57 protein-coding genes, 1 tRNA gene and 2 pseudogenes (2 of these 60 cut by a window edge) are annotated in these 54,738 nt (G+C 58.8%); 35 read left to right on the top strand and 25 right to left on the bottom strand.

Translation table 11 applies throughout. The features are described from left to right. The 3 genes from ACIGEK_RS13365 to ACIGEK_RS13355 all read right to left on the bottom strand — a co-directional run. A protein-coding gene (locus ACIGEK_RS13365) for a GGDEF domain-containing protein (RefSeq protein WP_397493771.1) crosses the window boundary here: on the bottom strand, positions 1-533 show its 5' portion. 406 nt of this gene lie to the left of the window's left edge; only the first 533 of its 939 coding nucleotides appear in the window; it begins with the start codon at positions 531-533; its stop codon lies off the left edge, out of view. A gap of 197 nt (positions 534-730) precedes the next feature. After that, entirely contained in the window at positions 731-2,632 is a 1,902-nt protein-coding gene (locus tag ACIGEK_RS13360) for an acyl-CoA synthetase (RefSeq protein ID WP_397493770.1), read from the bottom strand. A gap of 22 nt (positions 2,633-2,654) precedes the next feature. Next, complete coding sequence (locus ACIGEK_RS13355; RefSeq protein ID WP_397493769.1) at positions 2,655-3,314, bottom strand: alpha/beta hydrolase; 660 nt, start codon at positions 3,312-3,314, stop codon at positions 2,655-2,657. A gap of 478 nt (positions 3,315-3,792) precedes the next feature. Here ACIGEK_RS13355 and ACIGEK_RS13350 point away from each other — a divergent pair, with 478 nt between their 5' ends. The 4 genes from ACIGEK_RS13350 to ACIGEK_RS13335 all read left to right on the top strand — a co-directional run bounded on the left by ACIGEK_RS13350 (position 3,793) and on the right by ACIGEK_RS13335 (position 7,989). Then, complete coding sequence (locus tag ACIGEK_RS13350; RefSeq protein ID WP_397493768.1) at positions 3,793-4,821, top strand: amino acid ABC transporter substrate-binding protein; 1,029 nt, start codon at positions 3,793-3,795, stop codon at positions 4,819-4,821. A gap of 101 nt (positions 4,822-4,922) precedes the next feature. Beyond that, on the top strand, positions 4,923-6,107 hold the full coding sequence (locus tag ACIGEK_RS13345) for an amino acid ABC transporter permease (protein WP_397493767.1): 1,185 nt from the start codon (positions 4,923-4,925) through the stop codon (positions 6,105-6,107). 9 nt (positions 6,108-6,116) lie between these two features. Next, positions 6,117-7,214 (top strand): amino acid ABC transporter permease, encoded by a 1,098-nt coding sequence (locus ACIGEK_RS13340; RefSeq protein ID WP_397493766.1) that lies wholly within the window; start codon positions 6,117-6,119, stop codon positions 7,212-7,214. 10 nt (positions 7,215-7,224) lie between these two features. Beyond that, positions 7,225-7,989: an amino acid ABC transporter ATP-binding protein gene (locus tag ACIGEK_RS13335; protein WP_269381697.1), complete on the top strand. Its 765-nt coding sequence runs from the start codon at positions 7,225-7,227 to the stop codon at positions 7,987-7,989. Positions 7,990-8,089: 100 nt separating this feature from the next. Here ACIGEK_RS13335 and ACIGEK_RS13330 read toward each other — a convergent pair whose 3' ends face one another. The 4 genes from ACIGEK_RS13330 to ACIGEK_RS13315 are packed head-to-tail and all read right to left on the bottom strand — an operon-like array spanning position 8,090 to position 12,737. Next, a complete protein-coding gene (locus ACIGEK_RS13330; protein WP_397493765.1) occupies positions 8,090-8,494 on the bottom strand; it encodes an META domain-containing protein in 405 nt (134 codons plus the stop codon). Beyond that, the gene (locus ACIGEK_RS13325) at positions 8,491-8,931 is read right to left on the bottom strand and encodes a hypothetical protein (protein ID WP_269381695.1); all 441 of its coding nucleotides are present in this window, start codon (positions 8,929-8,931) and stop codon (positions 8,491-8,493) included. Before ACIGEK_RS13325 ends, ACIGEK_RS13330 begins: the two co-directional genes overlap by 4 nt. 27 nt (positions 8,932-8,958) lie before the next feature. Further along, positions 8,959-9,951: a 2-hydroxyacid dehydrogenase gene (locus ACIGEK_RS13320; RefSeq protein WP_397493764.1), complete on the bottom strand. Its 993-nt coding sequence runs from the start codon at positions 9,949-9,951 to the stop codon at positions 8,959-8,961. Between the two features lie 35 nt (positions 9,952-9,986). Then, the gene (locus ACIGEK_RS13315; protein WP_397493763.1) at positions 9,987-12,737 is read right to left on the bottom strand and encodes an ATP-binding protein; all 2,751 of its coding nucleotides are present in this window, start codon (positions 12,735-12,737) and stop codon (positions 9,987-9,989) included. A 150-nt stretch (positions 12,738-12,887) separates the two neighbouring features. Between ACIGEK_RS13315 and cysM the strand changes: the two genes are divergently transcribed. The 5 genes and pseudogenes from cysM to ACIGEK_RS13290 all read left to right on the top strand — a co-directional run bounded on the left by cysM (position 12,888) and on the right by ACIGEK_RS13290 (position 19,133). Continuing rightward, positions 12,888-13,784, top strand: a complete 897-nt coding sequence (gene cysM, locus ACIGEK_RS13310) for a cysteine synthase CysM (RefSeq protein ID WP_397493762.1) — start codon at positions 12,888-12,890, stop codon at positions 13,782-13,784. Then, positions 13,784-15,136, top strand: coding sequence for a 23S rRNA (uracil(1939)-C(5))-methyltransferase RlmD (rlmD, locus tag ACIGEK_RS13305; RefSeq protein ID WP_397493761.1), 1,353 nt, complete (start codon positions 13,784-13,786; stop codon positions 15,134-15,136). The genes cysM and rlmD overlap by 1 nt, the downstream gene beginning before the upstream one ends. A gap of 170 nt (positions 15,137-15,306) precedes the next feature. Further along, positions 15,307-17,550, top strand: a complete 2,244-nt coding sequence (gene relA, locus ACIGEK_RS13300; RefSeq protein ID WP_397493760.1) for a GTP diphosphokinase — start codon at positions 15,307-15,309, stop codon at positions 17,548-17,550. A 140-nt stretch (positions 17,551-17,690) separates the two neighbouring features. Continuing rightward, positions 17,691-18,522, top strand: a pseudogene (gene mazG / locus ACIGEK_RS13295) (nucleoside triphosphate pyrophosphohydrolase). Positions 18,523-18,593: 71 nt separating this feature from the next. After that, positions 18,594-19,133, top strand: a complete 540-nt coding sequence (locus ACIGEK_RS13290; protein WP_397493759.1) for a DUF2058 domain-containing protein — start codon at positions 18,594-18,596, stop codon at positions 19,131-19,133. Between the two features lie 76 nt (positions 19,134-19,209). On the opposite strand, the gene ACIGEK_RS13285 is transcribed toward ACIGEK_RS13290, so the two are convergent. Genes ACIGEK_RS13285 through purM form a run of 3 tightly spaced genes read right to left on the bottom strand, consistent with a single transcriptional unit; the run spans position 19,210 to position 21,655 of the window. Then, on the bottom strand, positions 19,210-19,926 hold the full coding sequence (locus ACIGEK_RS13285; RefSeq protein WP_397493758.1) for a DUF3108 domain-containing protein: 717 nt from the start codon (positions 19,924-19,926) through the stop codon (positions 19,210-19,212). Between the two features lie 8 nt (positions 19,927-19,934). Further along, a complete protein-coding gene (gene purN / locus ACIGEK_RS13280; protein ID WP_397493757.1) occupies positions 19,935-20,585 on the bottom strand; it encodes a phosphoribosylglycinamide formyltransferase in 651 nt (216 codons plus the stop codon). Positions 20,586-20,596: 11 nt separating this feature from the next. Continuing rightward, positions 20,597-21,655: a phosphoribosylformylglycinamidine cyclo-ligase gene (gene purM / locus ACIGEK_RS13275; protein ID WP_397493756.1), complete on the bottom strand. Its 1,059-nt coding sequence runs from the start codon at positions 21,653-21,655 to the stop codon at positions 20,597-20,599. 311 nt (positions 21,656-21,966) lie between these two features. Here purM and ACIGEK_RS13270 point away from each other — a divergent pair, with 311 nt between their 5' ends. The 3 genes from ACIGEK_RS13270 (at position 21,967) to hda (ending at position 24,933) form a co-directional block, all read left to right on the top strand. Then, complete coding sequence (locus tag ACIGEK_RS13270; RefSeq protein ID WP_397493755.1) at positions 21,967-23,016, top strand: DUF2066 domain-containing protein; 1,050 nt, start codon at positions 21,967-21,969, stop codon at positions 23,014-23,016. 124 nt (positions 23,017-23,140) lie between these two features. Beyond that, positions 23,141-24,232 (top strand): AI-2E family transporter, encoded by a 1,092-nt coding sequence (locus tag ACIGEK_RS13265; RefSeq protein WP_397493754.1) that lies wholly within the window; start codon positions 23,141-23,143, stop codon positions 24,230-24,232. Continuing rightward, complete coding sequence (gene hda / locus ACIGEK_RS13260; RefSeq protein WP_397493753.1) at positions 24,229-24,933, top strand: DnaA regulatory inactivator Hda; 705 nt, start codon at positions 24,229-24,231, stop codon at positions 24,931-24,933. The genes ACIGEK_RS13265 and hda overlap by 4 nt, the downstream gene beginning before the upstream one ends. 8 nt (positions 24,934-24,941) lie before the next feature. Here hda and ACIGEK_RS13255 read toward each other — a convergent pair whose 3' ends face one another. From ACIGEK_RS13255 to arsC, 4 genes are read right to left on the bottom strand one after another with little or no spacing between them, the layout of a single operon-like run. Then, entirely contained in the window at positions 24,942-25,622 is a 681-nt protein-coding gene (locus tag ACIGEK_RS13255) for an alpha/beta fold hydrolase (RefSeq protein WP_397493752.1), read from the bottom strand. Beyond that, a complete protein-coding gene (locus tag ACIGEK_RS13250) occupies positions 25,622-26,032 on the bottom strand; it encodes a DUF2069 domain-containing protein (protein ID WP_397493751.1) in 411 nt (136 codons plus the stop codon). The genes ACIGEK_RS13255 and ACIGEK_RS13250 overlap by 1 nt, the downstream gene beginning before the upstream one ends. Then, positions 26,025-26,630 carry an NAD(P)H:quinone oxidoreductase gene (wrbA, locus tag ACIGEK_RS13245; protein WP_397493750.1) on the bottom strand — a complete coding sequence of 202 codons (606 nt, stop codon included), beginning with the start codon at positions 26,628-26,630 and terminating at the stop codon, positions 26,025-26,027. The genes ACIGEK_RS13250 and wrbA overlap by 8 nt, the downstream gene beginning before the upstream one ends. Then, positions 26,627-26,980 (bottom strand): arsenate reductase (glutaredoxin), encoded by a 354-nt coding sequence (arsC, locus tag ACIGEK_RS13240; protein WP_397493749.1) that lies wholly within the window; start codon positions 26,978-26,980, stop codon positions 26,627-26,629. The genes wrbA and arsC overlap by 4 nt, the downstream gene beginning before the upstream one ends. Positions 26,981-27,087: 107 nt before the next feature. Between arsC and ACIGEK_RS13235 the strand changes: the two genes are divergently transcribed. Together ACIGEK_RS13235 and ACIGEK_RS13230 are read left to right on the top strand one after the other, a co-directional pair. Next, entirely contained in the window at positions 27,088-28,317 is a 1,230-nt protein-coding gene (locus ACIGEK_RS13235; protein WP_397493748.1) for a virulence factor BrkB family protein, read from the top strand. Positions 28,318-28,484: 167 nt separating this feature from the next. Next, on the top strand, positions 28,485-28,706 hold the full coding sequence (locus ACIGEK_RS13230) for a hypothetical protein (protein ID WP_397493747.1): 222 nt from the start codon (positions 28,485-28,487) through the stop codon (positions 28,704-28,706). 48 nt (positions 28,707-28,754) lie between these two features. Here ACIGEK_RS13230 and ACIGEK_RS13225 read toward each other — a convergent pair whose 3' ends face one another. Together ACIGEK_RS13225 and ACIGEK_RS13220 are read right to left on the bottom strand one after the other, a co-directional pair. Then, positions 28,755-29,147 (bottom strand): hypothetical protein, encoded by a 393-nt coding sequence (locus ACIGEK_RS13225; RefSeq protein WP_305589340.1) that lies wholly within the window; start codon positions 29,145-29,147, stop codon positions 28,755-28,757. 139 nt (positions 29,148-29,286) lie between these two features. Next, on the bottom strand, positions 29,287-30,696 hold the full coding sequence (locus tag ACIGEK_RS13220) for a PilZ domain-containing protein (protein ID WP_397493746.1): 1,410 nt from the start codon (positions 30,694-30,696) through the stop codon (positions 29,287-29,289). Positions 30,697-30,726: 30 nt separating this feature from the next. On the opposite strand from ACIGEK_RS13220, the gene ACIGEK_RS13215 reads away from it, so the two are divergent. Continuing rightward, a complete protein-coding gene (locus ACIGEK_RS13215; RefSeq protein WP_397493745.1) occupies positions 30,727-31,206 on the top strand; it encodes a TlpA disulfide reductase family protein in 480 nt (159 codons plus the stop codon). Between the two features lie 4 nt (positions 31,207-31,210). Continuing rightward, a complete protein-coding gene (locus ACIGEK_RS13210; protein WP_397493744.1) occupies positions 31,211-31,486 on the top strand; it encodes an acylphosphatase in 276 nt (91 codons plus the stop codon). A 72-nt stretch (positions 31,487-31,558) separates the two neighbouring features. Here the strand turns inward: ACIGEK_RS13210 and ACIGEK_RS13205 are convergent, their stop codons facing one another. Genes ACIGEK_RS13205 through ACIGEK_RS13195 form a run of 3 tightly spaced genes read right to left on the bottom strand, consistent with a single transcriptional unit; the run spans position 31,559 to position 34,833 of the window. Beyond that, positions 31,559-32,131 carry a transglycosylase SLT domain-containing protein gene (locus tag ACIGEK_RS13205; RefSeq protein WP_397493743.1) on the bottom strand — a complete coding sequence of 191 codons (573 nt, stop codon included), beginning with the start codon at positions 32,129-32,131 and terminating at the stop codon, positions 31,559-31,561. Between the two features lie 6 nt (positions 32,132-32,137). Further along, the gene (locus ACIGEK_RS13200) at positions 32,138-33,091 is read right to left on the bottom strand and encodes a hypothetical protein (protein WP_397493742.1); all 954 of its coding nucleotides are present in this window, start codon (positions 33,089-33,091) and stop codon (positions 32,138-32,140) included. Positions 33,092-33,117: 26 nt separating this feature from the next. Next, on the bottom strand, positions 33,118-34,833 hold the full coding sequence (locus tag ACIGEK_RS13195; RefSeq protein ID WP_397493741.1) for a proline--tRNA ligase: 1,716 nt from the start codon (positions 34,831-34,833) through the stop codon (positions 33,118-33,120). Positions 34,834-34,948: 115 nt separating this feature from the next. Here ACIGEK_RS13195 and ACIGEK_RS13190 point away from each other — a divergent pair, with 115 nt between their 5' ends. Next, entirely contained in the window at positions 34,949-35,356 is a 408-nt protein-coding gene (locus ACIGEK_RS13190) for a PaaI family thioesterase (RefSeq protein ID WP_397494017.1), read from the top strand. 63 nt (positions 35,357-35,419) lie between these two features. Here the strand turns inward: ACIGEK_RS13190 and ACIGEK_RS13185 are convergent, their stop codons facing one another. Beyond that, positions 35,420-36,673 (bottom strand): OprD family porin, encoded by a 1,254-nt coding sequence (locus ACIGEK_RS13185; RefSeq protein WP_397493740.1) that lies wholly within the window; start codon positions 36,671-36,673, stop codon positions 35,420-35,422. A 749-nt stretch (positions 36,674-37,422) separates the two neighbouring features. Here ACIGEK_RS13185 and ACIGEK_RS13180 point away from each other — a divergent pair. Next, positions 37,423-37,848 (top strand): HIT family protein, encoded by a 426-nt coding sequence (locus tag ACIGEK_RS13180; protein ID WP_397493739.1) that lies wholly within the window; start codon positions 37,423-37,425, stop codon positions 37,846-37,848. A 3-nt stretch (positions 37,849-37,851) separates the two neighbouring features. Continuing rightward, positions 37,852-38,058 carry a SlyX family protein gene (locus ACIGEK_RS13175; RefSeq protein WP_397493738.1) on the top strand — a complete coding sequence of 69 codons (207 nt, stop codon included), beginning with the start codon at positions 37,852-37,854 and terminating at the stop codon, positions 38,056-38,058. A gap of 54 nt (positions 38,059-38,112) precedes the next feature. Here ACIGEK_RS13175 and ACIGEK_RS13170 read toward each other — a convergent pair whose 3' ends face one another. The 5 genes and pseudogenes from ACIGEK_RS13170 to ACIGEK_RS13150 all read right to left on the bottom strand — a co-directional run bounded on the left by ACIGEK_RS13170 (position 38,113) and on the right by ACIGEK_RS13150 (position 41,790). Beyond that, a complete protein-coding gene (locus ACIGEK_RS13170; protein ID WP_169852850.1) occupies positions 38,113-38,337 on the bottom strand; it encodes a cold-shock protein in 225 nt (74 codons plus the stop codon). A gap of 57 nt (positions 38,338-38,394) precedes the next feature. Further along, positions 38,395-38,715 (bottom strand): annotated as a pseudogene (locus ACIGEK_RS13165) (cold shock domain-containing protein membrane protein); the annotation flags it as partial. 166 nt (positions 38,716-38,881) lie between these two features. Beyond that, positions 38,882-39,949 (bottom strand): GGDEF domain-containing protein, encoded by a 1,068-nt coding sequence (locus tag ACIGEK_RS13160; protein ID WP_397493737.1) that lies wholly within the window; start codon positions 39,947-39,949, stop codon positions 38,882-38,884. A 102-nt stretch (positions 39,950-40,051) separates the two neighbouring features. Beyond that, positions 40,052-40,522: a Dps family protein gene (locus ACIGEK_RS13155; protein ID WP_397493736.1), complete on the bottom strand. Its 471-nt coding sequence runs from the start codon at positions 40,520-40,522 to the stop codon at positions 40,052-40,054. Between the two features lie 149 nt (positions 40,523-40,671). Beyond that, positions 40,672-41,790 (bottom strand): HD domain-containing phosphohydrolase, encoded by a 1,119-nt coding sequence (locus tag ACIGEK_RS13150; RefSeq protein WP_397493735.1) that lies wholly within the window; start codon positions 41,788-41,790, stop codon positions 40,672-40,674. A gap of 292 nt (positions 41,791-42,082) precedes the next feature. Here ACIGEK_RS13150 and aspS point away from each other — a divergent pair, with 292 nt between their 5' ends. The 16 genes from aspS to nadA form a co-directional block, all read left to right on the top strand. Then, on the top strand, positions 42,083-43,858 hold the full coding sequence (aspS, locus tag ACIGEK_RS13145; RefSeq protein WP_397493734.1) for an aspartate--tRNA ligase: 1,776 nt from the start codon (positions 42,083-42,085) through the stop codon (positions 43,856-43,858). A gap of 104 nt (positions 43,859-43,962) precedes the next feature. Next, positions 43,963-44,712, top strand: coding sequence for a YebC/PmpR family DNA-binding transcriptional regulator (locus tag ACIGEK_RS13140; RefSeq protein ID WP_397493733.1), 750 nt, complete (start codon positions 43,963-43,965; stop codon positions 44,710-44,712). A gap of 218 nt (positions 44,713-44,930) precedes the next feature. Continuing rightward, positions 44,931-45,455: a crossover junction endodeoxyribonuclease RuvC gene (ruvC, locus tag ACIGEK_RS13135; RefSeq protein ID WP_397493732.1), complete on the top strand. Its 525-nt coding sequence runs from the start codon at positions 44,931-44,933 to the stop codon at positions 45,453-45,455. Positions 45,456-45,478: 23 nt separating this feature from the next. After that, the gene (gene ruvA, locus ACIGEK_RS13130; RefSeq protein ID WP_397493731.1) at positions 45,479-46,084 is read left to right on the top strand and encodes a Holliday junction branch migration protein RuvA; all 606 of its coding nucleotides are present in this window, start codon (positions 45,479-45,481) and stop codon (positions 46,082-46,084) included. Beyond that, positions 46,084-47,136 carry a Holliday junction branch migration DNA helicase RuvB gene (gene ruvB, locus ACIGEK_RS13125; RefSeq protein WP_397493730.1) on the top strand — a complete coding sequence of 351 codons (1,053 nt, stop codon included), beginning with the start codon at positions 46,084-46,086 and terminating at the stop codon, positions 47,134-47,136. The genes ruvA and ruvB overlap by 1 nt, the downstream gene beginning before the upstream one ends. A 52-nt stretch (positions 47,137-47,188) precedes the next feature. Beyond that, positions 47,189-47,641 (top strand): tol-pal system-associated acyl-CoA thioesterase, encoded by a 453-nt coding sequence (ybgC, locus tag ACIGEK_RS13120; protein WP_397493729.1) that lies wholly within the window; start codon positions 47,189-47,191, stop codon positions 47,639-47,641. 2 nt (positions 47,642-47,643) lie between these two features. Beyond that, positions 47,644-48,339 carry a protein TolQ gene (gene tolQ / locus ACIGEK_RS13115; protein ID WP_136664996.1) on the top strand — a complete coding sequence of 232 codons (696 nt, stop codon included), beginning with the start codon at positions 47,644-47,646 and terminating at the stop codon, positions 48,337-48,339. 33 nt (positions 48,340-48,372) lie between these two features. Next, positions 48,373-48,825: a protein TolR gene (gene tolR, locus ACIGEK_RS13110; protein WP_397493728.1), complete on the top strand. Its 453-nt coding sequence runs from the start codon at positions 48,373-48,375 to the stop codon at positions 48,823-48,825. Beyond that, positions 48,825-49,775: a cell envelope integrity protein TolA gene (tolA, locus tag ACIGEK_RS13105; RefSeq protein WP_397493727.1), complete on the top strand. Its 951-nt coding sequence runs from the start codon at positions 48,825-48,827 to the stop codon at positions 49,773-49,775. The genes tolR and tolA overlap by 1 nt, the downstream gene beginning before the upstream one ends. Positions 49,776-49,810: 35 nt before the next feature. Continuing rightward, positions 49,811-51,070, top strand: a complete 1,260-nt coding sequence (tolB, locus tag ACIGEK_RS13100) for a Tol-Pal system beta propeller repeat protein TolB (RefSeq protein WP_397494016.1) — start codon at positions 49,811-49,813, stop codon at positions 51,068-51,070. Positions 51,071-51,136: 66 nt separating this feature from the next. Then, a complete protein-coding gene (gene pal / locus ACIGEK_RS13095) occupies positions 51,137-51,631 on the top strand; it encodes a peptidoglycan-associated lipoprotein Pal (protein ID WP_397493726.1) in 495 nt (164 codons plus the stop codon). Between the two features lie 6 nt (positions 51,632-51,637). Further along, positions 51,638-52,459: a tol-pal system protein YbgF gene (gene ybgF, locus ACIGEK_RS13090; RefSeq protein WP_397493725.1), complete on the top strand. Its 822-nt coding sequence runs from the start codon at positions 51,638-51,640 to the stop codon at positions 52,457-52,459. A gap of 261 nt (positions 52,460-52,720) precedes the next feature. After that, complete coding sequence (gene queE, locus ACIGEK_RS13085; protein ID WP_397493724.1) at positions 52,721-53,368, top strand: 7-carboxy-7-deazaguanine synthase QueE; 648 nt, start codon at positions 52,721-52,723, stop codon at positions 53,366-53,368. A 1-nt stretch (position 53,369) separates the two neighbouring features. Further along, entirely contained in the window at positions 53,370-54,044 is a 675-nt protein-coding gene (gene queC, locus ACIGEK_RS13080; protein ID WP_397493723.1) for a 7-cyano-7-deazaguanine synthase QueC, read from the top strand. A gap of 57 nt (positions 54,045-54,101) precedes the next feature. Next, a tRNA-Lys gene (locus tag ACIGEK_RS13075) sits at positions 54,102-54,177 on the top strand. A 172-nt stretch (positions 54,178-54,349) separates the two neighbouring features. Beyond that, on the top strand, positions 54,350-54,738 hold the 5' end (the start) of the coding sequence (gene nadA / locus ACIGEK_RS13070; RefSeq protein ID WP_397493722.1) for a quinolinate synthase NadA. It continues 670 nt past the right edge of the window; 389 of the gene's 1,059 nt are visible here — the first part of the coding sequence; its start codon is at positions 54,350-54,352; its stop codon lies off the right edge, out of view.

Here is a 54,738-nt window from a genome sequence, read left to right as displayed (position 1 = left end):
AAGGCGCTGCGAGTGCTTTCACGCTCGAATATATGCTCCAGCCAGCGGCGGTTATAGGCGCCGGTGAGGGCGTCGATATTGGCGGTCTGTTCGCTGTCGAGGATGATCCGGTTGCCTTTGCGCACGCGATCGCAGAGCAGCTCGAGCATGTTCTGCATCAGTTCTGGCGATTGCTGGAACAGGTTGAACAGCGATTCGCGGTGCAGGCGCAGCACGCTGCAGGGCTCGGTCGCTACCACGTAGGCAGAGGGATGCTCATTGTCGATAAAGCTGATTTCGCCCGCGCAGTCACCGACTTTCAACGTGCTGACGGCCTGGCTGTCGAGCGAGCCGAGATAGACCTTGAGTTGGCCCTTGAGCAGCAGGTAGAGGTACTGATTGCGATTGAAGGGCGACAGCAGTACTTCGCCGGCCTCCAGATCGCAGGCGCGGAATTCTTTGAGCAGCTGGTTGATGCTGCTGGCGGCGACGTTATTGAACAGTCGCAGGTGACGAAGTTGCTGCAGGTCAGCCTGCCATTTGGCGTTTTTCATTGGGTCGGCAGGTGTGACTGCGGGTTGGGAATAATATTGGTCATCGCTAGCGCTCCTTGCATTAAGGGCGAATGCCATGTCTGAACATATTCCGCTGCCTGTGGCCTGACAATGCTTGTCAGACGCACGGACGACCAGTGGTATTGAAGATGGATGGTTGGTCACAAATATGGCGCGATCCTTGCGCCAGCACTTGCTTACTCGCTGGTGTGCAGTTCTATCGCCACGGCGAAGCCGGCCAGGCGTTGGGTCACGGCCTCAGCCAGCACGGCCTGATCGGCGGGCAGGTGGATGTGGGCGACCTGGCCGCGTTGATCATCGCTGAGCACATCGACGCGCAGGCGCGAATCCAGCTCTGCCAGCGCAGTCTGGTAGACGCGAGCAATGGCATCGAAGCGCAGCGCCGGCTTGAAGGTTTTACCCACGGCGGTCAGCGGGATGGCATCGATGATCCAGGCGTCCTTGGGGATCGCCGCGCGCTCGGGGATGTGCTCAGCAGCATGAGCCAGCAGGTCGGCTTCGCTAACCTCTGCACCGGGCTTGAGTTGCACGTACACCACGGGCAGCTCGCCGGCTTTCTCGTCGGGTTTGCCGACCGCTGCGGCCATGGCCACGGCGGGGTGCTTGTGCAGTGCTTCTTCGATCATCTGTGGGTCGATATTGTGGCCGCCACGGATGATCAGATCCTTGCTGCGCCCGGTCAGCCAGATATAACCGTCGGCATCCACACGGCCCAGGTCGCCGGTGTTGAACCAGTCGGCGTCGACCCAGATGCCGGCGTTCTTGCTGGTTTGCAGGTAACCCTTGAACACCGTGGCACCACGGATGCACAGGTTGCCGATTTCATTGCGATTGGCCTCTCTTAGATAGTTGCCTTGTTCGTCGAGGATCTTGATGCTCACCTCGCAATAGGGTATCGGCAGGCCAATGGAGCCGGGGCGCCGCTCGCCAGCAGGCGGGTTGGCGCAGCTGCCGCAGGTGCCTTCGGTCAGACCGTAGCCTTCAATCAGGGTCAGCCCGGTTTTGCTTTCGAACTGGCGAATCAGTTCCACCGGCATTGGTGCGGCGCCGCACAGGGCGTATTTAAGTGAGCTGAGGTCATGGCCTTCGCTCGGCACTTGCAGCAGGCCGGCATAGATGGTCGGTACGCCACTGAAGAAACTGACCTTGTGGCGTTCGATGATCTTCCAGAAATTGCCTATCAGGTTGGGGTTGCGATAACCCTGCGGGGTGGCCAGCAGCACTTCAGCGCCGCCGATAAAGGCGGTGAGACCGGTAACGATTACGCCGTTGACGTGGAATAGTGGCAAGCCGCAAAGGGTGACATCGACCGGTGCAAAGTCCGTCACCATGTTCATGCTGTAAGCCATGGCGACTTCATTGGCGTGGCTATGCGGTGCCAGTTTCGGCGTGCCGGTGGTCCCGCCGGTGTGGAAATAGCTGGCAATGTCGTCCGGGGCGATGACGCGGCCGCTTTCCAGGTGGTCATCCGGGCAGCTGGCAATCAGTTCGTCGAAGTCCAGCACGCCATCTGGCAGTGGCCCACGCTGAGTTTTGATGGCGCTGCATTGAGGCTCCGGCAGCAGGTTGGCCATGTCCACGCAGATAATCGCTTTGAGCGCCGGCAGCTGCTCGCGCAGTCCTTCGACCTTGGCCCACAGATCGGTGCCGGGGAAGGGGGCGAGGGTGACCAGCAGCTCGGAGTCCGAAGCCTGGATCAGTTCGGCAATATGTTCCGGGTCGAGCAGCGGGTTGATCGCATTGATGATCCCGGCTGCTTCACCGCCCCAGATGGTGAAGTGAGTGTGCGGTAGATTGGGCAGCAGAAACGACACCGCTTTGCCCGGGCGCAGGCCCAGGCGATGGAAGGCGTTGGCAGTCTGGGTGATCTTGCCCAGCAGTTGCCCGTAGCTGAGGCGATAAGCCGCCTCGTCAGCTGTGCCCTGGAGGATAAACGAGAGTGCCGGCGCATCCGCTTGCCGCTCAGCGCTGCGGCGGATCAACTCATAGGTGCTGGCCGGCAGGTTGCGCTCGGCCAGTGGGGTTTGCTCAATCAGCTGGATGTCGCGCAGGGTCTTGATCGCTGGGATGGCAGGCATAAGTGTTCTCGCTCGCAGGCATTCAACTGGTGAATCGTTGCTCCAGCCAGTCGGCAATGTCGCGGATTTCCTCATTCACCACTTCGTGGCCCATCGGGTAATCACGCCATTGCACGCTGACGCCGGAGGCATTCAGGTAGTCATGGGCTGCGCGGCCCATGGCCGGCAACACAATGTCGTCGAATGTGCCATGCAAACACAGGACCGGCAGTTGTCTTTTTGTATCTGCGAGGCTGACGTCGTCGCTGAACGTTGGCGCATAGGTCGACAGGGCGATCACCCCACCGAGTGCAAACTGCCAGCGCAGGAAGGCGGTGTGCAGCACCACTGCGCCGCCCTGAGAGAAACCAGCGAGAACAATACGCGACGGATCTATGCCGCTGTCGCGTTGCGCTTCGATCAGTGCGATCACTTGTTGCGCCGAGGCTTCCAGTTGCTCACGGTTGATCGCTCGTGCTGGGCTCATGGCCAGGATGTCGTACCAGCTGGGCATGGCGTAGCCGCTGTTAATAGTCACCGGTTGTGTCGGCGCTTGCGGCAGCACGAAGCGGGTGCTGTGCAGGCGCTTCTGCAGCATCTCGGCAATCGGCATAAAATCGTAGCGGTCGGCACCGAGGCCGTGCAACCAAATGACGCACGCGTCGGCGGCAAGTGTGGGCTGAAGAATCAAGGGTTCGCTCATTTGAGGCTCCGCTGTGGTGCGTGTGCGCTGATTTAGTGCGCGGGAAAATTTCGAGGGTGGCGATTCTAGAAAGAAGTTGTCGCCAGGGTGCAAGTTTTGCTCTTGACCTGTCCGTATGGTGCTCAAAGCGCGGCGCTGGTACGGGCCTTGCTATACACCCTAGGGACTGATGACGTTGCCGGGTTGTGGTAACACTGCCACCAAATCGGGCGCGGAGCAGACTGAAAAGCCGTTACCGGCGTTTCACAGGTTCGCCAGGCGCTGCATGCTGTGCGACAAGTCACTTGCTATCTGTCTCTAGCCCATTCAAATAATGGGCGGGTGAGAGTTTATGGCCGCTGGAGCAATCGGCAACTAAACTCGCGCTAAGGTTTGATCCCCGGTTGAGTGTGTTGCTGCCGACACAGTCAGCGAGCCCCATAAGGGTACGGTGGTAGAACCGAGACTCCAAACACAACAAAAGCAACTGGAGGTTTTAATGAAGATGGTGAAATCCACATTGGCAGTACTGACCACCGCAGCTGTTCTCGGTGTCAGCAGTTTTGCTCAAGCAGGCGCTACTCTGGACGCGATCCAGAAGAAAGGTTTCGTACAGTGCGGTATCAGCGATGGTCTGCCTGGCTTCTCCTACGCCGATGAGAAAGGCAATTACATGGGCCTAGACGTTGACGTATGCCGCGCAGTTGCTGCTGCAGTATTCGGTGACGCAACCAAGGTCAAGTACAGCCCGCTGACCGCCAAAGAGCGCTTCACCGCGCTGCAGTCCGGCGAAGTCGACATCCTCTCGCGTAACACCACCTGGACCAGCTCGCGCGATTCTGGCCTGGGTCTGAACTTTGCCGGCGTCAACTACTACGACGGTCAAGGCTTCCTGGTTAACAAGAAACTCGGCGTTTCCAGCGCTAAAGAGCTCGACGGCGCAACTGTCTGCATCCAGGCAGGTACCACCACCGAGCTGAACCTCTCCGACTACTTCCGCGCCAACAGCCTGAAGTACACCCCGATCACCTACGACACCTCCGACGAGAGCGCCAAATCGGTTGAAGCCGGCCGTTGCGACGTGCTGACCTCTGACCAGTCGCAGCTGTACGCACAGCGCATCAAGCTGGCCGATCCGGAATCCTACGTGGTACTGCCGGAAGTGATCTCGAAAGAGCCACTGGGCCCGGTCGTACGCCAGGGTGACGAAGAGTGGTTCGACATCGTGCGCTGGTCGCTGTACGCGATGGTCAACGCTGAAGAGCTGGGCATCACTTCGGCCAACGTCGAAGAGCAAGCCAAATCCACCAAGAACCCCGACGTAGCTCGTTTGCTCGGTGCTGAAGGTGAATTCGGTAAAGATCTGAAACTGCCGAAAGACTGGGCCGTACAGATCGTCAAGCAAGTGGGTAACTACGGCGAAAGCTTCGAGCGCAACGTCGGTGTCGGCAGCGAGCTGAAGATCGAACGTGGCCTCAACGCCCTGTGGAACAAGGGTGGTCTGCAGTACGCACCGCCAGTGCGCTGACCGTCCGCTGCCAGCCGCTCTTCCTGAGTGGCTGGCATTGTTCTGATTGATGTGAACCTCATGCCCGCTAATGCGGGCATGAGGGTTCCAAGAGGGCTCCTATGCAAACCACTGCAAATGTCCCGCGCCCCGGTGGATCGGTTTGGACCGACCCCAAGGCACGTGCCTGGCTATTTCAAATTCTTGCTGTTGTCGCCGTTGTGGCGCTCGGCTGGTTTCTGTTTGACAACACCCAGACCAACCTGGAAAAACGCGGCATCACTTCCGGGTTTTCCTTTCTCAATAACAGCGCCGGTTTCGGCATTGCCCAGCACCTGATCGACTACGACGAAAGCAACTCCTATGGGCGTGTTTTCGTGGTGGGCCTGCTCAACACCTTGTTGGTGTCGGTGATTGGTATTGTCCTGGCGACGCTGTTGGGTTTCCTGCTGGGTGTGGCGCGTCTGTCGCCGAACTGGTTGGTCAGCAAACTGGCCACCGTGTACATCGAGACGTTCCGTAATATCCCGCCGCTGCTGCAAATCTTCTTCTGGTACTTCGCTGTGATGCTCTCCCTGCCAGGACCGCGGCAGAGCATGGGCGTTGGCGAGACGTTCTTCCTTAACAGCCGTGGCCTGTATATGCCGGCACCGAGTCCGGGGGACAACTTCAGTCTGTTTGCCGGTGCGGTGATTGTCGCAATCATCGGCGTGGTGCTGTTGTCGCGTTGGTCGAAGGCGCGTTTTGAGGCAACCGGTCAGCTGTTTCCGGTATCGCTGGGAGCGATTCCGCTGCTGATCGGCCTACCAGGTTTGGCGATTCTGCTGGGCGGTAACCCACTGCAGTGGAGTGTGCCGGAACTGAGCGGTTTCAACTTCCGTGGTGGCTGGGTGCTGATCCCCGAGCTGATGGCGCTGACTCTGGCGTTGACCATCTACACCGCTGCCTTTATCGCCGAAAACGTGCGTTCCGGGATCATGGCCGTCAGCCACGGGCAGACCGAGGCGGCGCGTTCCCTGGGCCTGCCTGCCGGTAAGACCCTGCGTCTGGTGATCATTCCGCAAGCAATGCGGGTGATCATTCCGCCGCTGACCAGCCAATATCTCAACCTGGCGAAGAACTCTTCGCTGGCCGCCGGTATCGGTTATCCGGACATGGTCTCGCTGTTCGCCGGTACGGTACTCAACCAGACTGGGCAAGCGATCGAGGTGATTGCCATCACCATGAGTGTGTACCTGGCGATCAGTATCAGCATTTCCATGCTGATGAACTGGTACAACAAGCGCATTGCGCTGATCGAGCGGTAAGGAGCAGCCATGCAAACTCATACGTTCAAACCTGATCTACCGCCACCCGCGCTCAGCGTCGGTGTGGTCGGTTGGCTGCGCGCCAACCTGTTCTCCAGCTGGTTCAACACCTTGCTGACGCTGTTCGCGGCGTACCTGTTGTGGCTGATTGTGCCGCCGCTGATTCAGTGGGCCTTGATCGATGCGGACTGGACTGGTACCACCCGTGCCGACTGCACCAGTGGCGGTGCCTGCTGGGTGTTTGTGCAGCAGCGTTTCGGCCAGTTCATGTACGGCTTCTACCCGAGTGAGCTGCGCTGGCGCGTTGACCTGACACTGTGGCTGGCGGTCATCGGTGCTGCACCGTTGTTCGTGCCGCAAATGCCGCGCAAGGCCATGTATGGTCTGAGCTTCCTGGTGGTTTACCCGCTGCTGGCGTACTGGCTGCTACACGGTGGTTTCTTCGGTCTGTCGACCGTGCCCACCAGCCAGTGGGGCGGTCTGATGCTGACCCTGGTGATCGCTGCTGTCGGTATTGCAGGCGCCTTGCCGCTGGGCATTCTGCTGGCGCTGGGGAGACGCTCGGACATGCCGGCGATCCGCGTGATCTGCGTGACCTTTATCGAGTTCTGGCGCGGGGTGCCGTTGATCACCGTGCTGTTTATGTCCTCGGTAATGCTGCCGCTGTTCCTGCCTGAGGGCCTGTCCTTCGACAAGCTGATGCGTGCGTTGATCGGCGTGATCCTGTTCCAATCGGCCTATATCGCCGAAGTGGTGCGTGGCGGTCTGCAGGCGATTCCCAAGGGTCAGTACGAAGCTGCTGCGGCCATGGGGCTGGGCTACTGGCGGATGATGGGCCTGGTGATTCTGCCGCAAGCCCTGAAGCTGGTTATTCCCGGCATCGTCAACACCTTTATTGCGCTGTTCAAGGACACCAGCCTGGTGATCATCATCGGCCTGTTCGACCTGCTCAACAGCATCAAGCAAGCCACCACCGATCCGGCTTGGCTGGGCATGGCCACTGAAGGCTATGTGTTCGCCGCGCTGATTTTCTGGATTTTCTGTTTTGGTATGTCCCGCTACTCCCAACATCTGGAGCGCAAGCTGGACACCGGCCACAAGCGTTAGGAGCTAACCCATGAGTGAAGCAAACAAACAGCCTGCGCCTGCTGACGGCATGATCCAGATGCAAGGCGTGCACAAATGGTACGGTCAGTTCCATGTGCTCAAAGACATCAACCTGAATGTGCAGGCCGGTGAACGTATCGTGCTGTGCGGGCCGTCCGGCTCGGGCAAATCGACCACCATCCGCTGCCTTAACCGCCTGGAAGAACACCAGCAGGGGCGCATCGTAGTTGATGGCACCGAGCTGACCCACGACCTGAAACACATCGAAGCGGTGCGTCGTGAGGTCGGTATGGTGTTCCAGCACTTCAACCTGTTCCCTCACCTGACCGTGCTGCAGAACTGCACCTTGGCCCCGATGTGGGTGCGCAAGATGCCAAAGCGTCAGGCTGAAGAGATTGCCATGCACTTTCTTGAGCGCGTGCGTATTCCGGAGCAGGCCAACAAGTTCCCTGGTCAGCTTTCAGGTGGTCAGCAGCAGCGTGTGGCGATTGCCCGTGCGCTGTGCATGAAGCCGAAGATCATGCTGTTCGACGAACCGACCTCGGCCCTCGATCCAGAAATGGTCAAGGAAGTGCTGGATACCATGATCGGCCTGGCTGAAGATGGCATGACCATGCTCTGCGTAACCCACGAAATGGGCTTTGCCCGTACCGTGGCGAACCGAGTGATCTTTATGGACAAGGGCGAGATCGTGGAACAGAACGAACCCAACGCCTTCTTCACCAACCCGCAGAACGAACGCACCAAGCTGTTCCTTAGTCAGATCATTCACTGAGTTGCAGCCGCAACAAAAAGGGAGCCTTCGGGCTCCCTTTTTTATGGCCTGCCATCCCTCACGGCCACCCTTCGGGCTGGCGCGCAGCAATGCTGTGTGGTTACTTGCTTTCAGGCCAAAGGCGCAATGGTTTGCCTTCGGCGGGCCATAGCTGCAGCTGTTCGGTGGCGGAGAAGTCCCAGCGTTCTACTTTGCTCAGGCTGTCGAGAAAGCGTGCTTCTTGCTCCATCAGCGCCGGTGCGCACATCTTGCGGGTGCTGCCGGCGGCGCTGAAGCTGAGCTTGTCGCCAGTCAGGGTGTAGCCGGCAAACCAGTGGTTGCAGCCGGCATTGCCATAGGCGCGGCCGTCGTCACCGAGGGTGATGGTCAGGTGGCTGCGGTCGATCAGCGGGCGTTCGCCAATCCATTCCACCAGGTAGGTGTGTTCGGTTTCCAGCTGTGGCGCAGATGTGGCGCAGCCCACGAGACCGGCAGCCAGCAGGCTGATAGTCAGTACGCGTTTCATATAGCCTCCTTGTTGATGCATTTCGGGCACAGGTGCTTGGCGCTTTTCGACTGCCAGCCCAGTTCCTTGATTCGCGCTTCGGCGGCCGGTGCCTGGGCCTTTTTACCGAGGGCGGCGTCGACGGCGAACTCAAAATCCAGCTGAGCGTTGCAGCTGTCGCAGTTGGCCTGCCAATTGAAGATCGCCAGTTCCTTGAACGCTGGGCCGGTGGCCACGGCCACCCACTGGCCGCGCGGGTTAATCAGGTGGCGTACCTTGTCGGCCTGTAGGCGCATGGACAGCTCGCGGCTGCCCTTGAGAGTGACCAGCAGGGTGTCGCCGCTCTGAATCGAGCCGCCATTGCCGGTTACCTGGTAACGGCCTGGTGCCAGTGCGCGGCATTCGATCAGGGTGTGCTCGGGGTTGAGCAGGTTGTAGCGAAAGTCGTGTTCAGCCATGAATCCTCCAAATGTGCGCAAATGCTATCACGCGGCAGGAAGTAGCTGATTGATCGGCGCATTTCCCAGCCAGGCGACGATATTGTCACGGGTGGTGCTGGCAATCGCCGCCAATGCTTCGTGGGTAAGAAAGCCCTGGTGCGCGGTAATCAGTACATTGGGGAAACTCAGCAGGCGCGCGAGCACATCATCCTGCAGCGGCTGTTCGGAGCAGTCCTCGAAGAACAGCTCGGCTTCTTCCTCATAAACATCCAGGCCCAGATAGCCCAGTTGCCCGCTTTTCAGCGCGCCGATCAGCGCCGGGGTATCGATCAAGGCCCCGCGTCCGGTATTGATCAACATTGCGCCGCGTTGCATCTGCTGCAAGCGCTCGGCGCTGATCAGGTGATGGGTGGCGGCGTTGAGCGGGCAGTGCAGGCTGATGATGTTGCTGCTTTCGAGCAGCTGATCCAGCTCGACCTGTCGCGCGCCGGTGGGTAGCTCGGCGATGGGCGCGGGGTCATGAATCAGCAGCTGGCAGCCGAAGCCGGCCATGATTCGTGCAAAGGTCAGGCCGATCTGCCCGGCGCCGATGATGCCGACTTGTTTGCCGTGCAGGTCAAAGCCGATCAGCCCGTGCAGGGAGAAGTCGCCTTCGCGGGTGCGGTTGAAGGCGCGGTGGGTACGCCGGTTGAGCGTCATGATCAGCGCCAGGGCATGCTCGGCGACAGCATGCGGTGAGTAGGCGGGCACCCGCACCACCGTTAGGCCGAGAGCGTGCGCGGCGTACAGGTCGACGTGGTTGTAGCCTGCCGAGCGTAGGGCAATCAGTCGAGTACCGCCGGCGGCTAGTTGCTGCAGCACCGCGGCGCCGAGGTCGTCATTGATAAAGGCGCAAACCACCTCGCAACCGACGGCAAGGCCGGCACTGCCTTGGCGCAGATGCGCTTCTTGAAAACTCAGCTGCCAATCGTCTGGAAAATCCGCAGCGCTAAAGCTCTGTTGGTCGTAAGGCTTGCTGCTGAACAGGATGATGCGCATGGGATTCCTTGGCTCGCGAGTTTTATCGACCTGAATCAGGCGCTGACCTGAGCGTGCCGGGCCAGTCGCTCGATGGCAGCATCCAGTTCATCCAGAGCGTGCTGGGCAGCAGGGTCGTTCTGTTTCAGCAGGGTTTCGCTGCGCTGGCAGGCGGCGCGCAGTTGTGGCACGCCGCAGTAACGGGTAGCCCCGTGCAGGCGGTGTACGCGTTCGATCAGGCTGTTGCGCTCGCCACTGTCCCGCGCCTGGCGGATGGCCTGGCGGTCACCCGGTAGGCCGGCGAGCAACATGCTCAGCATGTCGGCGGCCAGATCGGCTTTGCCGGCGGCCAAACGCAGGCCTTCATCGGCGTCCAGCACGCTGAGGTTGTTATGCGTGGCGCTGATGCCTGTGTGTTCGCTGCTCTGGTTGCGCAGGGCCAGGCCGGTCCACTTGAGAACCACCTGGGCCAGTTGGCGCTCGCTGATCGGCTTGGTCAGGTAATCGTCCAGGCCGCTTTGCAGGAGGGCGCGTTTCTCGTTGGCGAGGGCGTGGGCGGTTAGCGCGACAATCGGCACTGGGCCCTGACTGCGCTCATTTTCCTGTTGACGAATCGCTTCGGTGGCCTGACGGCCGTCCATGCCGGGCATTTGTACATCCATAAAGATCAGGTCGAACGTCTGCTCGGCGGCTTTTTCCACGGCCTCATAGCCGCTGTTGGCGATGCTGACCTGGGCGCCCATGTCGTCCAGCAGGGTTTGCACCAGCAGCAGGTTGGCCGGATTGTCGTCGACGCAGAGAATCAGTGGCGGCCTGCTCGGTGCGCTGTGCTGATTTTCGCTGCGGCTCTGTCTTGGGCTGACCAGCTCGGCCAGGCCCCGTTGCAGTTTGCGCGTACAGGCCGGTTTAGCTTGCAGTTGGCTGTACGCATCCGGCAGCAGGCTGTGGTACAGCGACTGCTCGGTGGTGGGGCACAGCAGCAGGGTTTTGCAGGCCAGCCGCTCAAGTTCCCAGATGCGCTGATCGAGGCGCTCCGGAGGCAGGGTCTGAGTGCTGACGCCGAGTATGGCCAGCTCAAACGGTTGAGCGCTATGCCGCGCTTCGGCCACGCTGGCGAGCAGGCTGTCGAGGTTGTCGAAGCCGCTGACTAGCAGGCCACAGTCTTCCAGCTGGTGCTGCAAGGCCTGACGTGCCAGGTCGTGGTGTTCCAAGGCGGCAGCACGACGGCCGAGCAGCGGTGGCCGCGGCAGGTCTTCAGTATCGTCGCGGGCTTTGGGCAGGCTCAGGGTAATCCAGAATTCAGAGCCTTCTTCCGGCGTGCTGTCGACGCCGATTTCACCGCCCATCTGCTCGATCAGGCGCTTGGAAATCACCAGGCCCAGACCGGTGCCGCCGGCCTGACGACTGAGAGAGTTGTCGGCCTGGCTGAAGGCCTGGAACAGCTCGCGCAGGTCTTCATCAGACAGGCCGATGCCTGTGTCTTGCACGCTGATGCGCAGCTGCGCACGGTCGGCGCTTTCGTCTTCGAGCATAGCGCGAATCACGATGGTGCCGGCGCGGGTGAACTTGATCGCGTTGCTCACCAGGTTGGTCAGCACCTGCTTCAGTCGCAGCGGGTCGCCGATCAGCGATAGCGGCGTGTCGCGGTACACCAGGCTGAGCAGTTCCAGTTGTTTGGCGTGGGCGGCTGGGGCAAGGATGGTCAGGGTGTCCTGCAGCAGGTCGCGCAGGTTGAACGGGATATTTTCGAGGACCAGCTTGCCGGCCTCGATCTTCGAGAAGTCGAGTATCTCGTTGATGATCGCCAGCAGGCTGTCGGCGGATTTTTCGATGGTGCCCAAGTAATCCTGCTGGCGTGGGGTCAGTTCGCTTTTCTGCAGCAGGTTGGTGAAACCGAGGATGCCGTTGAGCGGGGTACGGATTTCATGGCTCATATTGGCGAGGAATTCGGATTTGATCCGGCTGGCCTCCAAGGCTTCTTTACGCGCCAGGTCGAGTTCGATGTTCTGGATTTCGATGGTTTCCAGGTTCTGCCGCACGTCTTCGGTGGCCTGGTCGACGCTGTGTTGCAGTTCTTCCTGGGCGTTCTGCAACGACTCAGCCATGCGGTTGATGCCCGATGCCAGCTCGTCCAGCTCATGGCTGCCGAGTGGCGGCAGGCGGGTTTCCAGGTCGCCGTCCTTGAGCTGGGCGACGCTTTGTTTGATCTGCCGTAGCGGGTCGTTGATCGTGCGGCTCATGCGTACGGCGAGCAGGGCGGTGACCATCAGCCCGGCGGCAATCAGCAGCAGACTGGCGAGTAGGCTGCGGTAGCCGCTGAGCAGGGTGCTGTGGTGCGACAACTCCAGCTCGACCCAGCCGAGCAGCCGGGTGCCAGGCTCTGCAGTGGCTTTGCCGGTCAGGCTCAGGTGCTGCTGATACACCGGCAACAGAAAACGCGTGGCGTTCTGGCTGCTGTTCTGCGCAGGTTGCTGCTCGCCTGTCGCCGGCGAGGGGTTGAGCATGCTGGGGCCCGCGTGGGCAAGGGTGTTGCGCTCGGCAGCGAGAAAACTCACGGCGCGCACATCCGGCTGATCGAGTGCCTGGCTGGCAATGCGCTGCAGCACCTCACTGTCACCGGCATGCAGCGCCGGTGCGGCCAGCGGCGCGAGTTGCTCAATGATCATCTGCCCGCGTTGCAACAATTGCCCCTGCAAGCCGGACAACTGCACCCAAGTGAAATAGCCACCCAGCACCAGCGCCAACAGGCTGGTGGGCAGCAGGGTGAGCATGAGCACACGGCCTTTGATGCCTAAATCCTTTAACACGCGCTGCCTCCTGTATTGACCTGGTGCAGTTTAGCGGCTGCACCTGTTCTTATGGCAAATGCTGTTGTCTACATTGGCTCTGTTATATGGCCGGGCGAGGTTTGCCGTTATCATGGCGGCCTTCTTTGCTTCTGGAACATTTCGTTCGCCATGAGCCCGCATTACCCAACTATCGCCGATTGCATCGGCAACACCCCGCTGGTGCGTTTGCAGCGCCTGCCGGGTAACACCAGTAACACCTTGCTGTTGAAGCTGGAAGGCAACAACCCGGCGGGTTCGGTAAAGGACCGCCCGGCGTTGTCGATGATTACCCGCGCCGAGCAGCGCGGTGATATCCAGCCCGGTGATGTGCTGATTGAGGCCACCAGTGGCAACACCGGCATCGCCCTGGCCATGGCTGCGGCGATCAAGGGCTACCGCATGATTCTGATCATGCCGGACAACTCCACCGCCGAACGCAAGGCGGCGATGACCGCTTACGGCGCGCAGCTGATTCTGGTGGGCGGCATGGAAGAAGCCCGTGACCTGGCCTTGCAGATGCAGGCTGATGGCAAAGGCAAGGTGCTCGATCAGTTTGCCAACGGCGACAACCCGATTGCCCATTACACCAGCACCGGCCCGGAAATCTGGCAGCAGACGGGCGGGCAGATCACCCATTTCATCAGCTCCATGGGTACCACCGGTACCATCATGGGCGTGTCGCGCTTCTTGAAAGAGCAAAAGCCTGATGTGCAGATCGTCGGTCTGCAGCCGATGGAGGGCGCAGCAATTCCTGGTATCCGCCGCTGGCCACAGGAATACCTGCCGAAGATTTACCAGGCTGAGCGGGTTGATCGCATCATTGATATGGGGCAGCAGGAAGCCGAAGACGTCATGCGCCGCCTGGCACGTGAAGAAGGTATTTTCTGCGGGGTGTCCTCCGGTGGTTCGGTGGCGGCGATGCTGCGCCTATCCCAGGAAGTCGAGAACGCGGTGATGGTGGCGATCATCTGCGACCGTGGCGACCGTTACCTGTCCAGTGGCGTTTACGACGCACCGAGCAACTGATGGCCAAGAAAGACGGCGGTCTGCGCTTTCAACCCAGTGGTGGTTCCCGGGCGCCGCAGGTTCCGGTTGGAAAAAAACAGAAACTCGCCATTGAGCGCCAGGCCAATGATGGTCGGGGCATCGGGTTTAGCGAAGGGCGTACCTGGTTTGTCAGCGGCGCATTGGCTGGCGAGCAGATCGAAGCGCGGGTGCTTGGCGCCCATGGCAAGGTGGTCGAGGCGCGGGTTGAGCGCATTCTCACCGCCAGCGCTGAGCGCCGCAGCGAGGCCTGCGTGCATGCCAAAGTCTGCGGCGGTTGCAGCCTGCAACATATGCCCCATGCCGATCAGCTTGCCCTGAAACAGCGCATGCTCGCCGAGCAACTCAGTCGCTTGGCCAATCTTGAGCCGCAAGAGTGGGCCGCGCCGCTGGTTGGCCCGGAACTGGGTTATCGTCGCCGCGCACGCATTGCTGTGCGCTGGGACAATAAGGCCAAGTGCCTGGATGTTGGTTTTCGCGCTGCCGCCAGCCAGGACATTATCGCCATCAGCGATTGCCTGGTTCTGGTACAGCCTTTGCAGCCGATCCTGCGCGCATTACCGCAGGTCTTGCGTGAGCTGGATAAACCCCAGGCCATTGGTCATGTCGAGTTGTTTAGCGGCAGCTCCAGTGCTGTGCTGATAAGGCATACCGCTGCGCTGAGCGAAGCCGACTTGGCTCGCTTGCAGGCGTTCTGCACCGCGCAGGAGGCGCAGTTGTGGTTGCACGGCAGCGCCGAGCCGCAGCCGTATGACCCAGCGCAGCAGCTGAGTTATCGCCTGAATGCTTTTGATCTCGACCTGGCTTACCGGCCTGGCGATTTTGTCCAGGTCAATCAGCCGGTGAATGACGCCATGGTCGCGCAGGCGCTGGACTGGCTGGCGCCGCAGGCCGATGAACGCGTGCTGGATTTGTTCTGCGGGTTGGGTAATTTCGCCTTGCCGCTGGCCCAGCGGGTGCGGGAACTGGTGGCGGTGGAGGGCGTGCAGGCCATGGTTGAGCGCGCCGCTGATAATGCCGCGAGCAACGGCCTGGGCAATGCGCACTTTTTCCAGGCCGACCTGTCCAACCCGCTGGCTGACGCTGGCTGGGCGCAGGGCGGTTTCGCTGCCGTGCTGCTGGACCCGCCGCGTGATGGCGCGCTGCAGGCGGTCAAGCAAATGACGACACTTGGCGTCAAACGGGTGCTGTATGTGTCGTGCAACCCGACGACCCTGGCCCGCGATAGCGCCGAGTTGCTGGCGCAAGGCTATCGGCTGGAACGCGCCGGTATCCTCGATATGTTTCCGCAAACCGCGCACGTGGAAGCGATGGCGCTGTTTGTCAGGCAGTAGATAGAAGCGCCGGGGTACGGCGGCAGGTGCTTGGTTTTATCCGGCGTCGCCCTTATCTCGGTGCTGCAGGGGCGCACAGGGATCGCGCCTTAAGTGGTTAAACCGACCGGCTCATAGAAGGCGGCGACTGTTCGGTGTGCATTCCGTGCACCGTAGGGAAGGTAAGCAAGATGGTTCAGGTCAGAGCGCATCAGCCGATCAACGACGACGGCAGCATCAACCTTGAAGCCTGGCTCGGGCATGTGCTGAGTGTCGATCCGGCGCTGGATCGCGAAGCCCTGCGCGAGGCCTGCGAGTTCGCCCGCGAGGCTGAGCAGCAGGCCAATGCCGCGAAGAATCTGTGGACCGAGGGCGCGTCGAGCTTCCGCTCCGGTCTGGAAATCGCCGAAATTCTCGCCGACCTCAAGCTCGATCAGGACTCCCTGGTCGCAGCCGTAATCTACCGCTGCGTGCGCGAGGGCAAAGTGCCGTTGGCGCTGGTGCATCAGCGTTTCGGTCCGGTGGTGGCCAAACTGGTTGAGGGCGTGCTGCGCATGGCGGCAATCAGCGCATCGATGAACCCGCGTGATTCTCTGGTGCTCGGCTCCCAGGCGCAGGTGGAAAACCTGCGCAAGATGCTCGTGGCGATGGTTGATGACGTGCGCGTGGCGTTGATCAAGCTGGCCGAGCGCACCTGCGCCATCCGTGCGGTGAAAGAAGCCGATGATGAGAAACGTCAGCGCGTAGCCCGCGAAGTGTTCGATATCTACGCACCGCTGGCCCACCGCCTGGGTATCGGCCATATCAAGTGGGAACTGGAAGACCTGTCTTTCCGTTACCTGGAGCCCGAGCAGTACAAGCAGATCGCCAAGCTGCTGCACGAGCGCCGCCTGGATCGCGAGCACTACATCAATGAAGTGATGGATCAGCTGCGTACCGAGCTTGAGGCCACTGGGGTCAAGGCTGACATCAGCGGACGGGCTAAACACATCTATTCAATCTGGCGAAAAATGCAGCGCAAGGGCCTGCAGTTCAGCCAGATCTATGACGTGCGCGCAGTACGCGTGCTGGTGCCGGAAGTGCGCGATTGCTACACCGCGCTTGGCATTGTGCACACCTTGTGGCGGCACATTCCCAAAGAGTTTGACGATTACATCGCCAACCCCAAGGAAAACGGCTACCGCTCGCTGCACACCGCCGTGCTCGGCCCGGAAGGCAAGGTGCTGGAAGTGCAGATACGCACCCAGGCCATGCACGAGGAAGCCGAGCTGGGCGTGTGCGCGCACTGGCGTTACAAGGGCACTGACGTCAAGGCCAGCTCCAACCACTACGAAGAGAAGATTTCCTGGCTGCGTCAAGTGCTTGAATGGCACGAAGAACTCGGTGATATCGGTGGCCTGGCTGAGCAGCTGCGCGTGGATATTGAGCCGGACCGGGTTTATGTGTTCACCCCGGATGGTCACGCCATCGACCTGCCGAAGGGCGCAACGCCGCTGGATTTTGCCTACCGCGTACACACCGAGATCGGCCACAACTGCCGTGGCGCGAAGATCAACGGGCGTATCGTGCCGCTCAATTACAGCCTGCAGACTGGCGAGCAGGTGGAGATCATCACCAGCAAGCACGGTACACCGAGCCGCGACTGGCTGAACTCCAACCTTGGTTACGTCACCACCTCGCGGGCGCGGGCGAAGATTGTTCACTGGTTCAAACTGCAGGACCGCGACCAGAACGTTGCCGCCGGTAAGGTTCTGCTGGAGCGTGAGCTGCAGCGCCTGGCATTGCCGCATGTGGATTTCGAAAAGTTGGCCGAGAAGGCCAATATGAAGACCAGCGAGGACCTGTTTGCTTCCCTCGGCGCGGGCGATCTGCGCCTGGCGCAACTGGTCAACCTGGCGCAGCAACTGGTCGAGCCGGATCGAGTTAACGAGCAGCTGGAGCTGATCCCGCGCAAGGCGCTGGGGTTCAAGCCGGGCAAACGCGGCGATATCCAGATCCAGGGCGTCGGCAACCTGCTGACCCAGATGGCCGGCTGCTGCCAGCCGCTGCCGGGCGATCCGATTGTCGGCTACATCACTCTGGGTCGCGGCGTGAGCATCCACCGTCAGGACTGTGCCTCGGTGTTGCAGCTTGCTGGGCGCGAGCCAGAGCGGATTATCCAGGTCAACTGGGGCCCGGTGCCGGTGCAGACCTACCCGGTAGAAATCATCATCAAGGCCTACGACCGTTCCGGGCTGCTGCGTGACGTGACCCAGGTACTGCTCAACGAACGGCTCAATGTACTGGCGGTTAACACCCGTTCGAACAAGGACGACAACACTGCGTCCATGTCCATAACCGTGGAGATTCCTGGTTTGGATGCGCTTGGGCGTTTGTTGGGGCGTATTTCCCAGCTGCCGAATATTATCGAAGCGCGCCGCCATCGGGTTTCCTGAGCTGCTGCGCTCGGTGATACTGCGTTGAAGGGGAATTGAAAAATGCTCATTGGCAAAAGCCAACTCCGCTTTTTCACTTCCCCTTCGCCTTGTCTGACCTTCGCTCGCGACGCTCAGGGTTACGGATGTAAAGGAATCTTATGTACCAACTCGACGACCTGCTGCACCTGATGGCCCGGCTGCGTGACCCGCAGCACGGCTGCCCGTGGGATCTCAAGCAGAACTACGTGACGATCGTGCCGCACACTATCGAAGAGGCGTACGAGGTGGCCGACGCCATCGAGCGCGGCGACTTCGATCATCTGCCCGGTGAGCTCGGCGATCTGCTGTTTCAGGTGGTGTATTACAGCCAGCTGGCGCGGGAAGAAGGGCGTTTCGAGTTTGCCCAGGTGGTCGATGGCATCACGAGCAAATTGATTCGTCGCCATCCCCATGTCTTCCCCGATGGTGATCTGTACGGCGCAGTGGATGTGGCCAAGCTGGAAGAGACCGCGGTCAAGCAGCGCTGGGAACAGATCAAGGCCGAAGAGCGTGCCGAAAAGACAGCAGCCCCTGAGCAACTCTCACTGCTCGACGATGTGCCCACAGCGCTGCCGTCGCTCAGCAGGGCGATCAAATTGCAGAAGCGCGCCGCCCAGGTCGGTTTTGACTGGCCGGATGCCTTGCCGGTGGTGGACAAGGTGCGCGAAGAGCTGGATGAGGTGCTCGAGGCCATGAGCGAGAACGACCCTGAGGCGATTAGTGAGGAAATCGGTGATCTGCTGTTTGTGGTCAGCAACCTGGCGCGGCATCTGAAAGTTGATCCGGAAACCGCATTGCGCGCGGCCAATGGCAAGTTCGAACGACGCTTTCGTTTTATCGAGCAGGCATTGCGCGAAGCAGGGCGCAACATGGAAGATTGCCCCCCTAGATGAATTGGACGCGCTCTGGGGCGAAGCGAAGAAGCTGGAAAAGCAGACCCCGAGTTGTTGAGTTTTGCGGGTGCAGTCTGCACGCTGATGGTGGGTACGCCCGCTTTAAATTGATGGTTGGAAAGGTAGGTTATGGCTCTCTCACTACGCGATCAGTTGCTTAAAGCTGGGCTGGTCAACGAAAAGCAGGCCAAGCAGGCCGGCAAGCAGCAGCAGAAACAACAACGCCTGGTGCACAAAGGTCAGGTCGAGAAGGACGAATCGCAAAAGCTCGCCGCTCAACAGGCCATGGCCGAAAAGGCTGCCCGTGACCAGGAGCTTAACCGTCAGCAGCAGGAAAAGATTGAGCAGAAGGCCCGTGTCGCGCAGATCAAGCAGCTGATCGAGGCCTCGCGCCTGCCCAAGCTGAGCACAGAGGATTACTACAACTACGTCGACGACAAAAAGGTCAAGCGCCTGTCGGTGAACAGCCTGATGCGCAACAAGCTCAGTAGCGGCTCGCTGGCCATCGTGCGCCACGGCGGCGGTTATGAGGTGATCCCGCGCGAAGCCGCGCTAAAGATTCAGGAGCGCGACCCACAACGCGTGGTACTGCTCAATACCCCGACCGAAGCACCAGATGCCGATGACCCGTATGCGGCCTATCAGGTGCCGGATGATCTGATGTGGTGATGGCCCTGGGCCGAACCTGCAGAAATCAGCCCATAAAAAAGCCGAGCACTTAGCTCGGCTTTTTTATGGGATCAACTCAGTCCTGGCGACCTGCAACGGTTTTGCCGTCGACTGTGCCTTCCTTGAGCATGATCTGGTATTCCTTGCCGTCTTTCTCGACCTGATGCAGGCGTACCAGCAAGAAGTCCCAGTCCTTGGCGAACCAGAGGATGGTCTTGCGGCTACTTTGCGTCGGGTCGCGCACGCGCTCGACCTTGATCGCATCGATGAGGCCAGCCTTGGTGCGCACCACCTCCTCGCCGAGCACGCGGAAATCGTAGGTTTCCACTTCATCACCATCGACCACCTGGTAGCTCATGGTCTTAGTGCCAGCGGCCACGTCGTATTGCAGGGCCAACTGGTAGGTCGATTTGTCCAGCAGGCCGCGGTTCAGCGGCAGGCGCACCGGAGTGTCGCGGTCGCTGCCGATCACCTGTTTGGCGCTCCAGTCGAAGTCGTGCTCGATCTTCTTGCCCTTGCCCAGGCCGTTGCGCTCGTACAGATAGGTCTGCGGCAGGAATACGTCTTTATCCACGCGCAGTGTGCTTTGTTCGGTCAAGCTGGCGATCAGCATCGAGGCTTCGAAGTTGAGCTGCCACAGGCCGTTATCGAGCGCTTCAAGGCTGCGTTCAGCGCTACCGCTGACGGGCAGTTGCTTCCAGTCGGCGGTGTAACTGGCAGAAAAGGGTTTCAGCTCGACGGCTAATGCCGGCAGGCTCAGAAGTGTTAGAGCGAACAGTAAGGCGCGACCCATGGTGTCTCCTAAGTTCGAATAAGGTGTCCGGTGCTCGGTAACAGTTGCTCGTCCAACATGGCCCCTTGCGCAGTCAGCTGCAAACGGCCTTCAGCAAACCAGCGCACGGCCAGCGGGTAAATCACATGTTCCTGCTGGTGTACGCGCTGCGCCAGGCTGGTCGGTGAGTCATCCGACTGTACCGGTACCACTGCCTGTACGACCAGTGGTCCGCCATCGAGTTCCTCACTGACGAAGTGCACGCTGCAGCCATGCTCGCTATCACCGGCATCCAGCGCCCGTTGATGAGTATGCAGGCCTTTGTATTTCGGCAGCAGCGAAGGGTGGATGTTTAGCAGGCGGCCGACGTAGTGGCGGACGAAACCCGGGGTGAGGATGCGCATAAAACCGGCCAGTACCACCAGCTGCGGATTAAACGCATCGATGGCCTCAACCAGCGCGGCATCAAAGGCCTCGCGGCCTTCGAACTGCTTGTGGTCGAGCACCTTGGTGGCGATGCCCGCCTGTTTGGCGCGCTCCAGGCCGAACGCATCGGCGCGGTTTGAAATCACCGCGGCGATGCGTGCCGGGGTGCCAGCATGGGCGATGCTGTCGATCAGCGCCTGCAGGTTGCCGCCGGAGCCGGAGATCAGCACCACCACATTGCAGTCTGTTGGCATCGGTGCCGACATTAGTGCTGTTTCAGGTTGTTCAGTACGACCTGGGCAGCACCTTCGGCGGCTTCGCCGATCTGGCCGATTACCCATGGCTGCTCGCCAGCGGCGCTCAGGGTTTGCAGAGTGATGTCGACTTGATCCTGCGCTACGCAGATGACCATGCCGACGCCGCAGTTGAGTACGCGGTGCATCTCGTGCTCATCAACGTTGCCTTTTTCCTGCAGCCAGTCGAAGACCGCTGGGCGAGTCCAGCTGGCCACGTCGACCACGGCTTGTGCGCCTTTTGGCAGCACGCGCGGGATGTTGTCGAGCAGGCCGCCACCGGTGATGTGGGCCATGGCTTTGACAGCGCCAGTGTCCTTGATCAGTTTGAGCAGCGGTTTAACGTAGATGCGCGTTGGCGCCATCAGCAGGTCGGTCAGTGGCTTGCCATCGACCTGGGTGGTTTCGATGTCAGCGCCCGACACTTCGATGATCTTGCGGATCAGCGAGTAGCCGTTGGAGTGCGGGCCCGAGGACGGCAAGGCGATCAGTGCGTCACCAGCGGCGACTTTCGAGCCATCGATGATTTCGGCTTTTTCCACCACGCCGACGCAGAAACCGGCCAGGTCGTAGTCTTCGCCTTCGTACATGCCTGGCATTTCTGCGGTCTCACCGCCAACCAGGGAGCAGCCAGCCAGTTCGCAACCCGCGCCAATGCCGGTCACCACGGTGGCGGCTACGTCAACGTTGAGCTTGCCGGTGGCGTAATAGTCGAGGAAGAACAGCGGCTCGGCGCCACACACCACCAGATCGTTAACGCACATGGCGACCAGGTCTTGGCCGATGCTGTCGTGCATATTCAGGTTCAGCGCCAGGCGCAGCTTGGTGCCCACGCCGTCGGTGCCGGAGACCAGAACCGGTTGCTTGTAGCCAGCCGGGATCTCGCACAGCGCGCCGAAGCCGCCCAGCCCACCCATGACTTCCGGACGCGCGGTGCGCTTGGCCACGCCTTTGATGCGTTCGACCAGGGCTTCGCCTGCGTCGATATCTACACCTGCGTCCTTGTAGCTGATGGAGGGTTGCTTGCTCATAGATCCAGGCCTTTAGGGGAAATTCGGATTGGCACCGCCGCTTGTGGCGGCGGTCTGCGAAGGCGCGCGATTTTATCAGGCTTACCCGGCAGCGGCCACCCGCTAAGGTTGCGGCTGTTGGGGCGGCTGCTTAAGCTCGAAATCTGGTTGTTGTTGGCAGTCTGCGGCTGAAAAGGGCTTTGGAATGCGCCTTAACAGCACATAAACTCACACTCTTGAGCCAGCGCCTCCTGCTTTATGTGGCGTGGGTTGGCCGCAACTGTTGCTAAACCTGGCCTGCGCGCCACTTCCCGTCCGTCGAGAATTCATCCATGCGTTTGACCGCTCGCTTGCTTCTAGTCTGTTTGTCGCTGTCCGGCCTGCCAGCTCTGGCCGCGCCCGTGAGTGATCTGTACCAAGTCCGCGAAGCGGTCAGCAGCCAGCAACCGGAAGAGCGCGCTGCCGCCCTGAGCCGCGCGCTAGATACCCTGGTGTTGCGCCTGACCGGCAAGGTCGATGCGGCGCAGAACCCGGCACTGGTGGCGCTGCGCAAGGACCCGCAACAGATCGTCAGCAAATATGGCTATGAGGGCGAGCAGCTGCTGGTCGACTTTGACCCGCAGAGCACCGATCGCAGTCTGCGTCAGGCGGGCCTGTCGCTGTGGGGCGCAAATCGTCCAAGCATTTTGCTGTGGTGGTTGAGTGATGCCAGCGACGGCAGCCGTCTGCTCGGTGATGGTCAAGCGGCTGCAGCACCACTTAATCATGCCGCGCAGCACCGTGGTCTGCCGCTGCGCCTGCCATTGGCTGATCTGGCCGAACAACTGGTGGCGGTGCCGGAAAACCTTACGGCGAATGATCCGGCTGCCCTGCGTGAAGCCTCCGAACGCTACGCCGCCGATGCCTTGCTGGCAGTGATGGCGCGCGAAGCTAATGGCCAGTGGCAGGCCGAGTGGCGCCTGTGGTTGGGTGATGAGCGTGAGCAGGGCAGTGTGCAGGGCGCCGATCAGGCCGCGCTGGCTGATGCCATCCTGCTGGCCGTCAATCAGCGTCTGGCGCCACGTTTTATCGTGGCTGCAGGTGCCTCGAGTGGTTTGACTGTGGAGGTGCAGGGCGTCGATTTGGCGCGCTACGCCGAGTTGCAGCGCATTCTTGAGCCCTTTGCGGCGCAGCTGCGCAAGGTGCAGGGCGATACGCTGACCTTTGCCGTCAATGCCAATGCCGAGCAGTTGCGCGCGCAACTGAGCCTGGCGCGCTTGCAGGAAGTGTCGGCAGATGCCCCAGTACTTGATGCCAGCCAGTCGGTTACGCCGCCGGCCACTGCAGCGGAACCCGCTGCCGCAGTGGTAGCGCCTGACAATGTGCTGAGGTTTCGCTGGTAGACTGCGGCAATTACACCCAGTTTGTGACGTGAAAACCGCAGCTACTGAGCTGCGGTTTTCTTATGTAGCGGGCCTCACGGGTTGAGTATTTTTGGATTAAACGTTGGCATATGGAGCGCTGGGTATGATCGATTCGCATCGTTGGATATGGATAGCCGGGACGTTACTGCTGTGCGGCCTGTTGTACCTGCTGGCACCGATTCTCTCGCCATTTCTGATCGGCGTGCTGCTGGCCTATATGGGCGATCCGCTGGTCGATCGCCTGGAACGCTGGAAACTGTCGCGGACCTGGGGTGTGGTGGTGGTCTTTGCACTGATCACCCTGATCATGGCTATTCTGCTGCTGGTATTGGTGCCGATGCTGGGTAAGCAACTGGTGCGCTTGTACGAGTTGATCCCGCAGATGCTCGACTGGGCACAGAACCAGGCCCTGCCATGGGTTCAGCTCAAACTGGGGCTTAGCGAAGGTTTCTGGCGTTTTGATCAGCTGAAAACCGCGCTGTCCGGGCAGCTGGATAAAACCACCGATATCGTCGGCATGCTGCTGTCAACGGCCACCTCTTCAGGCCTGGCACTGTTGGCCTGGCTGGCCAATCTGGCGCTGATTCCGGTGGTGAGTTTCTACCTGATGCGCGACTGGGACCTGATGGTTGCCAAGCTGCGCAGCCTGCTGCCGCGCGGCCGTGAAGGCCTTGTTGTGCAACTGTTCGGCGAATGTCACGAAGTGCTTGGCGCTTTCCTGCGGGGTCAATTGTTGGTGATGTTGGCGCTGGGGGTGATGTATGCCGCTGGGCTGATGATGATTGGCCTGGAGCTCGGGCTGCTGATCGGTGTGCTCGCAGGTCTGGCAAGCATCGTGCCGTATCTGGGTGTGGTGGTCGGCATTGGCGCGGCACTGACGGCCGGTTTGTTCCAGTTCGGTCTGGATTTCTACCCGCTGATGGGTATAGCTGCGGTATTTATCGTCGGGCAAATGCTGGAAGGCATGCTGCTGACGCCGCTACTGGTGGGCGACCGCATCGGTCTGCATCCGGTCGCCGTAATCTTCGCGATAATGGCCGGCGGCCAACTGTTTGGCTTCACCGGTATCCTCCTGGCCCTGCCAGTAGCGGCGGTGATTATGGTATTAGTGCGTCATCTGCATGATTTATATAAACTTTCCGATCTTTACGGTGAGCCAGTAAGCGGTCCCGACGAGCCGCACAACCCAGCATGACACCCATACAACTGCCTTTAGGTGTGCGTCTGCGCGATGACGCCACTTTCGCCAATTACTACCCCGGAGCCAACGCTGCGGCGTTGGGCTATGTCGAGCGTCTGTGTGAGGCCGATGCTGGCTGGACGGAAAGCCTGATCTATCTGTGGGGCGGCGAGGGCGTGGGTCGTAGTCATCTGCTGCAGGCAGCCTGTCTGCGTTTCGAGCAGCGCGGCGAGCCGGCGGTGTATCTGCCGCTGGCCGAGGTGGTCGAGTACGGCCCTGCGCTGCTCGACAATCTTGAGCGGTGCGAGCTGGTTTGTCTGGATGATCTGGATGCGGTGGTGGGGCGAAGTGACTGGGAAGAGGCGTTATTTCACCTATTCAACCGTTTGCGCGACAGCGGCCGGCGTCTGTTGCTGGCCGCGAGCAGTTCGCCGCGCGAGTTACCGGTGCAACTAGCTGACCTGCAATCGCGCCTGACCTTGGCACTGGTGTTTCAACTGCAGTCACTGTCCGATGAGGATAAGTTACGCGCCTTGCAACTGCGCGCGTCACGCCGCGGGTTGCATCTGAGTGATGAAGTCGGACGTTTTATCCTGACCCGTGGCGAGCGCAGCATGAGTGCCTTGTTCGATTTGCTTGAGCGCCTGGATCAGGCGTCATTGCAGGCCCAGCGCAAGCTGACCATCCCCTTTCTAAAAGAAACCCTCGGCTGGTAACAGTCTGTCTAGTCAGTCGGCAGTCCGGTAATAAAGCGCTCTATAGCATCTGCACAAGCCTGTGGCTGGGTCTGCAGAAGGAAGTGCGGGCCATCTAGTGCGATCTCGGTTAGCTGTGAGCCGCATGTCTGCAGGCTGGTCTGAGCCCTGCGGGTTACTAGCCGGTCTTGCTTGGCCAGTAAGTGCAGTGCAGGGAATTCGAGCTGCATTGTGGGTTTCTGTAGTTGGCTAAGGCTGTGCAGGCGGGCTCGCAGTAAGCGCGCTGGAAGTTTCTGGATTTCTTCGTCCAGCAACTGAGTCAGTTCGGAGCTGGCTTGGCTACTCAGGCAGAACAAGTTTAATAAGGTTCTCTGCCTGAGTAGCCAGCGAGGTAAAGGTAGGTAGTTTATTAGCTGCAGTAATGGGTGCGGCGAGCTCAGGAATGAGGCAGCGAAGATCACGCCGCGCAAACCTGGTGGTTGGCATAGCGCCAACTGATAGGCCAGGGGCCCGGAAAACGACTCGCCAAGCAGCACGTAGGGTGTATTGCCGAGCCTACATAACAATAGATCGGCCAAATATTTGTGGGTTTGGTTACCTTGAGTTGGCAGTTCTAGGGCCAGCACTTCAAGTGCTGGATGCAAGTTTGCCAATAAAGGCCCAAACAGTGTGGTGCTGCCATTGAGTCCTGGGAGCAACACCAAACGCATTAGGCCTCACCCGCCAATTTGCGCTCGTACTGAAAACGCCAGCGGGTAAACATCAGTGCAGCGCAAAACAGGCTGAAGCTAAGCCCTGTCAGTAACCAGCCATACAGCGCCTTGCTGGGATCGAAGGCGGCAAGCACTCCCTGAATAAAGTACAGGTTGACCACAAAGCAGGCCCAGGCGTGGACGCGGGCGTTGCCGAGGATCAGGCCGGGTGCGAGCAATAGCAGGGGGGCGAGTTGTACACCGAGGATCACCCAGAGCAGGTTGCCGGGGATGTTGGCGAAGCACAGGTTCCACACCAGCAGTAATGCACCTAGGCCAGAAAAGCTCAGCAGGCTGGCTGCGCGACTGATGCTCAGGCGCGGCTCTAGCCACTCCAGAGCCGGCAGCGGTTTTGCGGTTTTAGCCACGGGTGTTCTCCAGTTTTGCCGCGGTTTGTGCCAGGCGCTGGCCGAGTGCGCGGCACAGGGCGACTTCATGTTCATCCAGCGCGCGTTTGCCATCAGCCCCGGCGTGGTGGCTGGCGCCATAAGGCGTGCCGCCCCCGCGGGTTTCCAGCAGCGCGGCTTCGCTATAGGGCAGGCCGGTGATAAGCATGCCATGGTGCAGCAGTGGCAGTAGCATCGACAGCAGGGTGGTTTCCTGGCCACCGTGCAGGCTGGCGGTTGAGGTGAATACGCCAGCCGGTTTGCCAACCAGGCCACCGGTCAGCCACAGGCCGCTGGTGCCGTCGAGAAAGTATTTGAGCGGCGCTGCCATATTGCCGAAGCGGGTCGGACTGCCAAGTGCCAGGCCTGCGCAGTTCTTCAGGTCATCCAGGCTGGCGTACAGCGCGCCTTCGGCGGGGATGTCCGCTGCCACTGCTTCGCACTCGCTAGAGACCGCTGGCACGGTGCGCAGGCGCGCTTCAAGGCCGCCCATTTCGACGCCGCGGACGATCTGGCGGGCCATTTCGGCAGTGGCGCCATGGCGGCTGTAATACAGCACGAGAATGTAGGGTGCACTCACGGCAGGATCTCCAGAACATTTTCAGGCGGGCGGCCGATGACGGCTTTGTCGCCTACGACCAGAATGGGGCGCTCAATCAGTTTTGGCTGCTCGACCATGGCCTCGATCAGCTGTGCGTCAGTCAGTTGTGGGTCGTTCAGGCCCAGGGTCTTGTATTCATCTTCGCCCGTGCGCAGCAGTTGCCGTGGGCTGATGCCGAGCTTGTCGAGCAGCGCCTGTAGCTGGGCGGCGTTCAGCGGAGTTTCCAGGTAGCGCACGATGGTTGGGTTAAGCCCGCGGTCTTCCAGCAATTGCAATGCACTGCGCGACTTTGAGCAGCGCGGGTTATGGTAGAGCGTCATAGCGGTCATGTTCGGGTCGCCGGTTACCTTCGATGGCGGCTATTCTAACCGCTAACGGCATTCACGCCTGCGCCTATAGCACAGGTTGCCGGAATGCAAATGGCTAAGGAGAGGGCATGCTGCAGCGTGTTAAGAACCTGTTGGAGTTTTGGCGTTTTTTGTTGCAGCGCTTTATTGCCGATCAAGGCACCAGTAATGCTGCAGCCTTGACCTACACCACGCTGTTTGCGGTGGTGCCGATGATGACGGTGACCTTTTCCATGCTCTCGGCCATTCCGGCGTTTCAGGATACTGGCGAGCAAATTCAGAGCTTTATCTTCCGCAACTTCGTGCCCTCTGCCGGTGAGACGCTGCAGCAATACCTGCGCGATTTCACCACTCAGGCGCGCCAGCTGACCTGGATTGGTGTGGCAGTGTTGGCCGCGACGGCGTTCTGGATGCTGGTGACGATCGAGAAAACCTTCAACATCATTTGGCGCGTGCGGCAGCCACGTCGTGGCGTTTCGAGTTTTTTGCTGTACTGGGCGATTCTCAGCCTGGGTCCGTTGTTGCTTGGCGGTGGCTTTGCCATCAGTACCTACTTCACGTCGTTGTCACTGATCTCCGGCCCGGATGCCTTGCTCGGTGCCCAGGCGCTGCTGAAATTCATGCCGCTGCTGTTTAGTGTGGCTGCATTCACCTTGCTGTATGCCACGGTGCCGAATGCTCAGGTGCCGGTGCGGCATGCGCTGCTGGGTGGTTTGTTTGCAGCTGTGCTGTTTGAAGTGGCGAAGATGCTATTCGGACTGTATGTGCGCCTGTTTCCCGGTTATCAGTTGATTTACGGTGCATTTGCCACGGTGCCGCTGTTTCTGTTGTGGATCTATCTGTCCTGGCTGATTGTGCTGTTCGGCGCTGAACTGGTCTGCAACCTGGGGTTTTCCCAGCAGTGGCGCAAGCGCGCGATACCGCGTCTGTTGATGGCGCTTGGCGTCCTGCGGGTGTTCTATGAGCGTCAGCAATCCGGTTTGAAAGTGCGTTTGCTGGATGTGCAGCGTCAGGGCTGGTCGCTGGCAGAGCACGAGTGGGAAGAAATTCTGGTGTTTCTCGAGCAGCAGAAGCTGATCGCCCCAACGGGCTCCGGTACCTGGGTGTTGAGTCGTGACCTTGGCCACTATTCGCTGCAGCAACTGCTCAGCCACAGTCCCTGGCCGCTGCCTAGGGTGGAGAACCTGCCCGAGCAGCTAGACGAGGTCTGGTATCCGGCGCTGCGCAGTGGTTTGGTGAAGCTGCAGGAAGAGCAGACTGAGCTATTTGGTGAAGACTTGGCGAAGTGGCTGCAGCCGGAGGTTGAACCCGAGAAGTGACGTAAAACGTCAGTTTGCGGCGCTGTGCTGATGGCGCATGATGGCACGGGCGACCATGAAGGTCGCCAAACGCGGTTAAAGGGAAGCTGGCACGCTTCTGGCTATCTGTCTTGCAGATAGCGATCAGGTTGCCAGCAAGGCAGGGATTGGCGGAGTGTGAAGGCGTTATGACAGCCACTAAAGGCAAAGTGATTCATCTGTACCAGCGTGATCCGCAAGAGGCCCTCGAGCGCCTTAATCGCATCACTGGCCTGCGCTTCAGCAGCTGGCCGCAGTCCTTGGTCAATTCCAGCCCATCTGAACATCCAGTCATTTCTGACTCATCTACAACTGCAGTGCCGCCTGACTCTGGCGCGAAGTGCGGGCCGGCGGGAATGCTCTCGGGCTAAACGCAAAACCCCGCGTCAGTGCGCGGGGTTTGTGTATAGCGGAGGCTGTCAGGCGAGGGCTTGACGGCTATCGGTTTGTGGCAATTCGACTGCTTGCACAAACAACTCCTCGACCACCAGGCTGGTCGCCGGCACGGCAGAGCGCAAACGCACCTGCATCTCTTCGATCTTCAGCTTCACCGGTAGGCGGGCCACGCTTGAAAGCAGGATTTTACTGTGCTGATTGACCTTGCCGTGGTCGACCATTACTTCGCGGCGGGTGGTTCCGTCGCGATAGCTGATCAACAGGGATACCGGCAAATTGGCCAGCCCTGGCAGGTGCAACCAGGCGGCTACGTTGAACTCAGCGACGCGCCCTTCGTACGGGGTGACCTGTAAGCGGGCGAGATTGACGATGGCAGATGGCACAGGGCCGACCAACTTATCGAGGGCTTGGGTCATGGTTGTGTTCCAGGCTAATAACGGATCGCATCAAGCGTGAGTGCGATGAATTATAAGCTTGGCTAGCCCGATGAAACTGTGCGCTCGGCCGACGTTCGGCGTGACCGTTCTCGCAGTTTTAGCGTATCGACAAGAGTGTTTAAGCCAGCTGCATCGGGTAGCGAGTGACGGATGCGGTGATCAGGTTGGCGGTCGGCAGCGGCAGAATCGCCTGGTTATGCGCGCTAGCCAGTTGCAGCCAGACATTTTCCCCCTCAACAAACTGTCCATTAGGCAGCCACAAACCATGGTGCCAGCCATTACCCGGAGCTGGAGTGCTTTGCAGCACACCAGGGTGGGTCTGGGCGCTGGGCGCGCGCCGCAACCAGACTGGGCGCGGCAGGCCTTTCAGGTAGCGCAAGCCCAGGTGCAGGCCTTCGCTGTTCAGATGTCGCCAGCGCACCAGGGCCAGGGTCGGCGTATCGCTGCCGGTGATCAATAGCACAAGCTGGCCAACTGACAGTTGCGCGGCTTGATCTGCATTACATAGCAAGCGAGCGCCGCCTGCGCTGGCGTCCAGCATCTGCGCACTGGTGCGCGACGGTCGTTGTTCCAGCAACTGGGCATGAATAGCGGGCAGGCCGACCACCATGCTGCACTCCGAGCTATGGTCGGCGCGGGTATGTCGGCGTTGCTGACGCCCCAGCCAATGCTGCTGCACGCGCTCCAGCAACTGACGCTCGGCCTTGCTTTGCAGTGGTGCCGGCTCATGCAGGGCCACCAGCAGGGCGCCCAGCTCGAAGCGGCGCAAATAGTCAGCGCTGCCTTCTGGCGTCTGGGCATAGCTCAGGCAAGGTTGCGCCTCGGTGAGATCAATTGTCGGCCCTTCGATCTCATCGTCCTCATCCCAGGGCAGCAAGCGCGCCAGCCCAGCTAGTGGCGAGAGCGCACCGAACAGCAGTGCACACTCGCCATCGGCAAGGTGGAATGGATTACTCAAGGCCAACAGCAGCATCTGCTGATAAATGCCGCGCATGGTGTTTGCCGGTTGCGGGGTAAACGCCGCGGCTACTGGTTCGTCCAGGCAGTCCTGATGTTCGCCGATCCAGTACAGCAGATGGCTGTCGCGCCACAGGCTGGGCGGCGGTTCCTGATACAGCTGATAGTGGCGCAGTAGGCTTTGCGCGAGAAAATGTTGGGCCATATACAGGCACCAGGCCAGGTGCGGGCGAGATGGCTGACGGCCTTGCAATATCTGCAGAAGCAGGCGTTTGAAGCCGATGGCCAGTTCACTGCACAGATGGACAAACAAGGCCGTCGGGGGATTTTCGCCTTGATAGGCCTTGCTGTAATGCTGGTACTGATCGCTGAAACTTTGCAGTGCGCGCTGCCTTTCGAGTAAGGTCATGGCGCTGCGGTTCAGCCTGAAGAGCAGGCCAAGCGCTTGCTGCAAGGCCAGTTCTGGCGACTGCAGGCGGGCCTGGGCCAGCTGCTCGTTGAGGTCGGCCAGCGGCGCGACCTCGGTTTCGAGGATGTCCGGCACTTCAAGGCGCAAGGCATCTAATGTCATATCAACCTTATGGAATCAGGGAGCGAATGCATGGGAATGCGTTTCCAGGCGATCATTCGTGCTGTTGTGGGTGTAGGCATAGGTCTGATTCTGGCCGGTTGCGCTGAAGACATAGGCGTCGATCAATATGGACGAAAGGTAGCGGTTGAGCGCCTGGAAGGCCAGTGGTTAGTGATTAATTACTGGGCGCAGTGGTGTGCACCCTGTCGCACTGAGATTCCCGAACTCAATGCTCTGGAGAAACAGCTTGAGCAGCAATCCGTGCAGGTGCTCGGGGTGAATTTCGATGCGCTGCAGGGCGAAAAATTAAGTCAGGCAGCGCAGGACATGGGCATTACCTTTACCGTGTTGGCGCAGGATCCGGCCGAGCGCTATCAGTTGCCGCGTGCCGAGGTACTGCCGGTGACCTATATCGTCGACGATCGGGGCCGCATGCGCGAGCGCCTGCTGGGTGAGCAGACGGCGGCCGGTCTGACTGCCCGTCTGGCCGCACTCAAGGCGGAGGGCTAGAACCATGGCGCGTATCTGCAAGCATGGCTACGTCAGCGGTCGCGTTCAGGGTGTGGGTTTTCGTCAGGCGACTGCTGAGCAAGCTGAGCATCTTGGACTCGATGGTTGGGTGCGCAATATGGAAGACGGTCGCGTCGAAGTGCTGTTCGAAGGCGATGAGGCTGCGGTGACGGAGTTGGCTAGCTGGTTAGGGCGGGGGCCGCAGGCTGCCGAAGTGACTGCGCTGGAGCTGCAGGAGCTGGCATTGCAGGGGATTGCCGGATTTATCGTGCGGCGCTGAGTCGTTGATGAGTTACGCGGCGTATAGGGTTTCCTGTCCTGCTTGGGTCCTGTGCTCCGCGTCGCTAACTCATTACGGTTTGACGTACCAGAAATCGTGCCAGAAACCGACCACCTTGGCCGAGTAGGTGTGTTTGCCCAGGCTGCCGTTATAACGCGCCAGCGCGCGGTTAAGGTCGCCGTTTTCCTTGCGTAGATAGAAGCTGAGTATGGTGCAGCCGTAACGCAGATTGGTGGCGTTATCGGTGAGGTTGTCCTGCGGGCGGCCCAGTTCGGCTTTCCAGAATGGCATCACTTGCATCATGCCCTGGGCTCCGACCGATGAGATGGCGAATCGATCGAAATGGCTTTCGGCATGAATCAGTGCAATCACCAGGTCGGGGCGCAAGCCGGCTTTGCTGGCCTCGCGATGCACCAGTCGCAGCAGACTCAGGCGTTCTTCTGCATCCGGGATATAGCGGCGCATGCGTGTGGACATATCCAGCAGCCAGACTTCGGCCTCGAAGCGATCCTGAAAGCTATCCGCTTGGGCCACGGTCTGTTGCAGCAGTGTGCGCAGTTCCGGCTCCGGCGCTTGGCGCACTTGTGCATACGCTGCGCTGCAGAGCAGCAAGCCGAGTAGGGCGCAGGTCAGGCGCTGCAGCATGGGGCGTCAGTCGTTGCCAGGATCGGCGACAAGGCGGCCAGCGTCTTTGGTCAGAGCCTGAAGGAAAATCTTCTGCAGTTCAGGATCATTGCGGGTCAGCTCTATGAGGCTCTGTTCCAGTTCGCTGGCTTCCTCTTCCAAGCCCAGCTCTGACAGGCGTTTGACCCGGTGTACCCACTGGGCAACGTCGTCATCTTCAAGATCGTCGTAAATCAGTCTGTGAGCTTCCTGCAGCTTGCCGCGCAGTGTACGACTGACCAGCAGGGAAGCATCGGCGCGGGCCGAGCCCTGATCGTCTTCAACCGTCAGCAGCAGCGTGCTAATCAGGGTGACGTCCTCTTCGGCAAACGGGCTGTCGAGCAGGTTCAGGCGCAGGATGCCGTTACGGTCGGTGAGCAGTTCATGGTTCTGCTCGCCAGCTTTAATCAGTACCGGGCGCTCGGCCCATGGCAGGCTGGAATACTCCATGCGCGCATCCTGACGGCGTTCCTCAAGGCTGGCGAGGTTCTGCTGCGAGCGACCGTTAGATTCAACGTTCATCGCCGGGTTGAGCCCAGCAAAGCCGTAGCTGATCCAGTCTTTGGTGACGGTATCAGGCAGGCTGCCGAGTAGTACCACGTTGAGCACGTTGGCGCCGATGCCACCGACTACCGCTAATGCTCCCAGTGGCACTTCATACAGCTCACGCCAAGGCTGGTAAGGGGTGTAGCGGTCATAGCGGCGCGTCACGTCAAACGCGGTGACCTCGAAGGTCTTCTGTTCATGCACGCGCACACGGCGCTGCGGCAACTCCAACACGCGAGGTTCACCCACATCAATCTGCAGGCTGTGATCGAGCAATTTGCGCTCGACGCGCTCCTCGTGCTCGCTGCGTTGCGGCAACTGGTTGGCGCAACCGCTGAGTAGCAGACAGCCACCCACAAGGGTGGCGATGAGGCTGAGGGTGTTTCGCTTGAACATGACGACTCTTGCTAAAAGGGCTGAGATCAGTGGCTGATGCGGGCCTGGATAAAGCTCAGGATGTCGGCAACAGGCACGGCCTGGGCTTCGGTTTCCTTGCGGCTCTTGTATTCCAGGTTGCCTTCGGCCAGGCCGCGATCACTGACGACGATGCGATGCGGTATGCCGATCAGTTCCATATCCGCGAATTTGATGCCCGGGCTGGTCTTTTTGTCACGGTCATCGAGCAATACTTCGTAGCCCGCCGCAGTGAGCTCGGCATAAAGCTTGTCGGTGGCTTCGCGCACGGCGTCGGTTTCGTAGCGCAGCGGTACCAAGGCGATATGGAAAGGCGCAAAGGCATCATTCCAGAGGATGCCGCGGTCATCGTTGTTCTGCTCGATGGCTGCTGCCACCACGCGGGAAACGCCGATGCCATAGCAGCCCATGGTCAGAATCACCGGCTTGCCGTTTTCACCCAGCACCTGGCAGTTCAGCGCTTCGCTGTACTTGGTGCCCAGCTGGAAGATATGCCCAACTTCGATGCCGCGTTTGATTTCCAGAGTGCCTTTGCCGTCCGGGCTTGGATCGCCGGCTATCACATTGCGCAGGTCGGCAACTTCCGGCAGCGGTAGGTCGCGCTCCCAGTTCACACCGAAATAGTGCTTGTCGTCGATGTTGGCGCCAGAGGCGAAGTCGCTCATCAAGGCAACCGAGCGGTCGATGATGCAAGGGATCGACAGGTTGACTGGGCCCAGTGAGCCTGGACCGGCACCGATGGCCGCGCGAATTTCGGCTTCGTTGGCGAACACCAATGGGCTGGCAACTATCTCCAGGTTGGCAGCTTTGATCTCGTTGAGTTCGTGGTCGCCGCGTACGATCAAGGCGACCAGTGTGCCTTTTTTGGCTCCGTGCACCATCAAGGTTTTGATGGTTTTCTCGATGGCCAGGCCAAAGCCTTGAACCAGCGCGTCGATGGTCTTGGTGTCAGGTGTTTCAACCATGCGCATGCTTTCAGTCGCCGCGCCACGGCTGCTTTCGCGCGGAACCGCTTCCGCTTTCTCGATATTGGCGGCGTAGTCGGAGCTGTCGCTGAAGGCGATATCGTCTTCGCCAGAGTCAGCCAGTACGTGGAACTCGTGGGAGCCAGTACCACCGATGGAGCCGGTATCTGCCTGCACAGGGCGGAAGTTCAGGCCCAGGCGGGTGAATACGTTGCAATAGGCTTGGTGCATGCGGTCATAGGTTTCTTGCAGCGAAGCCTGGTCGACGTGGAAGGAGTAAGCGTCCTTCATGATGAACTCGCGGCCGCGCATCAGGCCGAAACGCGGACGGATTTCGTCACGGAACTTGGTCTGGATCTGATACAGGTTGATTGGCAGCTGCTTGTAGCTGTTCAGCTCATTGCGCGCCAGATCGGTGATCACTTCTTCATGGGTCGGGCCTGCGCAGAAGTCTCGGCCGTGACGATCCTTCATGCGCAGCAGTTCCGGGCCGTACTGCTCCCATCGCCCGGATTCCTGCCACAGCTCTGCCGGCTGAATGCCTGGCATCAGCACTTCCAGCGCACCAGCGGCGTTCATTTCTTCGCGGACGACTTTCTCAACCTTGCGCAGTACGCGCAGGCCCATGGGCAGCCAGGTGTACAGGCCGGAAGCCAGCTTGCGGATCATGCCGGCACGCAGCATCAGCTGATGGCTGATCACCACGGCATCGGATGGGGTTTCTTTCAGAGTCGAGAGCAGGAACTGGCTGGTACGCATATTTGGCTGTTCTGTCGGTTGCAAGAGATTTTGAATGGCCCGCATTGTACGGTGCCTGTACAGATGCGTACAGGATGCTGGCGTGTGCTTATAAAAGGAGGGGAGTGTGTCGATATTGATTGCGGAACAGGTGCAGGCGCTTATACGGGCAGGGCTGCCGATGGCAGAAGACATCAACCTGTGCATCGACCGGCTGGACGCCGACGGTGCACTGGCGCGGGTGCCGTTCCATAGTAAATTGATTCGGCCAGGCGGCACCTTGTCGGGGCCAACGATTATGGCGCTGGCAGATGCAGCGATGTATGCGGTGGTGCTGGGTAGTCTCGGGCGGGTAGAGATGGCTGTGACATCTAATTTGAATATCAACTTTCTGGTTAAACCCAAGCCAGTTGATTTGTTGGCACGGGCTCGGATATTGCGGCTGAGCCGTCGCCAGGCTGTTTGCGAGGTTTCGGTATATTCGCAGGGTAATGAAGATGAGTTGGTGGCGCATGTAACGGGGACTTATGCGTTGCCGTTGTAAGTTTTACCTGGCAATAAAAAGCCCGACCTAGGTCGGGCTTTTTTACCAGCTAAACAGTCTGAATTACAGAATGCTCAGTGGGTATTCAACAATTACGCGGAAATCGTTGAGGTCGCCATCCAGCGAGTTATCGGCGCGGTAGAAGGCATTACGAACGCGGAAGGATAGGTCTTTAGCAGCACCTTCCTGGATCACGTACTTGGCTTCGATGTCCAGTTCACGTTCTTCTGCGTTGTTATCACCAGCAACATCAATGTTGTCGCCAATGGTGTAGCGAGTCATGAAGCTCAGGCCTGGAACGCCGTACTCAGCCATATTGACGTCGTAGCGAACCTGCCAGGAGGTTTCATCTTTGTAGTTGAAGTCGGAGTATTGAACTGAGTTGCTCAGCCAGATAGTGCCGCCGCCGTCAATATCGCCGTAGCGGTAGCTGGTGTCGCCAGTGGAGCGCTGGTGGGCCACGGTGAACTTGTGTGCGCCCATCGAGTAAGCGGCTGCCAAGCTCCAGATGGTGTTATCCATTTCGCCCAGAAGTTCTTTACCGTCACCGCTGGTTTTATAACCATTGAAGTCGAAGTTAAGAGCTTGAGATTCTGCCAGTGGCAGGTTGTAGTTCAAGTTGACGTAGGTCTTCTTGAAGTTGTCTTCAGCGTCGGAGTGGTGAATAGCGCCAGAGAAATCGTCAGTGAAGCTGTAGCTAGCACCAATGATGTTGATTTCTTTAAGGCCAAAGGTGTCGCGGTCACTGCTCTTCTGGCTGCTCATGGCGGTGAAGCGACCGGCGGTCAGTTCAAGGCCTTCGATTTCGTTGCTGGTCAGCAAGGTGCCGGTTGCAACTTCAGGCAGGATGCGGCTGTCGTCGGTGGAAAATACCGGGCTAGCAGTTTGCATATTGCCGTATTTGAGAACGGTGTCGGAGATGCGGAACTTGATGGCGCCACCGACTTCAGTCTGGGTGTCATCGTTGTGACCGTTGCTGGTAGTGTCGAACAGGCCGTTACCTTTGTGGCCACGACCGCCATCAATCTTGATGCTGCTCAAGCTGTGCGCGTCGACACCAACACCCACTGTACCTTGGGTGAAGCCGGACTCAGCCATTACACGAATACCGAGGCCAGTTTCTTCACGATAGCTCTGAGAGTTACGCTGAGGGCCACCTGTACGGAAATCACGGTTCATGTAAAGAACGCGATTGAAGAGGTTAAGGGTGCTGTCTTCAAGGAAACCCTTGGATTCTGACTGGCTAGAAGCCATGGCCATTTGACTGCTGCCCGCTGCTACTGCGAGGGCGATTACGCTCCACTTCATCACTTGCATCGTGATTGCTCCTTTGGTTTAGAAAAGTTGCGCCGTCCGGCTGGTTGTTATATGGACGACTCTTTCTTTTTGTGTCGGCGGTAACTTATAGCACGCTGCCAATGTTGGCGATAGTTGCAATCTATTCATTACGATTTCTTCACGGCTGTGTCGCAAAAGCTTATGAGTCATGTCGCATTTTTGTAGGTGCTGCTGGCGTGCTCGAAGTCAATGCTGACGGATTTTTGCGCTTGCTCGGTGACTGCCTTCAGCAGCCAAACGGTGCAGTGCGATTCGTCATGGATTGCTTAGCAATAGTCGTGCACAAAAACCCGAAAGCCAATTTTTTATCCTCGATTTGATCTGTGATGTCAGGGTTTTCGGGGTTTTAATTGGTTTATCTCAGGTTTTTCCGCGGTTATTTCTATTTTTATGGCCGGTGAAAGGCATTTTCGCTGTCGTTTTCTGCTCTGTTTTCAGGTGCTTGCCGGCATCTGACTGTTTTATAGCATTTGGCTGCTGGGCGAGGATTACCGAAGGGAACAGTTTTGGTGCGTGTGCCTGTGGAGATTTTGTTGAGTGCTGTCTATTGGTGCGTGGTTGTGATGGGGTTGTGGGTGTCGTGTTTTCAGCTTCGGCGTATCCTGCGCATCTGGGTTACTGTCCTCGATTTGGCAGTCAGTTGGCTGAGCAGGTTTCAGGTGGTGGTGCTTGGCCTGTTCGACTTCAGTCAAAGCCGAGTTAGTGGGTTTTTCTTAAGGTAGATAGTTATGTTTGTTCTGGATTCGCGCTTGCAGCAGGACACTGTCTGGATGGGTGATTACCCGTTATGCAGTCTGCTGTTGATGAATGATGCGCAGTACCCTTGGTTTATCCTGGTGCCGCGCCGTGAAGATGTCAGCGAGTTGTTTCAGTTGGATGCGGCAGATCAGTTGCAGCTCTGGCAGGAAACAAATCGCCTTGCGGAGGTGCTCAAGGATTGTTTTGCGGCAGACAAAATGAATGTCGCGACTTTGGGCAATATGGTCAGTCAGTTGCATATGCATGTCATCGTGCGGCGTCGTGAGGATGCGGCTTGGCCAGCGCCTGTTTGGGGTAAGCACCCAGCGCAGGCGTATACGCCTGAGCAATTGGCAGCATTGAAAGCCCGTTTACGTCTGGTTTTGACCGGAAATTTTTGTTTTGCTGAGAGTTGACTGGTGGATATAGAAGAACGCATCAACGACTTGCAAAGCCGTCTGGCTTTTCAGGACGACACTATTCAGGCACTCAATGATGCGCTGGTGGGGCAGCAGCGGCTTCTGGAGCGCTTGCAGTTGCAGGTGGCCGCATTGATCAAGCGCCAGGATGAGGTGAGTTCGCACTTCGGTATGGCTGAGGATGAGGCGCCGCCGCCACATTATTGATTGGTTATAAAACGCAAAAGGCCCGCAGTGCGCGGGCCTTTTGCGTTTATGCGCTTACCGTCGTGCAGGCAGCGCGGCGATGACGTCTTCGGCTTGCAGGCCTTTGTCACGTTGCATTACAGCGAACTCGACTCGCTGGCCTTCGACCAGGACGCGGTGGCCTTCACCGCGAATGGCGCGAAAGTGCACGAAAATATCGTCGCCCGAATCACGGGAGATAAAGCCGAAACCCTTCGAGGTGTTGAACCACTTGACGGTGCCTGTTTCGCGGTCGCCCAGGTCTTGCGAGCTTGAGGTGTTGCGCGATTTCAGACGCAGGTTGGCTGCTAGATGCACGGCTACGGCCGCTGCAATGATAAGCAGGCTAAACAGGCTGGCCGGTTGGTTAGCAATTACTGGCAGTGGGGCGAGCAGAATCAAGGCTTGGAGCAGGGTGCCGAGTACCAGTAAGGCGGACACCAGATTTTGCGCTTGATGGCGCAGGCCGGCGTGCCAGATGGGTAACTGTGGGGCAAGCAGCAGGTTCAGTAGGCCGAACAGGGAGAGGCAGAGTGCGCTGGGTTGTTCTAAGAGTGGTTGTGGTGTGTCGCCAAAGTGTGGGGCAAAAGAAAGTAGCAGGGCGATAGCGCCCGTCAGAAGGTGGACAATTTTCAACATGTTCGATGAGCTCGCTTGATTTAAAGAATCGACAGGAAGGGCTGGCTGCGCGTATTGGGTGCTGCAGGGGATGAGTAAAAGCGCGTGGTACCAGCCTATGCGCTGAGCCATGGGTACGGATCAGCGGCACGGGGCGTATTTAACAGCAAAGAGGTGGGGTTCTCAATCAAGCACTGAGGGCTGTTTCGCTTGGGGTAGGGCTTACTTGGTTGCGGCCATCGCGCTTGGCCTGGTAAAGCGCGTCGTCGGCGCGGGTGAGCAGGGTTTCTAGCGTATCGCCTTGCTCTGCAAGGGCGAAGCCGAAAGAGGCGGTAATGCTATCGAGTACTTCGTCGGTGCGGCGGACTTTGATGCGCAGTGACTGAATCTTCAGGCGCAACTGTTCGGCAAAAGCGTAAGCCGTTGCGTTGTCAAAGCAATCGCGCAGGATGATACAGAACTCTTCACCGCCATAGCGTGCGGCCATGGCGCGGACGGGTAGGAGGTCGCGCAGCAACTGGCCAACGTGCTGCAGTACGCGATCACCCAAAGGGTGGCCGTATTGGTCGTTGAACTGTTTGAAGTGGTCGATATCCAGCATCACCAAGGCGACGCCAACATGTTCAGTGCTGAGGGTCTGCTCCAACAGTCTGCTGAAGGCGTTGCGGTTGAAGACCTGAGTCAGGCTGTCCAGTGTTGCGGCAATGTGCGCGCGCTCGAGCTGGCTGCGCAGGCTCTTTATCTCTTGCTGTGCGGCATTCAAGCGATAAAGGAATTTGTCTTGCTGGTCCTGCATCAGTTGCGTGCTTTGCTGCAGCTCATTCAGGACATTCGGCAGGTCATCGATGATGGGTTCCTGTAATGCCGCCAGGCCCTGCTCCAGGCTGACCTGATAGTTGCGGCTGCCAGTGATGCTACGTGACACGTTGCCTTCAATGTCATCGACTAGTTCGATGACTTGTTGCTGGCCGGCACGGGCTTCTTCGAGCTCGCCATGAATGATGTAGTCGCGAAACAGCTTGGCCGCAGTTTCCGGCGGGAAGCTGTCAAAGTCGGTGACGGTTTTGTCCAAGCGGCGATTGAGCTCGGGTTCCAGGCCTTTGCTGTAGGTGTACCAGAGGGCGTAATGCACCGGATTGGGTGGGATATCGTGGCGCATCATCAGCGGTACCGCCTTCTTCAGAAGCGCCGCAGCATCGCGGGTTTCCTCGGGGTACAGTTCTAAAATGCTGGGAGCTTTAGCGGGTTTGTTCATGCACGTCACTGTGGCCAAATTGCAATTGACCAAAGCATAGAACAGCTGCTGGGCAAGCGCCTAGCAAAAGGCCCGCGGAGGCGGGCCTTTTAAGTGTTTTACCTAGGCGGCCAGCAGGCTGCGCAGCATCCAGGCAGTTTTCTCATGCACTTGCATGCGTTGGGTCAGTAGATCTGCAGTGGGCTCGTCGCTGACTTTGTCCAGTAGCGGGAAAATGCCGCGTGCGGTGCGCACTACAGCTTCTTGGCCTTGAACCAGTTGTTTGATCATGTCTTGGGCATTCGGCACACCTTCCTCTTCCTTAATAGAAGAAAGGCGGGCGTAGGCCGCGTAGGTGCCAGGGGCCGGGAAGCCTAGGGCGCGAATGCGTTCGGCAATCAGATCGACAGCCAGCGACAGTTCGGTGTACTGACCTTCAAACATCAGGTGCAGGGTGTTGAACATCGGGCCGGTGACGTTCCAGTGAAAGTTGTGGGTTTTCAGGTACAGGGTGTAGGTGTCTGCGAGCAGGCGCGACAAGCCTTCGGCGATGGCGGCGCGGTCCTGCTCGGCAATTCCGATATTGATTTCCATACCATTTCTCCTCTCAGGTGGCTCGGGGCTTTGCTGCCCGCGTGATGGGCAGAGCCTACCATGGGTTTTACCGAGCTTTATTGTGGTTTATATCAATGAAAGTGATGGTTGGAGGCTATTGCTTGGCGTGGGTTCAATTTTTCTAGGGTCTAGCGATGTGCCAGCTCTGGATGTTGCTGCAGCGTCTGGTTGAACAGCTCGACCCAGTGTGTGCTGAACTGCCGGCCGGCAAGGTTGTTGATTTCCAGGATGGCGCGCAGCAACGGGCGTTTATTCAGTGTTTGATGGGCGCGTTCATGTGTGCGGGCGTCGAAGGTGTCGACGATGTTGATAATCAGGGCGCCGGGGCTGGTTTCGACTTCCTTCAGGCCTTTGGGATAACCACTGCCGTCGGCGTGTTCCTGGTGCTGCAGGGTTATTTCTGCAGCGGCGTCCCAGCGAGGCATACGCTTGAGCAGGTCATAAGCGAGGCGTGGGTGTGATTGCATCTGCCGGCGCTCTTCACGATTGAAGTGCGCCTCCTTGTGGAGCATTTCCAGTGGCAGAAAAGCCATGCCCAGATCATGCAGGCATATGGCTGCTGCCAGTTGTTCGGGGTGTTCTGGGTTGCCGCCAAGCTGGTTGATTGCCAGGGCCAAGTCGAGTTGGCGAAGGCCACGGCCTTGCCAGAAGTGTGAGCGACGCTCGCTGGCCTGCATCAGATCGACAAAGAACAACAGGTCAGCGTCCGGCTCGATACCGTAGCGTCTGAGTAAGTCGGCGGCCGCGGGTTCGTCTGTGGTAATGACTGTGGGCGGCGTTGAACTAGGGTCGAGTTGTTGCAGCAATGCGCTGCGAATACTGGTTTGTTGCGCTGCTGGTGCCAGTGCCAGGGCACTGAGTGCCTGGGTCAGCGCCTTGCTTTGGGCTGCGTCGAGTTGCGCTGTTGGGCCGCCGAGTGCGTGCTGAATCAGCTCTTTAAGGTGGTCGAGGGTCAGTAGAAGGATATCGCCCAGCAGGCTGTCGAAATGCAGTTGGCTTTCGCGCAGGCACGACAGTACGTCTTCCATGGCTTGCGGCACGCTCATCAGCGTATCCAGGCCGATGTAACCCAAGTTGCCCTTGAGTGTATGCACCAGGCGGAACAGCTCGCGCAGGCGCTCACGGTCATCGGGGGCGTGCTCTAGCTCAATCAGCAATTGCTCGCAGCGTTGGAATTGTTCGCTGGATTCCAGGCGAAAGTCTGCCAGCAAATCGCTGGGTATTTCAGCCAGGTTCGGCGTGGCCATAAGCTTCTCCACTTCTCGACAGTCAAATCGTTGCATGCCTGAGTATAGGAAGGGCTGGCAAAAGCGCGTGGGGCGGCGGCTGCAAGTGGCGGCTTAACCATATATAATCCCGCGCTTTGCCGCGTTTTGTCGGGCGAACAGTCGGCTGCGTATGCACCGCTGATCGTTTCGCGCCCCTTAAAGGCAGTGCAATTGCGGAAAATGGCGCATGCGCCAGCCGGTTGTCCGGCCAACGAGCGTCGCAGTCACTGCGGCCCAACGAATTCAAGACTCAAGAGAAGCGACCACCACCATGATGCGCAGCCATTATTGCGGCCAACTGAACGAGAGCCTGGACGGCCAGGAAGTCACCCTTTGCGGTTGGGTACATCGCCGCCGTGACCATGGCGGGGTGATTTTCCTCGACATCCGTGACCGTGAAGGTCTGGCCCAGGTGGTATTCGACCCGGATCGGGCCGAAACTTTCGCAACTGCCGATAAAGTGCGCAGTGAATACGTGGTGAAAATCACCGGTAAGGTGCGTCTGCGTCCGGCCGGTGCCGGCAACGCCAACATGGCCTCCGGCGCAATCGAAGTGCTGGGCTATGAGCTGGAAGTACTGAACGAAGCGGAAACCCCGCCGTTTCCGCTCAACGAATACACCGATGTCGGTGAAGAAACCCGTCTGCGCTATCGCTTTATCGACCTGCGCCGCCCGGAAATGGCCGCCAAGCTTAAGCTGCGTTCGAGCATCACCAGCAGCATCCGCCGTTACCTGGATGATAACGGCTTCCTCGATGTGGAAACGCCGATCCTCACCCGCGCCACTCCTGAGGGCGCGCGTGACTACCTGGTGCCGAGCCGTACCCACGCTGGCAGCTTCTTTGCCCTGCCGCAGTCGCCACAGTTGTTCAAGCAGCTGCTGATGGTTGCGGGTTTCGACCGCTACTACCAGATCGCCAAGTGCTTCCGTGACGAAGACTTGCGTGCTGACCGTCAGCCGGAATTCACTCAGATCGATATCGAAACCAGCTTTATGGATGAGGCCGATATCATGGCCATCACCGAGAAGATGGTTCGTCAACTGTTCAAAGAAGTGCTGAACGTTGAATTCGGCGAGCTGCCACATATGACTCTGGCCGAAGCCATGCGTCGTTTCGGTTCCGATAAACCGGACCTGCGTAACCCGCTGGAGCTGGTTGACGTCGCTGATCAACTCAAAGATGTCGACTTCAAAGTCTTCGCCGGCCCGGCCAATGATCCTAAATGCCGCGTAACCGCATTGCGTGTGCCGGGCGGCGCGAGCATGCCGCGTAAGCAGATCGACGATTACACCAAGTTTGTTGGCATCTATGGTGCCAAAGGCCTGGCCTATATCAAGGTCAACGAGCGCGCCAGCGGTGTTGAAGGCCTGCAGTCGCCGATCGTCAAGAATATCCCGCTGGACAACATCAATGTGATCCTCGACCGCGTCGGCGCAGTCGACGGCGACATCGTGTTCTTCGGTGCTGATAAGGCCAAGATCGTCAGCGAAGCCTTAGGTGCGCTGCGTATCAAGCTGGGTCATGACCTCAGCTTGCTGACCTGTGAGTGGGCACCGCTGTGGGTCGTTGACTTCCCGATGTTCGAAGAGAACGACGACGGCAGCCTGACTGCGATGCACCATCCGTTCACTGCACCGAAGTGCAGCCCGGCTGAGTTGGAAGCCAACCCGTCTGCAGCCCTGTCGCGCGCTTATGACATGGTCCTGAACGGCACCGAGCTGGGTGGCGGTTCGATCCGTATCCACGACAAGTCGATGCAGCAGACTGTGTTCCGCGTACTCGGTATCAGCGAAGACGAGCAGCAGGAGAAGTTCGGCTTCCTCCTCGATGCTCTGAAGTTCGGTGCACCGCCCCATGGTGGCCTGGCCTTCGGTCTGGATCGCCTGGTGATGCTGATGACCGGTGCGCAGTCGATCCGCGAAGTGATTGCCTTCCCGAAAACCCAGAGCGCGGCCTGTGTTATGACTCAGGCGCCGGGTGAGGTGGACAACAAGTCGCTGCGTGAACTGCACATTCGCCTGCGCGAGCAGCCGAAAGCGGAATAAAGCGTGAAAAGAAGCCTGGTTTTCCAGGCTTCTTCTTTATGGCAGGACGGAGAGACTCGAACTCTCACGCCTTGATATCAAATGTGAAACAACCGGAGTGAGTTATGGCTGGTCATTCCAAGTGGGCCAACATCAAGCACCGCAAAGGGCGTCAGGACGCCAAGCGCGGCAAGATTTTTACCAAAATCATTCGTGAGCTGACGGTTGCGGCCAAGCACGGTGGCCCGATCCCGGCGGACAATCCACGTCTGCGTCTAGCGGTGGACAAGGCGCTTACCTCCAATATGTCGCGCGATGTTATCGACCGCGCCATTGCTCGTGGCGCCGGTAACAACGAAGCCGACAACGTCGCCGAATTGAGTTACGAAGGTTACGCGCTGGGCGGTGTGGCAATTATCGTCGAGGCCATGACCGACAACCGCAATCGCACCGCCGCCGAAGTGCGACACGCCTTTACCAAGTGTGGCGGCAACCTCGGCACCGATGGTTCGGTGGCCTATATGTTCGACCGCAAGGGTCAGCTCAGCTTTGCTCCAGGCGTCAGCGAAGATGCCTTGATGGAAGCGGCGCTGGAAGCCGGTGCCGATGACGTGGAGATGAGCGAGGACGGCTCTGCCCTGGTGTCTACCAGTTTTGCCGATTTTCATGGCGTCAACGAAGCGCTCAGTACGGCCGGTTTCAAGGCCGATGAAGCGGAAATCGCCATGATTCCCTCGATTAGTGCGCCGGTTGCTGATCTGGAGACCGCACAAAAGGTCATCAAACTGATCGATATGCTGGAAGACCTCGATGATGTGCAGGAGGTTTATCACAACGCCGAAATTCCTGACGAAATCATGGAACAGCTTGGCTGAGTGTGGGTGTATCAATTAAAAGCCGGGAGTCTTCAGGTTATGCCTGAGCACTTCCGGCTTTTTTATAGGCGGCTACCCAGTGGGTCATCACTATGCAGCGTTAAATTTTTATAGCGCCTGCCTGGGTGACGGCGGACTGGGCTGGCCCTATACTCGCGAACTGGATAAATAGACAGTGTGCCGGCTGAATTAGCTGGTGCCTTGAGTGGGCGTAGGGCATGACCTTGATTCTTGGCATCGACCCCGGTTCGCGCATCACCGGTTACGGTGTGGTGCGTGATACGGGGCGCAATTGCGAATATGTCGCCTCTGGCTGCATTCGTACGGGCAACGGTTCGATGCCAGAGCGTCTGCAAGTGGTGTTTCGTGGTGTGCGCGAGGTCATCGAAACTTACGGGCCTGTGACCATGGGTATTGAGCAAGTGTTTATGGCGCGCAACCCGGATTCTGCGCTCAAGCTCGGTCAGGCGCGTGGTGTGGCTATCGTCGCGGGGATGGAGGCAGGGCTGGATATCGCCGAATACACCGCGACCCAGGTCAAGCAGGCGATTGCCGGCAGCGGTGGGGCAGACAAAGAGCAGGTGCAGCTGATGGTCATGCACCTGCTCAAGCTGGTGCAAAAACCACAGATCGATGCATCGGACGCCCTGGCCATTGCCCTGTGCCATGCCCACCACCGGCAGAGTCTGATTCCCCATGGCCTGGTCGGCGCCAAGCGGCGTGCCGGTCGCCTTCGTTTGTAGCGTAATTTTTAAGGAAAGCAGCGGTGATCGGACGTTTGCGCGGCACCCTGGCGGAAAAGCAGCCGCCCCATGTAATTGTGGACATAAATGGTTTGGGTTATGAGCTGGAAGTGCCCATGACCACCCTGTACCGTTTGCCCTCGGTGGGGGAGCCACTGACCCTGCACACCCATTTGGTGGTGCGTGAGGATGCGCATCTGCTATATGGCTTTTTCGAGAAGCGCGAGCGTGAGCTGTTTCGTGAGCTGATCCGCCTCAACGGCGTCGGCCCGAAACTGGCCCTTGCCTTGATGTCTGGCCTTGAGGTCGACGAGTTGGTGCGCTGCGTGCAAGCGCAAGATACCTCGGTGTTGGTAAAGATCCCTGGCGTAGGCAAGAAAACCGCCGAACGCCTGCTGGTTGAGTTGAAGGACCGCTTCAAGGCTTGGGAAACCGTACCCGGTATGTCGAACCTGGTGGTGGAACCTCGCGCCGGTGGCGCAGTCTCAAGCGCGGAGAATGATGCAGTCAGTGCACTTATTTCACTCGGCTACAAACCCCAGGAAGCCAGTCGCGCCGTCTCAGCTATTAAAGAAGACGGTTTGAGCAGTGAAGATATGATTCGTCGAGCCCTGAAGGGGATGGTTTAGTGCTAGAAGCTGATCGCCTGATTACCGCAGCCCCGCGTGACCGTGATGAGCAGGTTGATCGTGCCATTCGCCCGCTGAAATTGGCCGAATATATTGGCCAGCCGAGCGTACGCGAGCAGATGGAGCTGTTTATCCAGGCGGCCCGTGGCCGCAGCGAGGCACTTGATCACACCTTGATCTTCGGTCCGCCCGGTCTGGGCAAGACCACCCTGGCCAATATCATCGCGCAGGAAATGAACGTTTCGATCAAAAGCACCTCGGGTCCAGTGCTGGAGCGGCCGGGTGATCTGGCCGCCTTGCTGACCAATCTTGAACCGGGCGATGTGCTGTTTATCGATGAGATCCATCGTCTTTCGCCGATTGTTGAAGAAGTGCTTTACCCGGCAATGGAGGATTTTCAACTCGACATCATGATTGGCGAAGGGCCGGCCGCACGCTCGATCAAGCTCGATCTACCGCCCTTTACCTTAGTTGGCGCGACCACGCGTGCAGGCATGCTGACCAACCCGCTGCGCGACCGCTTCGGTATCGTCCAGCGTCTGGAGTTCTATAACACCGACGACCTGGCGACCATCGTTATGCGTTCAGCGGGGATTCTCGGCCTGCCAATCGAGCCCCATGGCGCCTTTGAGATTGCCCGCCGTGCCCGCGGTACGCCGCGTATCGCCAACCGCCTGCTGCGCCGTGTGCGCGATTTTGCCGAAGTGCGCGGGCAGGGCGATATCACCCGGGAAATTGCCGACCTGGCGCTGAACCTGCTGGATGTCGATGAGCGTGGCTTTGACCATCAGGATCGGCGTCTACTGCTGACCATGATTGAGAAGTTCGACGGTGGCCCGGTGGGGGTCGATAACCTGGCCGCTGCCATCAGTGAAGAGCGCCACACCATCGAGGATGTGCTGGAGCCATACCTAATTCAACAGGGCTACATCATGCGGACTCCACGTGGGCGGGTAGTGACACGTCACGCCTATTTGCATTTTGGTTTGAATGTGCCGAAGCGTATGGGCGAACTACCGGTAACTGACCCGTTTGATAGCGCGGCAGAGTAAGAAAAAATACTTGTTGTACCCAATTGGCAAGACCGGAAGCTAGGACTAGAGTATGCGCGCGCAAAACGGAGTTACGCCGTTCACCCATCGCTGTCGGGTTTATTTCGAAGACACCGATGCTGGCGGCATCGTCTACTACGTCAATTACCTCAAATTTATGGAACGGGCTCGTACCGAGCGCCTGCGTGATCTGGGTTTTCTCCAGTCGACGTTGGCCGAGGAGGGCCTGTTGTTCGTTGTGCATACGGCTGAAGCGCGTTACCACGCGCCCGCCAAGCTCGACGACGAGTTGCTGGTAAGCGCAGAGGTAATCGAATTAAACCGTGCCAGCCTGCGTTTTCGTCAGCAGGTCAGGCGGGCAACGGATGATGCGCTGCTTTGTGAAGGGCAGTTTATGGTGGCCTGTGTGCGCGCCGACAATTTGAAGCCCCGGGCCATTCCCCAGGCTCTGCATACGGCCTTTGCCGAGCAGGGCGGCGCGGGTACATCTAGAGCAGGAGAGTAAGCGTGGAAGCCAACGCCGTTGACCACATGTCGATGTGGAGTCTGATCAGCAACGCCAGCCTGGTGGTGCAACTGGTAATGCTGACGTTGGTGGCCGCGTCGGTCACTTCGTGGGTCATGATTTTTCAGCGCACCGCGCTGCTGCGTGCGGCCAAGCGGGCTCTGGATAATTTCGAGGAGCGCTTCTGGTCGGGTATCGATCTGTCCAAGCTGTACCGCCAGGCGGGTAGCAACCCGGACCCTGATTCTGGCCTGGAGCAGATTTTCCGCGCTGGCTTCAAGGAGTTTTCGCGTCTGCGTCAGCAGGCCGGCGTTGATCCTGATGCGGTGATGGATGCCGTGGCCCGCGCCATGCGCGTGGCCATCTCGCGTGAAGAAGAGAAGCTGGAGCAGAGCCTGCCGTTCCTCGCTACCGTCGGTTCCACCAGCCCCTATATCGGCCTGTTCGGCACCGTGTGGGGCATCATGAACTCCTTCCGTGGTCTGGCCCAGGTGCAGCAGGCGACCCTGGCCACTGTGGCCCCGGGTATTGCCGAGGCGCTGATCGCTACTGCCATCGGCCTGTTTGCCGCTATTCCTGCGGTAATCGCCTACAACCGCTTTGCCTCCCGTGGCGAAATGCTGATTGGCCGTTACTACACCTTCGCCGACGAGTTCCAGGCGATTCTGCACCGCAAAGTCCACACCAGCGACGACTAAGCCTTAGGCACTCTTTACGAAAGGTTTTAAGCCATGGCCAGAATTCGCAACAGACGCAAGCCCGTCGCCGAGATGAACGTGGTGCCCTACATCGATGTGATGTTGGTGCTGCTTGTGATCTTTATGGTGACCGCGCCCATGCTCAATCAAGGGGTCAAGGTCGATCTGCCGAAAGTCAGCAGTGAAGTCTTGCCGCAGGACAATAACGCTCAGGTGTTGACCATCTCGATCAAGGCCGACAAGACCTATTTCTGGAATATGGGTACCGAGGTCGATGTCGATACCGTGCAGGACAAAGCGCTGACGCTAGAAGAAATGACCCGCGCGGTCACTGCGATCATCAACCAGAGCCGGGCAACCGGTAAGCAGGTACAGGTGTTCGTGCGTGGCGACAAATCCGTCGATTACGGCACGGTGATGGCGGCCATGGGTGGCTTGCAGCAGGCTGACGTGGGTAACGTCGGGCTGATTACCGAGGCCCCCTGATGCAGTACCAGCGCGAGCGTTCGCCTTCGGAGAGTTTGTTCTGGCCCTTGGTCTGGGCTGTGGCGCTGCACGTCATCATGTTTGCCATGCTGTTCGTCAGCTTCGCCTTTGCCCCGGACCTGCCGCCGGCCAAGCCGGTAGTGCAGGCGACCTTGTACAAGCTGCAGTCGCAAAGCCAGGCCACTACTCAGACCAATCAGAAAATCGCTGGCGAAACCAAGAAAACCACCGCTCCGGTTTACGAAACTGAACAGCTTGAGCAGAAAAAGGCTGAACAGGAAAAAGTAGCGGCCAAGGCTGCGGAACAAAAGAAAGCGCAAGAGGCTCAGAAAGCGGAGGCTGCCAAAAAGGCTGACGCCGACAAGAAGGCCGCGGAGCAGAAGAAGCTCGCTGATGTAGCCAAAAAGAAAGCAGCAGATGAGGCGGCCAAGAAAAAGGCTGCTGAAGACGCCAAGAAAAAAGCGGCAGAGGAGGCGAAGAAGAAAGCCGCCGCTGAAGCTGCGAAGAAGAAAAAGGCCGATGACGCCAAGAAGAAGGCGGCAGAAGCGTCTCAGCGTAAAGCTGTGGAAGACAAGAAGGCTGCTGCACTGGCCGAGTTGCTGTCCGACGATGTCGGGCATCAGCAGGCTGTTGCTGATACCGTTGGCGATGAGGTTTCAGGCAGTCTGGATGACCTATTCAAGAGATTGGTCCAGCAAAACTGGGTGCTTCCGCCGACAGCTCGTCGTGGTATGACTGCTGAGCTGCGGGTTGAGATGCTGCCTGACGGCACTATCACCAATGCCAGCATAATTCGCTCCAGTGGTGATCGATCTTTCGATGATTCTGCAGTTGCAGCGTTGCGAAATATCGGCCGCATTCCAGAGATGCAACAACTTGATCGCGCTACTTTTGATCGGATGTATCGTCAGCGCACCTTAATCTTTGACCCGGAGAATTTTGGCCTGTGAATATTTTCACTCGTATTGCTCTACTTTGGCTGGCCATGCTGGTCGGTAGTGCTCACGCTGCTGATCCGTTGCTGATTACTCAGGGCACCGACCGTGCTACACCCATCGCTGTGGTGCCTTTTGGCTGGCAGGGTGGCAGTGTGTTACCCGAGGACATGTCTGAAATCATTGGCAATGACCTGCGCAACTCCGGCGTATTCGAGCCTATTCCACGACAGAACATGATCAGCCTGCCGACTCAGGCCGCTGAAGTGATCTACCGTGACTGGCAGGCCCTAGGCGCACAGTACGTGCTGGTCGGTAGTATTGTGCCGAACGCCGGTCGTCTGCAGGTGCAGTTTGCCTTGTTCAACGTGGCCACTCAGCAGCAGGTCATGACCGGCAGCGTGGGTGGTGGTGTCGATCAGCTTCGCGATATGGCGCACCATATCGCCGATCAATCCTACGAGAAGCTCACCGGCGTCAAAGGCGCGTTCTCGACTCGTATGCTGTATGTGACTGCCGAGCGTTTTGCGGTTAACAACACCCGTTACACCCTGCAGCGCTCCGACTATGACGGCGCCCGTGCCGTGACCCTGCTGCAATCTCGCGAGCCGATTCTATCGCCGTCGTTTGCCCCGGATGGTCGTCGCATTGCTTACGTCTCGTTCGAGCAGAAGCGTCCGCGCATTTTTGTGCAGCATATCGATACCGGTCGCCGTGAACAGGTCACCAATTTTGAGGGTCTGAATGGCGCACCAGCCTGGTCGCCGGACGGTAATCGCCTGGCGTTCGTTCTGTCCAAGGACGGCAATCCGGAAATTTATGTGATGGATATGGGTACTCGTCAGCTGCGCCGGGTAACCAATCAGGCATCCATCGATACCGAACCTTTCTGGGGCAAGGACGGTCAGACGTTGTACTTCACGTCAGATCGTTCGGGTAAACCACAAATCTACAAAACCAACATCAATGGTGGCTCGGCAGAGCGTGTGACCTTTATCGGTAACTACAACGCGAACCCTAAGCTTTCCGCTGATGAAAAGACCCTGGTCATGATTCACCGCCAGGATGGTTACACAGTGTTCAAGGTGGCGGCACAAGACCTGCAGCGCGGCAATTTGCGGATACTTTCAGACACCAGTCTGGATGAGTCGCCCACTGTTGCGCCCAATGGCACCATGGTAATCTACGCCACCCGCCAGCAGGGTCGGGGAGTCTTGGTATTAGCGTCCACCAATGGACGTGTGAGGCTCCCTCTTCCTACCGCTCAAGGCGAAGTTCGAGAGCCTTCTTGGTCCCCTTACCTGAACTGATGCGGCGTTACACCGTTGTTGTTTGAAATACTGCTTAACACACTGGGGTTCATTAGGAGTTACATGATGGAAATGCTGAAATTTGGTAAGTTCGCTGCACTGAGCTTGGCTCTCGCCGTAGCAGTAGGTTGTTCCTCGAAAGGCGGCGACGCTGCAGGCGAAGGCGCTACCGATCCTAACGCTGGCTATGACGCCAACAGCGGTATCGACAGCAGCCTGAGCGAAGAAGCTGCTCTGCGCGCTATCACCACCTTCTACTTCGAATACGACAGCTCCGACCTGAAGCCAGAGGCCATGCGCGCTCTGGACGTGCACGCCAAAGACCTGCAAGGCAATGGCGCTCGCGTAGTTCTGGAAGGCCACGCTGACGAGCGCGGTACTCGTGAATACAACATGGCTCTGGGCGAGCGTCGCGCCAAAGCTGTGCAGCGTTACCTGGTACTGCAGGGCGTTTCCCCGGCTCAACTGGAACTGGTTTCCTACGGTGAAGAGCGTGCAATCGCCACTGGTAACGACGAGTCCTCGTGGGCTCAAAACCGTCGCGTCGAACTGCGTAAGTAATTCGATATGCGTACGTGCCGCCGTGCTTTAACCGTTTTGGCGCTCAGCCTGCCGCTTGCGGCGTGGGCTGAGGTTCCCGTGGTAGATAACAATGCCGGTTACGGCAGCAGTTATCCGCCTGCTGGTTACGGTACGTCCGGCACCTCCGTCGCGACAGGGGCTGCGGCCCCTGTCACGGCGCAGGGCATGCTGTTCAACCAGTTACAGCAGATGCAACAAGAAATCGCGCAACTGCGCGGTACGCTGGAAGAGCAACAGAATGAAATTCAGCGTCTGAAACAAGAAAGCCTGGAGCGTTATCAGGATCTTGATCGACGTGTGAGTGGTGGTGCAGCAGGTGCTGCGACCGGCCAGAATTCTTCAGCTGCTGGCGCGATCAATGCCAGTGGTACACCTACTCCGCCAGCGGCGGGGCAGGCGCAAGCGTCGGCCAGCAATGAGCCGGCCGATCCAGCAAAGGAAAAACTGTTTTACGAAGCTGCCTTTGACCTGATCAAGGCTAAGGACTTCGACAAAGCCAGCCAGGCCTTTGCCGCCTTCCTGCGTAAATACCCGAACAGCCAGTACGCCGGCAACGCGCAGTATTGGCTGGGTGAGGTGAATTTGGCGCAGGGTGATCTGCAGGGGGCTGGCCAGGCCTTTGCGCGGGTTAGCCAGACCTATCCAAGTCACGCCAAGGTGCCTGACTCGCTGTTCAAACTTGCTGATGTCGAGCAGCGCCTGGGTAATAGCGACAAGGCCAAAGGTATTCTGCAGCAGGTCATTGCCCAGTACCCCGGTAGCTCGGCTGCTCAGCTGGCACAGCGTGATTTGCAGCGTTTACCTTAAGCGCTGAATGCTTGACCAAGAAACCCGCACTTTGTGCGGGTTTTTTATTGGCAGCCATTACTGTATTTCCCCGCTGGGTCCTTGCCGCGTAACGTTAAAATTTCTCCCATATTTTTACGACCAGTAATCCTGGTGGTGAGTATCGGGTCGCCGCCGCGGGATGTTAGGAATTTCACCCGGAATCTATTTCGTATACAATCCGCGCCCCTTTTCCCGCAACGGAGGCGGACAGCCTGTTTAGCTGTCACGCCCGTGGCTGATATGCAAAATACCCTGCGCATTACCGAGATTTTCTACTCGCTGCAGGGCGAGACGCGCACCGCTGGCTTGCCGACTGTGTTCGTTCGCCTGACCGGCTGTCCTCTGCGTTGCCAGTACTGTGACACCGCCTATGCCTTCAGCGGCGGCGAGATCATGTCCCTGGACGCCATTGTCGAGCAGGTTGCCGGCTATAAACCGCGCTACATCTGCGTAACCGGTGGTGAGCCGTTGGCCCAGCCCAACTGCGTTCCTCTGCTTAAGCGTCTGTGTGATGCCGGCTACGAGGTGTCGCTTGAAACCAGCGGCGCGCTGGATGTGTCGGCGGTCGATCCGCGGGTAAGTAAGGTCCTCGACCTGAAAACCCCGGGCTCGGCCGAGGTGACGCGTAACCGCTACGAGAATATCGATCTGTTGACGCCCAATGACCAGGTCAAGTTCGTGATCTGTTCCCGTGAGGACTATGACTGGGCGGTGAGCAAGCTGATCCAGTACCGCCTGGCTGAGCGCGTTAGCGAAGTGCTGATGTCGCCGAGTCACCATGAGCTGGATGCGCGCTCGCTGGCCGAGTGGATCATTGCCGACAACTTGCCGGTACGCCTGCAGATGCAGTTGCACAAGATTCTCTGGAATGATGAGCCGGGACATTGATATGAGCGATAAGAAAGCGGTAATCCTGCTATCCGGCGGCCTGGATTCGGCCACCGTGGTGGCGTTGGCCAAGGCCGATGGCTACAGCTGTTACACCATGAGTTTCGACTACGGCCAGCGGCATCGCTCCGAATTGCAGGCGGCTGAACAGGTGGCTCGGCAATTGGGAGTGGTCGAGCACAAGGTGATCGGCCTTAATCTCAATGGCATGGGTGGTTCTGCGCTGACTGATGCCAGCATCGAGGTGCCGGAAAGCCCGACCGAGGGCATCCCGGTGACCTACGTGCCGGCGCGCAATACCGTGTTCCTGTCGCTTGCGCTGGGTTGGGCTGAGGTGTTGGGTGCGCGGGATATCTTTATTGGCGTGAACGCGGTTGATTATTCCGGTTACCCGGATTGTCGCCCGGAGTTCATTGAGGCCTTTGAGCGCATGGCTAATCTGGCCACCAAGGCCGGTGTAGAAGGGCAGGGCTTCCGTATTCAGGCTCCACTACAGGCCATGAGCAAGGCCGAGATCGTCCAGGCAGGGGTTCAGCAGGGCGTTGATTACGCGCTGACGGTCTCCTGCTACCAGGCTGATGATCAGGGCCGCGCCTGCGGTAAATGTGACAGCTGTCGTCTGCGTGCAGCGGGCTTTGCAACCGCCGGGCTGGTAGATCCCACTCGTTATTTCTAAAAAGTTTTCGCGAAGTGTTGAATTTCTGAATTAAATCAGTATCATGCGCCTCGCGTCGGGTCGTTAGCTCAGTTGGTAGAGCAGTTGGCTTTTAACCAATTGGTCGTAGGTTCGAATCCCACACGACCCACCATATTTCCTTCTTAGGAAGGTCAAGAAAGCCTGAAAGTTCTGATTAAAAGAATTTTCGGGCTTTTTTTTATCTGTAACTTTTACCGCCTTTGGGGTGGTTGCAGGCTGCCTGCTCCGGCGCCCTCCAGGCGGGTATACTCGCTGCACTGAAAGCATATTCAGAGCCTGATGACATGACCCAGATTTCCGAACGCCTGCTCGTGCAAGCCCACCTTGATGCCAAGCAGCCCAAGCCGCTAACGCCCGAGCAAGAGGCTTTCTACCGTACAGAGATTGCTGCCGAGCTGAAAAAGCAGAATGCCGTACTGGTCGCGCACTACTACTGTGACCCGGTGCTGCAGGCCCTCGCCGAAGAAACTGGCGGCTGCGTTTCCGACTCGCTGGAAATGGCCCGCTTCGGCAATCAGCACCCGGCGCAGACCGTGCTGGTGGCCGGCGTAAAATTTATGGGCGAAACAGCGAAGATCCTCAATCCGGAAAAGCGCGTGCTCATGCCGACGCTTGAGGCGACCTGTTCGCTCGATCTGGGTTGTCCGGTGGAAGAATTCTCCGCGTTCTGCGA

The organism is Pseudomonas sp. NPDC079086 (genome assembly GCF_044542155.1).
Classification (GTDB): Bacteria; Pseudomonadota; Gammaproteobacteria; order Pseudomonadales; family Pseudomonadaceae; genus Aquipseudomonas.
Note: the sequence above shows the minus strand (reverse complement) of the source record. Positions and strands in the feature narration are given on the sequence as shown.

Excerpts from the sequence above, each read along its gene's own strand:
- ACIGEK_RS13360 (WP_397493770.1), bottom strand. The coding sequence starts at position 2,632 with ATGCCTGCCATCCCAGCGATCAAGACCCTGCGCGACATCCAGCTGATT.
- ACIGEK_RS13355 (WP_397493769.1), bottom strand. The coding sequence starts at position 3,314 with ATGAGCGAACCCTTGATTCTTCAGCCCACACTTGCCGCCGACGCGTGC.
- ACIGEK_RS13350 (WP_397493768.1), top strand. The coding sequence starts at position 3,793 with ATGAAGATGGTGAAATCCACATTGGCAGTACTGACCACCGCAGCTGTT.
- ACIGEK_RS13345 (WP_397493767.1), top strand. The coding sequence starts at position 4,923 with ATGCAAACCACTGCAAATGTCCCGCGCCCCGGTGGATCGGTTTGGACC.
- ACIGEK_RS13340 (WP_397493766.1), top strand. The coding sequence starts at position 6,117 with ATGCAAACTCATACGTTCAAACCTGATCTACCGCCACCCGCGCTCAGC.
- ACIGEK_RS13335 (WP_269381697.1), top strand. The coding sequence starts at position 7,225 with ATGAGTGAAGCAAACAAACAGCCTGCGCCTGCTGACGGCATGATCCAG.
- ACIGEK_RS13330 (WP_397493765.1), bottom strand. The coding sequence starts at position 8,494 with ATGAAACGCGTACTGACTATCAGCCTGCTGGCTGCCGGTCTCGTGGGC.
- ACIGEK_RS13325 (WP_269381695.1), bottom strand. The coding sequence starts at position 8,931 with ATGGCTGAACACGACTTTCGCTACAACCTGCTCAACCCCGAGCACACC.
- ACIGEK_RS13320 (WP_397493764.1), bottom strand. The coding sequence starts at position 9,951 with ATGCGCATCATCCTGTTCAGCAGCAAGCCTTACGACCAACAGAGCTTT.
- cysM (WP_397493762.1), top strand. The coding sequence starts at position 12,888 with ATGAGCCCGCATTACCCAACTATCGCCGATTGCATCGGCAACACCCCG.
- rlmD (WP_397493761.1), top strand. The coding sequence starts at position 13,784 with ATGGCCAAGAAAGACGGCGGTCTGCGCTTTCAACCCAGTGGTGGTTCC.
- relA (WP_397493760.1), top strand. The coding sequence starts at position 15,307 with ATGGTTCAGGTCAGAGCGCATCAGCCGATCAACGACGACGGCAGCATC.
- ACIGEK_RS13290 (WP_397493759.1), top strand. The coding sequence starts at position 18,594 with ATGGCTCTCTCACTACGCGATCAGTTGCTTAAAGCTGGGCTGGTCAAC.
- ACIGEK_RS13285 (WP_397493758.1), bottom strand. The coding sequence starts at position 19,926 with ATGGGTCGCGCCTTACTGTTCGCTCTAACACTTCTGAGCCTGCCGGCA.
- purN (WP_397493757.1), bottom strand. The coding sequence starts at position 20,585 with ATGCCAACAGACTGCAATGTGGTGGTGCTGATCTCCGGCTCCGGCGGC.
- purM (WP_397493756.1), bottom strand. The coding sequence starts at position 21,655 with ATGAGCAAGCAACCCTCCATCAGCTACAAGGACGCAGGTGTAGATATC.
- ACIGEK_RS13270 (WP_397493755.1), top strand. The coding sequence starts at position 21,967 with ATGCGTTTGACCGCTCGCTTGCTTCTAGTCTGTTTGTCGCTGTCCGGC.
- ACIGEK_RS13265 (WP_397493754.1), top strand. The coding sequence starts at position 23,141 with ATGATCGATTCGCATCGTTGGATATGGATAGCCGGGACGTTACTGCTG.
- hda (WP_397493753.1), top strand. The coding sequence starts at position 24,229 with ATGACACCCATACAACTGCCTTTAGGTGTGCGTCTGCGCGATGACGCC.
- ACIGEK_RS13255 (WP_397493752.1), bottom strand. The coding sequence starts at position 25,622 with ATGCGTTTGGTGTTGCTCCCAGGACTCAATGGCAGCACCACACTGTTT.
- arsC (WP_397493749.1), bottom strand. The coding sequence starts at position 26,980 with ATGACCGCTATGACGCTCTACCATAACCCGCGCTGCTCAAAGTCGCGC.
- ACIGEK_RS13235 (WP_397493748.1), top strand. The coding sequence starts at position 27,088 with ATGCTGCAGCGTGTTAAGAACCTGTTGGAGTTTTGGCGTTTTTTGTTG.
- ACIGEK_RS13230 (WP_397493747.1), top strand. The coding sequence starts at position 28,485 with ATGACAGCCACTAAAGGCAAAGTGATTCATCTGTACCAGCGTGATCCG.
- ACIGEK_RS13225 (WP_305589340.1), bottom strand. The coding sequence starts at position 29,147 with ATGACCCAAGCCCTCGATAAGTTGGTCGGCCCTGTGCCATCTGCCATC.
- ACIGEK_RS13220 (WP_397493746.1), bottom strand. The coding sequence starts at position 30,696 with ATGACATTAGATGCCTTGCGCCTTGAAGTGCCGGACATCCTCGAAACC.
- ACIGEK_RS13215 (WP_397493745.1), top strand. The coding sequence starts at position 30,727 with ATGGGAATGCGTTTCCAGGCGATCATTCGTGCTGTTGTGGGTGTAGGC.
- ACIGEK_RS13210 (WP_397493744.1), top strand. The coding sequence starts at position 31,211 with ATGGCGCGTATCTGCAAGCATGGCTACGTCAGCGGTCGCGTTCAGGGT.
- ACIGEK_RS13205 (WP_397493743.1), bottom strand. The coding sequence starts at position 32,131 with ATGCTGCAGCGCCTGACCTGCGCCCTACTCGGCTTGCTGCTCTGCAGC.
- ACIGEK_RS13200 (WP_397493742.1), bottom strand. The coding sequence starts at position 33,091 with ATGTTCAAGCGAAACACCCTCAGCCTCATCGCCACCCTTGTGGGTGGC.
- ACIGEK_RS13195 (WP_397493741.1), bottom strand. The coding sequence starts at position 34,833 with ATGCGTACCAGCCAGTTCCTGCTCTCGACTCTGAAAGAAACCCCATCC.
- ACIGEK_RS13185 (WP_397493740.1), bottom strand. The coding sequence starts at position 36,673 with ATGCAAGTGATGAAGTGGAGCGTAATCGCCCTCGCAGTAGCAGCGGGC.
- ACIGEK_RS13180 (WP_397493739.1), top strand. The coding sequence starts at position 37,423 with ATGTTTGTTCTGGATTCGCGCTTGCAGCAGGACACTGTCTGGATGGGT.
- ACIGEK_RS13160 (WP_397493737.1), bottom strand. The coding sequence starts at position 39,949 with ATGAACAAACCCGCTAAAGCTCCCAGCATTTTAGAACTGTACCCCGAG.
- ACIGEK_RS13155 (WP_397493736.1), bottom strand. The coding sequence starts at position 40,522 with ATGGAAATCAATATCGGAATTGCCGAGCAGGACCGCGCCGCCATCGCC.
- ACIGEK_RS13150 (WP_397493735.1), bottom strand. The coding sequence starts at position 41,790 with ATGGCCACGCCGAACCTGGCTGAAATACCCAGCGATTTGCTGGCAGAC.
- aspS (WP_397493734.1), top strand. The coding sequence starts at position 42,083 with ATGATGCGCAGCCATTATTGCGGCCAACTGAACGAGAGCCTGGACGGC.
- ACIGEK_RS13140 (WP_397493733.1), top strand. The coding sequence starts at position 43,963 with ATGGCTGGTCATTCCAAGTGGGCCAACATCAAGCACCGCAAAGGGCGT.
- ruvC (WP_397493732.1), top strand. The coding sequence starts at position 44,931 with ATGACCTTGATTCTTGGCATCGACCCCGGTTCGCGCATCACCGGTTAC.
- ybgC (WP_397493729.1), top strand. The coding sequence starts at position 47,189 with ATGCGCGCGCAAAACGGAGTTACGCCGTTCACCCATCGCTGTCGGGTT.
- tolR (WP_397493728.1), top strand. The coding sequence starts at position 48,373 with ATGGCCAGAATTCGCAACAGACGCAAGCCCGTCGCCGAGATGAACGTG.
- tolA (WP_397493727.1), top strand. The coding sequence starts at position 48,825 with ATGCAGTACCAGCGCGAGCGTTCGCCTTCGGAGAGTTTGTTCTGGCCC.
- tolB (WP_397494016.1), top strand. The coding sequence starts at position 49,811 with ATGCTGGTCGGTAGTGCTCACGCTGCTGATCCGTTGCTGATTACTCAG.
- pal (WP_397493726.1), top strand. The coding sequence starts at position 51,137 with ATGGAAATGCTGAAATTTGGTAAGTTCGCTGCACTGAGCTTGGCTCTC.
- ybgF (WP_397493725.1), top strand. The coding sequence starts at position 51,638 with ATGCGTACGTGCCGCCGTGCTTTAACCGTTTTGGCGCTCAGCCTGCCG.
- queE (WP_397493724.1), top strand. The coding sequence starts at position 52,721 with ATGCAAAATACCCTGCGCATTACCGAGATTTTCTACTCGCTGCAGGGC.
- queC (WP_397493723.1), top strand. The coding sequence starts at position 53,370 with ATGAGCGATAAGAAAGCGGTAATCCTGCTATCCGGCGGCCTGGATTCG.